We start from the raw sequence: 53,845 nt of genomic DNA on the forward strand, positions 1-53,845 counted from the left end.
TCCGAGTCGGGATCGACGTCGACGACCGCCAGGAAGTCCGGCGCGTCCGCGTCCGTTCCTACGTACAGCCCCATCACGTAGGCGACCTTCTCGGGTTCGGACTCCTCTATCGCCGCCTGCGGCGTCGTGTAGCCTACCCCTTCGTGGCGGTGGTCGTGGCGGCCGTGTCGCGCCTCTTCGTGTTGCTTGCTAGCGTCACTCATTTGCCGGCTAGAACGTCGCCGAAGAGCGTCCACTTCTGCGTGCAGGTAAATATTGCCCGTACGTCGTCCAGGTGCCAGAATTCGCTCGATTGGCCTCGAATGGGGGGAATCGGTGAGATTCGCATCTGAGCTGATTTCTGCCGGATAGGGAATCGACAGATCGACAAGGTGGTCGAGAGACAAGTCGGGTGATCGATAGAATGCCTCGCCGATTCGCCAGTCAGCGAATCCGTTCCGACGGGTAGACCCTCACCCGCGGCTCGTCTGCGACGACGGCGGCTGCGCCTTCCGAGCGTCTGCGAAAGACGGAAAAATCGACCGGCGCGCCGGCCCCGTATTCAGCGGAAGCCCATCGCTTCGATCTGTTCTTGATACCTGTTGCGGATGGTGACTTCGGTGACTTGCGCGACGTCGGCGACCTCTCGCTGGGTCTTTTTCTCGTTGCAGAGGAGCGACGCCGCGTAGATCGCCGCGGCCGCGAACCCCGTCGGCGACTTCCCCGACAGCAGCCCCTGTTCTGCCGACACGTCGATGATCTCCGTCGCCTTCGCCTGGACCTCCTCGCTCAGGTCGAGCGCGGAGGCGAAGCGGGGGACGAACTGCTTGGGGTCGACGGGCTTGAGTTCGAGGCCGAGCTCCTGGGAGATGTACCGGTACGTCCGGCCGATCTCCTTCTGCGGCACCCGCGACACTTCGGCGACCTCGTCGAGGCTGCGCGGGATGCCCTCCTGGCGGCAGGCGGCATAGAGGGCGCTCGTGGCGACGCCCTCGATCGAGCGCCCGCGGATCAGATCCTCGTTGAGCGCGCGGCGGTAGATCACGGACGCGACCTCCCGAACCGACCGCGGCACGCCGAGCGCGGAGGCCATGCGGTCGATCTCCGAGAGCGCGAACTGGAGGTTGCGCTCGCCCGCGTCCTTGGTTCGAATGCGCTCCTGCCACTTGCGGAGGCGGTGCATCTGGCTGCGCTTTTCAGAGGAGAGCGACCGCCCGTAGGCGTCCTTGTCCTTCCAGTCGATCGTCGTCGTCAACCCGCGGTCGTGCATCGTCTCGGTGATGGGCGCGCCGACGCGGGACTTGCTCTGCCGTTCGGAGTGGTTGAACGCGCGCCACTCCGGCCCCCTGTCGATGGACCGCTCGTCGATGACCAACCCGCAGTCATCGCACACGAGTTCGCCCTGATCGGCGTCCGTTACGATCTCCGCCGAGCCGCATTCCGGGCATTTTACTGTCTCGTCCGACTCCTGTTCCGTTTCGTGCGCTCGCTGACGCTGACGGGTTGGACGCTCCATTATAAGGTTTGTGGGCAAGAGCGAATTTAAACCTTTGTACCGGTCTGTTCCCGAACACGTCTTCGAGCCCGTACGACGGGGAATCGCCGCCGGGCGGCGATACGGTTATCACAGTCGGGTCCTCCGCCTTTATGAAGTTCACGGACGTATCTGGGCGCGTGACGTCGGTCGCACCTCCGCCGCGCCCATGCGTACTCGCCGCCGTCGCCGCGCTCCTGCTCGCGACCGCGGGCTGTCTCTCGCCGCTCGGATCGCCCGACGCCGGAGCCTCCCCCGGTAGATCGGTGCCGACGGCGACGCCGCACCCGTCGACGGCGCCGACCGCGACCGCGACGGTCGTCGAGGTGGTCGACGGCGACACCGTGAAGGTCAGGTACCCGAACGGGTCGCGCGACACGGTTCGGCTCGTCGGCGTCGACACGCCGGAGGTGCACGTCAGGGACGACCCGACGGAGTACGAGGGGGTCCCGGACACGGAGCGCGGCAGGCGGTGTCTCCGGGGCCACGGCGACCGGGCCAGCGACTACGCGACGGAGCGGCTCGACGGCGAGACGGTCGAACTCGGCTTCGACGAGAACGAGGGCCGGCGGGGTTACTACGGCCGCCTGCTCGCGTACGTCTACGTCGGCGGCGAGCAGTTCAACTACCGACTGGTCAGAGAGGGGTACGCGCGGGCGTACGACAGCGGCTTCGTCGAGCGCGAGCGCTACGAGGCGGCTGAGGCCGACGCCCGAGCCGACGGTCGCGGGCTCTGGTCGTGCGCGACGGCGGGGGGCGGCTCCGACCAGCGGCCCGCGGGCGAGGGGGGACTCGCCATCGAGACGGTTCACGCCGACGCGGAGGGGAACGACAACGAGAATCTCGGCGACGAGTACGTCGTCCTCGCCAACCGCGGCGACCGGACGCTGTCGCTCGACGGGTGGACCGTCGAGGACGAGGCGGGACACCGGTACGCGTTCCCCGCCGGGACGACGCTTCGGCCGGGCGAGTCGCTGACGCTCCGCACGGGGTCCGGGGAGGACGCGCGCACCGACTACTACTGGGGGCGGGAGCGGGCCGTCTGGAACAACGACGGCGACGCGGTGTCGGTCCGCGACGCGGCCGGTGGGCTCGTCGCCCGCCGGACGTACGGCTCGGCGGCGAGTGTCGGGGGAACGGGGGTGGAGCGTGTGACCCCCGAATCGCTGACACACGCTCAATCAGCAAAATTTTTATGGTCGAAATGAAAAGTACGTAGGATTCTGTCTCAAAATTAGATGGTATCGTCCGGTGAGCGACCCGACTATATTACTCTTGAGCATTCACAAAAGCTTTTGTATAACCGGAGAATATGTGGAAGCGCCATGAGCACGTCTCACTCGCCGAACGTCGAACGGGCGGTCGCCGCGTGTCGGCCGACGGACGTCACGCCGGTCAGCATCGCGGGCGACGCGCTCGATTCGCTCGCCCCGTCGTACCTCCGCGATCTGAAGGCGGAACTCGCCGACGAAGGGTACCAGCCCGCGACGCTCGCGGTTTCGGGTTGCTTCGCCGAGGACTGTTCGCTGGCGACGCAGGAGGAGGCCGACCGCCTCCGGCGGCACGTCCGCGCCGCCGCGTTCCTCGGCGCGAGCCGACTCGAACTCGCCGTCGACGAGGTGAGCGACCCGGAGAAAGTCCGTCCCGCGCTCTCCGCGCTCGAAGAGCGCGCCCGCCGCGAGGGCGTCCGGCTCGCGCTCGTCGGCGACGCCGACGTCTCGCTCCGAACCACGGCCTGATGGCGACGAAGCGCGCCCTCGAAGGGCAGCTCGCCGTCGTCGCCGGGTTCGAGAACCCGCGGGCCGCGCTCGAACAGTACCCGACCCCGCCGGAGCTGGCGGCGCACGTCGTCCACGTCGCCGACCTCCAGGGGGACGTCGAGGGGCGGACGGTTGTCGATCTCGGCGCGGGCACCGGGATGCTCGCGCTCGGCGCGGCGCTCCGCGGGCCCGCCCGCGTCGTCGGCCTCGAACTCGACCCCGCGGCGCTGGCGACGGCCAGGGAGAACCAGCGCCGCGTCGGGACGACGACGCCGATCCACTGGGTCGTCGGCGACGCCGCGCGCGCGCCGCTGTGTCCGACCGAGCCGACCACCGTCGTGATGAACCCCCCGTTCGGCGCGCAGAAGGGGCGGGAGGGCGCCGATCGGGCGTTTCTCGCCGCGGCGGCGTCCCTCGCGGACGTCTCCTACTCCGTCCACAACGCCGGCAGCCGCGACTTCGTCGAGGCGTTCGCGGCCGACAACGGCGGCGAGGTGACCCACGCGTTCCGCGCGGCGTTCGCCCTCGACCGGCAGTTCGACTTCCACGAGGCCGACCGCAAGGAGATCGAGACCGAAGTGTTCCGGATCGAGTGGAACTGAGCGAGGCTCGGGCTACCGTTTCGGATTTTCGTAGCAGTCACGCTACCCCCGGTACCGCTCCGTCACCGCACTACCCCCGGTGCCGCTCCTTCGACGCGATCCGCACCTTCGTGTCGGCGGCCGACGCGAACAGCTTCCGCCCCTCTCTCGTGAACGTGAGCCCGTCGATCGCGACCGTCTCGTCCGGGCCGGGGAGCGGCCCGCGGGTCGTCTCGTTGCCCCGGGTCACGGCGAGCGAAAAGCCGCTCCGCTCGGCGACGACCGAGACGTTCCGGCCCATCACGACCGGCTCGGCGGTCGACCGCGGCGAGGCGTACACCGGCTTCGACGCGCCGTCGACGCCGAGCGACACCCGGTACACCGGTTCGGTCCCGACCGGCTTCCACCCCTCCCTCGTGGCCACGACCGTCTCGCGCCACCCGACCCCGCCGAGGTGGATCCTGGCGGATCCCGCGAACGCGAGCCGCGACTTGGAGACGGCCGTCGTCCAGATCTCCCGCTCTTCGCTCCGCACGATGACGCCCGAGGTGTTCACGGACGTCCGCTCGCCGAACGCCTCGGCGTCGATCACCGCGATCATCCCGTCCGAGACGTTCTCGGCGTACGTCACCTCGTAATCCCGGACGGTCACGGATTCGCCGGGCAGGTCGTCGTCGCCGACGGCGAAGAGGAGGTTCACCCCGACGGCGGGCCCCGCGACGGCGGCCGTACACACCAGGAGCAGCGCGACCGCCAGCTCCCGGCTCGTGAGTCCGGCGACGAACCCGCGGAGCGTCTCCGGGTCGGGCGCCGCACCGCCGACGCGCGCGAGCGGTCGCCGATCGGAGGCGGTCGCCGCCGCCGTCACGATTCCGGCGAGCAGCGTCACGAGCACGAGGCCCCAGGCGCGGTAGAGGACGAACACGCCGTTGCCGCGGAACCAGTACACCGCCCACAGCGACTGCGCGACCGCGAAGAGGAGCACGCCCGTCCACAGCCGCAGCGCGGCGGGCGGTTCGTCGCCGCGGCGTCGGGCGAGCCGGAGCGCGATCGCCGCCCCCAGCAGGAGGCCGAGTAGGTGCCCCTGGATCGCGATGTCGGCGAACCACGGCGTCGAAAAGGTGGGTCGGCTGGCGGCCGTCGAGACGGGGTCGGCGAGCGCCCAGTACGCCAACCGGACCGCCTGACCGGCGACGAGCGCGAGCACGGTCGCGAGCGGGAAGTACACGAGGGCGAAGCCGGCGAACGCGAAGACGACGCCGGAGAAGCCGATAACGGGCCCGAGACCGAGCGCGGCGTTGAGCAGGCCGACCGCGACGACGCCGAGCGGGAACAGGACGAACGCCCGGACGTACGGGTTCGTCCGCCACGAACCGAACGACGACGCGCCCCGCTCCCGCGGGAAGTGGCCCCAGGCGTACTCCGCGAGCGGCGCGAGCGTCAGCGTCCCGACGAGGTTGCCGATCAGGTGACCCGGACCGGCGTGGGAGAACGCCGCGGCGAGCACGCCGAGCGGGTAGAAGTAGGACCACGCGGTGAAGGGAAGCGCGACCGGCGCGTTCCAGCGGCTCCACCCACCCTGGAGGAACAGGTACACGGCGAGGACGAACAGGGCGGAGACGACCGTTCCCCACGGGACGCCGGCGACGAACCGGCCGCGGAGCGCGGCGAGCTTCCGCGACCACCGCCGGTCGAGCAGGCGAACGACCGCCAGCGAGGCGGCGAGCGCGAGGACGACCGCCGCGCGTTCGACGGGCACTCCGCCGGGAACCCAACCCATACGTCACCCGATCCGTCGTTCGGCCTTGAATCCGCTGATCCGCCCGCGGACCGGCGCGGCCGCTCGCCGCCCTTCCCGCGTCGGGTCGGAGTGTTCGAACCGGGTATCCGGAACGCCGGCGAGGCGCGCCGACGGCTTCGAAGCGTCCGGTTCTACAGCTTCCGTTCCGCGTCCTCGGCGAGTTCCTCCATCCGCTTGCCGACGCGGCCGGCGCTGGAGAACTCGTCGTCGCTCATCGCGGACGCGAGCGCGTTCCCGAGCACGAACACCGCGTGTTTGTGCTCGCTCTTGGACTTGTGGACGTGGGACGGGTCGACGCCGAGCTGTTCGTAGGGCTCGAAGAGCGCCGGATCGACGTCCTCCCGCGCCCGGAAGTGCTCCATGATCGTGACCATCTGCTCGTGGAGTTCGAGGAGTTCGTCCTTGTGCATGGTCGTGGGTAAGCGCGTTACTGGTTTAAGAATTGTTTCGTCCGCGCTAGCGCGGCAACCGGTGACACAGACCGAACGGGTCAGAAGACGTACTCGTCCTCGTGACCCATCATTCCGTCGTCTTCGAAGCCCGGTTCGTCGTCCATCGGCCCGCTGGTCTTGTACGCTTTCAGGCCCGTCGCGAGCAGGTCCTCGACCGCTTCCTCGCGGTTTACGAACTCGCCCTGGTCGACGAGCTGGGCGATCTGCATCTCCAGATGTTCGGGGATGTTGATCTCGACTTTCGGCATCTGAACGTGCGAGGCTTTGGAGAGGGTGTATTTAAAGTTGGCGGGGCGACGTCCGGCTTAGCCAACCATACTATCCGGGTGATAAAAGATATTTTTCGTCCGCCGGAAGTACGATTTCGAATCCTGTAACTTATTCCGATCGAACCGGTAGGAATCGGCGCAAGTCGGTAACCATAGGTAAACGGCGACCGATGGACGGATATGGCAAAGAACGTCACCGACGTCTACGAGGAGTTCGGCGGCGAGCGTCTCCCCCCGGGCCAGCGCGAGACGAAGCGCTTTCCCGTGCTCTCGAAGAGCGGAACCCCGTCGTGGGACCGCGAGTCGTGGCGCTTCGACGCGTGGGGCGCGGTCGAGAACGAACTGCGGTTCTCCTGGGAGGAGTTCCGCGAGCTCCCCTCGGAGACGCAGATCCAGGACTTCCACTGCGTGACCGGCTGGAGCAAGTTCGACTGCGAGTTCACGGGCGTCCCCTTCCCGGTCCTCGCGGACCGCGCGGGCGTCGACGCGGACGCCGTCCACGTGATGTTCCACGCGATGGACGACTACACGACGAACCTCCCGCTGGACGAGTGTATGCGCGACGAGGTGCTGTTCGCGTACGAGTACGACGGCGAGCCGCTGCCGCCGGAACACGGCGGCCCGCTCCGCGTCGTCACCCCGCACAAGTACGCCTACAAGGGCGCGAAGTGGGTGAACGGCGTCGAGTTCCTCGCGGAACCCGAGCGCGGGTACTGGGAGCTGCGGGGGTACTCGAACACGGCCAACCCGTGGAACGAAGAGCGGTATAGTTAGGGTAAAGAGTCCGGAGTCCCGAGCCGCTCACAATGGAATCGCCGCGCGCGGACCGGTCGACCGTCGGAGGGGTGCTCGTCAGCCGGTCGACCCGGATCCCGACGCCCCCGTTCCGGGCGGTCGTCCGCGAGGCGTCGGCCCCGCGGACGGTGTGGACCGCGCCGGGCGAGTCGACCGTCGTCGGCGGCGGCGCGGCGGCGACGCTCACCGCCGACGGGCCCGACCGGTTCCGGCACGTCCGGGAGGCCGCCGAGTCGCTGTTCGCCGCGGGGGACGTTCACGCCGGCACCGAGGCGGCCTGCCCCCGCCTGTTCGGCGGCTTCGCGTTCCACGACGGGCCGGCCGCGGCCGGCGAGCTCGACGACCGAGCCGACCGCGACGGCCGGAGCGAACCAGACGACCCCGACGAACACCGCCCCTGGGACGGCTTTCCCGGCGCGCGCTTCGTGCTCCCGCGCGTGCAGGTCACGGACACCGCCGGCGGGACCTGGCTCACCGTCAACGCCGTCGGCCCCGACGCGACGGCGAAGGCGGTCGAACGCCGGCTCGACCGGGAGCGCGAGCGCCTGGCCGGCCTTCGGGACCCCGGTCCGATCGCCGACCCGCCGGGGGTCGCAGCCAGGAGCCGGACGACGGACGTGGACGACTGGCGCGCGGGCGTGACGGCCGCCGTCGAGCGCATCCGCTCGGGCGAGCTTCGGAAGGTCGTCCTCGCGCAGGCGCTCCGGTGCGAGCTGGTGTCGGAGCTGTCCGTCGCCGACGCGCTCGCCCGGCTCGGCGAGACGTACCCGGACTGTCACCGCTTTCTCGCGGAACCCGCGGCGCGCGACCCGCGGCCGAGCTTCTTCGGCGCGACCCCCGAGCGGCTCGTGAGCCTGCGCGGGCGGACGGTCGAGACGGGCGCGCTGGCCGGGACGACCGGCCGCGGCGAGACGCCCGCGGAGGACGAGTGGCTCGCCGAGGAACTCCGGACGAGCGAGAAGGACATCCACGAGCACGAACTCGTCGCCGAGGCGATCAGAGAGCAGCTCGCGCCCGTCGCGTCGTCGGTGTCGACCGGCGAGCGGACCGTCCGCCGGCTGGCGACCGTCCAGCACCTCTGGACGCCGATCACGGCCGAGCTCGCCCGGGACGAACACGTCCTGTCGCTGGTCGAGGCGCTGCACCCGACCCCCGCGGTCGGCGGCCTCCCGCCGGAACTCGCGCTGGAGACGATCCGAGAGACCGAGCCGTTCGACCGCGGGTGGTACGCCGCGCCGGTCGGCTGGTTCGACGCCGCGGGCAACGGCACGTTCGCGGTCGCGCTCCGCTCCGCAGTCGCCGCCGGCCGGACCGCGACGCTCTTCGCCGGCGTCGGCGTCGTCGCCGACAGCGATCCGGACCGGGAGTGGGACGAGGTGCAGCTGAAGTACCGGCCGATCCTGGACGAACTGGAGCGGCCGTGAGCGCCCGGGACCCGATCCCCGCCGGGGAGCGCCCCGACCGCGATGCGTCCCGACGGAGTATTGACCCTCGAACCGGAACTCCGCGCCGATGACCGCGCCGAACCGGAACACCCTCTGGGCGCGGGCCTTCGTCGACGAGCTCGCGAAGGCCGGCGTGTCGGCCGTTTGTATCACCCCCGGCAGCCGCTCGACGCCGCTGACCGCCGCGTTCGCCCGCCGCGAGGACGTGCGGGTCTTCTCGCACCTCGACGAGCGGGCGTCGGCGTTCTTCGCGCTCGGCCGCGCCCGGCGGACGGGCGACGTGACGCCGCTGGTCTGCACCTCCGGCACGGCCGCCGCGAACTACCACCCCGCGGTGATCGAGGCGTCGCGGGCGCGGGTGCCGATGCTCCTTCTCACGGCCGACCGCCCGCCGGAGCTGCGCGACAGCGGGGCGAACCAGACGATCGACCAGGAGAAGCTCTACGGGGACGCGGTCCGGTGGTACAAGGACCTCCCGGAGCCTGAGGCGGAGCCCCGGAAGCTCCGGTCGCTGCGGACGGCGGCGGCCCGCGCGCTCGCCGAGGCGACGGGGACGCCCGCCGGTCCGGTTCACCTCAACTTCCCGTTCCGCAAGCCGCTTGAGCCGACCGAGGTGCCGGGGGACGTTCCGGACGACCTCCCCGAACTCGCCGCCGAGGGGCGCGGGGAGGCGTTCGTCCGGACGACCGCGGGCGCGCCGGAGCTGGACGACCGAGACCTCCGGCGGGTTGCGGACGCCCTGTCGGTCGAACGGGGATTGATCGTCGCCGGCCCGGCCGACCCGCCGGGGTTCGACGTCGAGGCGCTCGCGGCGCTCGGCCACGCGACGGGCTTTCCGATCCTCGCCGACCCCCTCTCAGGCCTCCGGTTCGGCGGCCACACCAGGGTCCTGCCGGTTTTCGGCGGCTACGACGCCTACCTCGACCGGTCCGTCGCCGACGAGTGGCCCGACCCGGAGGTCGTCGTCCGGTTCGGCGCGCCGCCCACCTCGAAGCCGCTCCGCAAGTACCTCGCGGCCACCGGCGCGCGGCAGCTGCTCGTCGACCCCGCGGGCGAGCCGCGCGAGGCGGAGTTCGCGGCCACGGACCTCGTCACGGCCGACCCGTCGCGCCTCGCGGCGCGCCTCTCGCGGCTCGTCTCCGGACCCGACGGCGGCGAGTGGCGCGAGCGGTTCGAGCGGGCCGAGCGCGCGCACTGGGAGGCCCTCGACGAGACGGACGAGTTCTTCGAGGGGCGGATCCTGGCGGACGTGGCGGCCCTCGCGCCCGATCCGTCGACCGTGTTCGTCTCGAACAGCATGCCCGTCCGCGACGCGGACCGGTTCGCGCGCCCCGCCGCGAAGGCGCTGACCGTCCTCGGCAACCGCGGCGCGAGCGGCATCGACGGGATCACGAGCGCGGCGCTCGGCGCGGGCAGCGCGACGACCGACCCGCTGACGCTCGTCACCGGCGACCTCGCGTACTACCACGACCTGACGGGGCTGCTCGCGGTCGGCCGCTGCGGCGTCGACGCGACGATCGTCCTCGTCAACAACGACGGCGGCGGCATCTTCCACGCGCTCCCGATCGAGGCGTTCGACCCGCCGTTCACGTCGCAGTTCAAGACGCCCCACGGGCTCGACTTCGAGCCGACCGGCGACCTCTTCGGGCTCGACTACGTCCGCGCGACCGACCGGGACGCCTTCCGCGACGCCTACCGGGCCGCCGTCGAGGCCGACGGGTCGCACGTGATCGAGGTCGCGACCGACGCCGAGTCGAGCCACCGGACGCGCGAGCGGTTGCGGGAGCGCGTCCGCGAGCGGTTGGGAGCCGACTGACGCGGACGATGCGCGGACGCCCGTCGAACCCCGATTGGCTGGCGCCGGTCGCCTATCACCCGTCGCCTCTCGGTCGTTTCGCGGCGCATCCGAAACCGCAACGGAAGCGCATTCGAAACAGCATCGGATCGGGATCCGACGCTCGCGGAGCGGACGTGACCGAGAAAGGATTTATCGGCTGACACTGTAGCGGGGCGCATGTCCTCCCCAATCTGGCACGCCGTCGTCTGGTCGACGATCGCCCTCGTCTTCGCGTACTCCGTCGTCGCCGGGCACCCGCTCGTCGGAGGGTCCTTGGCCGCGGGGATCTACCTGATCGCGTGGCTCCTCGCGGAGCGTGCGCTCACAGGGCGGATCGCAGCCGCATTTAGCGCCAGACGGGCCGCCGTGACCGGCGGACTCGTCGTCGTCGTGGTCGCGTACTCGGCGGTACTCGCGGGGCAGATCCTGCTCGGAGTGATAACCGCCTGCGCGATCTTCGTCACCGCCGTTCTGACGAGTCCGACGGGACCGCTGGTCGACCGGACGGGCTGATCCTGCCGAGTCTACCGCCGGACGGGAATCTTTTTGCGCGCTCCGTCCGGCGTTCCGAGCATGGTTTCGGAGATCATGGACCCCGACCGCTGGGAGGAGGTCACGGGGGAGTTCGAGGACGTCACCTACCACCGGGCGGTGGACGTGCCGGCCGTCCGGATCGCCTTCAACCGCCCCGAGGTTCGGAACGCCTTCCGCCCCGGCACGGTCGACGAGCTGTACGCGGCGCTCGACCACGCCCGCAAGCGGGCGGACGTGGGGTGCGTGCTGCTCACGGGCAACGGCCCGTCGCCGAAGGACGGCGGCTGGGCGTTCTGCGCCGGCGGCGACCAGTCCGTCCGCGGCGGCTCCGGCTACGAGTACCGCGGCGACGACGAGGCGGCGGCCGACGACGATCCCGCCGTCCGCGAGGCGAGGGCCGGCCGCCTCCACATCCTCGAAGTCCAGCGGCTGATCCGCTTCATGCCGAAGCCGGTCGTCGCGGTCGTTCCGGGGTGGGCCGTCGGCGGCGGCCACTCGCTGCACGTCGTCTGCGACCTCACGCTCGCCTCCGAGGAGCACGCGAAGTTCCTCCAGACGGACCCGGACGTGGCCTCCTTCGACGGCGGCTTCGGCTCGGCGTACCTCGCCCGGCAGGTCGGCCAGAAGAAGGCCCGCGAGGTGTTCTTCCGCGGGAAGACGTACTCCGCCGCCGAGGCGGTGGACATGGGGATGGCGAACGAGGCGATCCCCCACGAGGACTTAGAGCGCGTCGCGCTGGAGTGGGCCGACGAGATCATGGACAAGAGCCCGACCGCGATCCGGATGCTGAAGTTCGCGTTCAACATGGCCGACGACGGGATGGTCGGCCAGCAGGTGTTCGCGGGCGAGGCGACGCGCCTCGCGTACATGACCGAGGAGGCGCAGGAGGGCCGCGACGCCTTCCTGGAGAAGCGCGATCCCGACTTCTCGCGGTTCCCCTGGCACTACTGACGTTTTCCGTCTCTCAGGGGCGCTCACGGGGCCTCGTCGATGCCGAACGTTGCACCCCGATTGGCGTCTGTCGCGCCCGCCTGGACGCGAGGTGAAATTCTTCGCGTCGCAATACCCTCGGACGTCACTCGTCTTCTTCGCCGGGTTCGAGCGGGAATCTCTCTACCTCGAAGTCGTCGTACGCCTTGTCCGAGGCGAGGACGGGAAGCCCCCGCGTCTCGGCGACGGCGGCGTGGAACGCGTCGAACGCGGTCGCGCCGTGTTCGTCCTGGTACTCGATCGCTTTGAGCACCAGTTCCTGATCCGAGTCGGGTCGTATCGGAACCATACTCATGAGGGCGACCGCGACGCGGCCCTGATCGAAGTCGTATCGCTCCCCGAGCATGAGAAATTCCAGGTACGCGTACGCCGACGTTTCGAGTTCGAACTCGTCACCGTCGACGGCACGCTCGGCGCGCTCTTTCAGCCAATCTGTATTTTTCGCCAGCGCGAGCAGAACATCCGTCTCAACGTATGTGTTCTTCGGCATCCTCGATCGCCTGCTGCCGCGCTTCGTCGCGTAGTTCGTCGATCGACTTCCCGTCGAACGCGTCCCCGACTTCGTCCCGGATGACGGCCGCCGGGTCGTCGGGGATCGGTATGAGCCGAACGTGATCTTGATACCTCACGACGTGAAACTCCGTTCCGTAGCGGTCTCGGAGTTCGCGCGGGAGGTAGAGCCTGCCTCGGTCGTCCGTGCGTGCCGTCCCCATGGGCTCGCTACGTGCGGGATGGTTTTGTGTCTTTCCCACGGAGAGTCGAATCGTCACGCACCTCCGACGAGACGACGTTCGCTCAGTCGCCGCCGGTCCCCGCCCCCTTCGCTCCGGTCCCGGCGCCGTCGACGCGGCGGACGATGGTCCCGACGAGCGCCACGGCGAGGAGGGCGACCGTCGCGATGACCGCGAACGCCGGGCGGAGGCCGCTCGACTCGATGAGCGCGCCGAAGACCGGCGGGGCGACGGCGTTGCCGATCATGATGCCGACCGTGATCACGGCGAAGTTCTTCCCGACGTCGTCGCGGGCGGAGAGCGCGTCGGCCAGCTTGTCGCGGGCGGGGAGGCTGAGGCTCCCGACGCTCCCGGCGAACACCGCACAGACGGCGGCGGCGAGCGGCGGGACGGCGAACGACGCGAGCGCGAACACGAACGCCGCGACGAGGAGGTAGCTGCCGACGAGGACGGGTCCGGGGCCCACCCGATCGGCGAGGTCCCCGCCGACCAGGATGAGCCCGGCCCCGACGACGAACGCCGAAGACAGCGCGAGGTTCGCCGTTCCCGAGTCGAGCCCGTAGCCCTCCGTGAGGAGCACGACGACGAACGAGGTGACGCCCCACATCACCGTCGAGGCGACGAGCGCGAACAGCCCCAGCCCGAGGATTCCGGGAGCCGACGCGATCGAGTTGATTCCGGCGCGAATCCGGTCGCCGACCGACCGCGGCCCCTCCTCGGCGGACGCGCTCGCGCTCGCGTCCACGTTCGGCCGCCGGATCGAGGGATCGACGCCGCGCAGGAGGGCCGCGACCGCGACCGCCGCGTAGAGAAGGCCGACGCCGCCGATCAGCCCGAACGCGTGCCGCCACGTCAGCGCCGGGTGGGCGGCGATCGCGGTGATGAGCACGGGCGGCGCCGCGAAGCCGAGGTTGCCGGCGAAGCCGTGGACGCTGAACGCCCGCGCGCGGTTGCGCTCGGCGGTCGCGTCGGCGAGGAGGGGGAAGTGGGCGGGGTGGTGGCCGGCGACGCCGAGCCCGACGACGACCTGTCCGACGAGCAGCCACTCGAACGTCGGAGCGAGCGCCAGGATCAGGGCCCCGATCGATCCCAGCGTCAGACAGAGGCCCAGCGTCAGCGTCCGGTCGCGCTCGTCGGCGAGGTAGCCGTACGGGAGCTGACAGGCCGTGTTGACGAACGCCTGCGCGCCCATGGCGACGCCGAGCGCCGCGAGGCTGACCTCGAACTCGCGGGCGAGCGTCGGCAGCACCGGCGGCAGCAGCACGAGGTACATGTGGTTCACGACGTGCGACCCGCTGACGAGACCGACGACGAGAGCGGTCCCGCGGGGCACGCCGGCCGCGGAGCGTCGAAGAGAGCGCACCGACGAAGCGTGACGCACAGCGGGCGGGAGTAGTTACCGGTCCCGGAGAGCCCCGCCGGACGTCGGCGCACGTCCGGGTCGGGGGGTTCGCCGCGCGGTCCGTCGCGAATCCGAACCTTCACCGTCCCGGCGACCCCACACGCCTGTAATGAGCGCGCAGAACGTCTCGCGGACGAAGGCGTGGCTGATGGCCGCCCGCCCGCAGACGCTCCCGGCGGCCGCCGCGCCGGTCCTCGTGGGCGTCGGCCTCGCCCTCGCCGACGGCGTGTTCGCCCCCCTGCCCGCGCTCGCGGCGTTCGTCGGCGCGGCGCTCATCCAGGTCGGGACGAACTTCGCGAACGACTACTACGACGCGATCCAGGGCGCGGACACGGACGAGCGTGAGGGATTCACCCGCGTCACCCAGTCCGGGCTCATTCCGCCCGATGAGGTGAAGCGGGCCATGTACCTCACCTTCGCCGCGGCGATCCTCGTCGGCACCTACCTCGTCTACGTCGGCGGCGTCCCCATCCTCGTCGTCGGCCTCCTGTCCGTCGCCAGCGGCGTCGCCTACACCGGCGGCCCGTACCCCCTCGGCTACCACGGCCTCGGCGACCTCTTCGTCTTCCTCTTCTTCGGCGTGATCGCCGTCACGGGCACGTACTACGTGCAGGCGGCGTCGGTCCTCGCGTCGCCGTTCCCGGTCGGCGTCCCCCCGGGGACCGTCACGCTCGCCGCCGTGATCGCCAGCCTGCCGGTCGCCGCGATCTCGACGGATATCCTGGTCGTGAACAACGTCCGCGACCGCGAGGAGGACGCGAAGACGGGAAAGCGGACGCTCGCGGTCCGCTTCGGGTACGGGTTCAGCCGCGCGCAGTACGTCGGCCTGCTCGCGCTCGCGTACGCCGTCCCGGTCTGGTTCTGGCTCGCCGCGGACCACTCGCCGGCGGTGCTGCTCCCGTGGCTGACGCTCCCCCTCGCGGTCCGCGTCTCCCGAACCGTCCTCGCCGAGACGGGCGGCGCGGCCCTGAACCCGGCGCTCGAACGGACCGGCAAACTGCTCGCGGCGTTCGCGCTGCTCTTCGCCGTCGGGCTGGCGGTGTGAGATGAGCCCGCGCCTGGAGGAGTTCTCGCTCCCGCTGAAGCGACCGCTGGCGACCGCGCGGGGCGAGATCACGGCGCGGCGTGGGTTCCTCGTCGGCGTCGAGTGGGACGACGGAACGCGCGGCGTCGGCGAGGCGACTCCGCTCCCCGGGTGGACGGAGTCGTTCGAGGAGTGCGCCGCGTTCCTCCGCGGGCTGGACGGAGGTGGTGATCCGGGGGGCCGGGGAGACGGCCTGAGGGATCGAGAGGGCGACCTGTCGGACCGAGGAGACGACCCGAAGAATCGGGAAGACGATCCGGGGGACCGAGGAGGCGACACGCGGGATCGAGGAGACGATCCGATGGGTGGCGGAACCGATCGGAGAGAACGGCCCCGCGCCCGCCCCGCCGCGCGCCACGGGATCGGGCTCGCGGACGCGGATCGACGCGCCCGGCGGGAGGGTCGACCGCTCGCGTCGATCCTCGCCGAGGCCAGCGGCGGCGGACCGGCCGCCTCGTCGGTCCCGGCGAACGCGACCGTCGGCGACGGCCCCGTCGGAGAAACCGTCGCGGCGGCCGAGGAGGCCGTGGGCGAGGGGTTCGACTGCCTGAAGGTCAAGGTGGGCGTCCGCGACCTCGACGCCGACCTCGACCGCCTCCGGGCGGTCCGAGACGCGGTCGGCGACGGCGTGACCCTCCGGGCCGACGCCAACGGCGCGTGGGATCGCGACGCGGCCGAGCGCGCGGTCGACGCGCTCGCCGATCTCGATCTCGACTACGTCGAACAGCCGCTGCCCGCCGCCGACCTCGCGGGCCACGCGGCGCTCCGGGGGCGCGGAATCGACGTCGCGCTCGACGAGTCGCTCGCGCGGCACCGCCTCGCCGACGTGCTGGGGGCGGACGCCGCGGACGTCGTCGTCCTCAAACCCATGGCGATCGGCGGGCCGCTCGAAACCGTCCGGGCCGCCCGCGCCGCCGAGCGGCGCGGCGTCGCCCCCGTCGTCACCACGACGATCGACGCCGCCGTCGCCCGCGCGGCGGCCGTCCACGTCGCCGCCGCGATTCCGGACGCGCCGCCGTGCGGGCTGGCGACCGGAGGGATGCTGGCGGAGGACCTGGGCGCAGATCCCGTCCCCGTCGCGGACGGCGAGGTCGCCGTCCCGGCCGGGCCGGGGACCCTCGGAGACGCCTTCGACGACCTCCTGTGGGACGGGTAACCGCCGGGATCGGGATCCGCGGAGTCGGTCGAATCTGGTCGGACCTACCCGTCCTCGACGACCTCGACGGTCCCGCGCATCCCCTGTTGCTGGTGCGGGACGCAGACGTACTCGTAGGTCCCCGGTTCGTCGAACGCGTGCTCGAACGTGTGGCCCTCCTCCACGGCGAGTTCGCTCTCGAACGTCCCGTCCTCGGCGACGACGTTGTGCTGGCCGCCGCGGCCGGTCCACTCCCAGACGACGGTCGTGCCGGCCGACACGCGGATCGAGGGGGGGTCGAACTGGTACCCGTTGCCCGCGCCGACGGCGACGGTGGCTCCGGACCGTCCCGTCGCGTCGACCGGAGTCTGCTCGCTCGGATCGCCGCCCGATCCGCCCGCACAGCCCGCGAGGGCGGCCAGTGCGCTCGCGCCGGCGAGCCGCACCACCGACCGCCTGGTGAGGTTCGTCATGCGCCGACGCTTGGCGGGGCGTCCACAAAAGCGCCTCCAAACGCCGCCGTCGCCGGGCGCGAGTCGGGGATAATTATTAGACAAAGACTCCCCATGTGTCGATTACGCATGACAAACCTGGTCACGAACGTCGCGGACGCGGCATCGGAGTACCCCGGAGAGACGGCGCTCGGCTTCGAGGGTCGATCGGTCTCCTACGCGGAGCTGTGGGATCGGATCGGCGCGTTCGCCTCGGGGCTCGCAGAGCGCGGCGTCGAACCGGGCGACCGGGTCGCGGTGTACCTCCCGAACCTCCCGCAGTTCGTGATCGCCTTCCACGGAACGCTGCGCGCGGGCGGCGTCGTCGTCCCGATGAACCCGCAGTACAAGGCCCGCGAGATCGGCCACCTCCTGGCGGACAGCGGGGCGAAAGCCGTCGTCGCGCTCTCGGACCTCGTCCCGTTCGTCGAGGAGGTGCGCGACGGGACGGACGTCGAGCACGTCGTCGCGGTGGGGGGCGACGCGGACGGGGGGACGCCGTTCGACGCGTTCCTCGGCGAGCCGGCGTTCGAAACGGTCGACCGGCCGGACGACGAGGTCGCGGTCCAGCCGTACACGTCCGGAACGACGGGGAAACCGAAGGGCGTCCTGCTCACCCACGACAACCTGGCGTCGAACGCGGAGATGGCCGCGGCCATCGTTCCCGACGGCATCAGCGCCAGCGACAAGCAGCTCGGCGTGCTGCCGCTGTTTCACATCTACGGGATGACGGTGACGATGAACGCGACGCTGTTCAGCGGCGGCGCGTACTACCCGCTCCCGTCCTGGGACGCCCAGCAGGCGCTCTCTCTCATCGACGACGAGGAGCTGACGCTGATGCACGGCGTGCCCGCGATGTACAACGACGTCATCAACCAGCCGAACGCCGCCGACTTCGACCTCTCGTCGCTCCGGCTGTGCGGCGTCGGCGGCGCTGGCATCCCGGCGGAGGTGCTCCGCCGCTTCGAGGAGCTGTACCCCGTCAAGATCTACGAGGGCTACGGGCTGACGGAGACGGCCCCGGTCACTCACTTCAACACCCCCCAGGAGGGTCGGCGAGTCGGCAGCATCGGCAGGGTCCTCCCCGGAGTGGAGGCGATGGTCGTCGACGAGTCGTTCGAGTCGGTGCCGCCCGTCGAGCGGGGTCCGGTCGACGAGGGCGAGGTCGACCTCGCCGACGTCACGGGAGAACTCGTGATCCACGGTCCGAACGTGATGAAGGGGTACTACAACCTGCCCGACGCGAACGACGAGGCGTTCACCGAGGAGGGCGGCAAGCGCTGGTTCCACACGGGCGACATCGCCTACCACGACGAGGACGGCTTCTACTACGTCGTCGATCGGGCGAAGCACATGATCGTCACCGGGGGGTACAACGTCTACCCGCGCGAGGTCGAGGAGCTCCTCTTCGAGCACGAGGCGGTGGCGGACGCGGCCGTCGTCGGCATCCCCGACGAGCGGCGCGGCGAGACCGTCAAGGCGTACGTCGTCCCCGCGCCGGACGCCGAGGTGTCGGCCGACGAGATCCGCGAGTACTGCCTCTCGAACCTCGCCGAGTACAAACACCCCCGCGAGATCGAGTTCGTCGACGCGCTCCCGCGGACGACGACGGGGAAGGTCCAGAAGTTCGAACTGCGGGAGCGCGAAGAGACCGCCTGAGCGACGCCGGATCCGGGCGTTCGCTTCCGTCGTCGTCGGCCTCTCCTCGCTTCGAACGTCGAGGGCTCCGCCGGCGGCGTGACGGTGCCTACTTGACCGTCCCCGCCGACCACCGGGTATGACCCGCGTCACGGTCTGGAACGAGTACCGACACGAGAAGGACAGCGAGGCGGTCGCCGAGGTGTACCCCGACGGGATCCACGCCGCGATCGCCGACGGGCTGGCGGAGCGCGGCTTCGAGACGCGGACCGCCACGCTCGACGAGCCGGAGCACGGCCTGACCGAGGAGGTGCTCGACGGGACGGACGTGCTGACGTGGTGGGGCCACCGCGCGCACGCCGAGGTGTCCGACGAGGTCGTCGAGCGGGTTCGCGACCGCGTGCTCGACGGGATGGGCCTCCTCGTCCTCCACTCCGGGCACTACTCGAAGATCTTCAAGCGGCTCATGGGGACGACGTGCGGGCTGAAGTGGCGCGAGGCCGGCGAGCGCGAGCGCGTGTGGGTCGTCGAGCCCGGCCACCCGATCGCCGCGGGACTCGACGAGTACTTCGAGGTGCCCGAGGCGGAGATGTACGGCGAGCGCTTCGACGTGCCCGCGCCGGAGACGCTGGTGTTCGCGAGCTGGTTCGAGGGCGGCGAGCTGTTCCGCTCGGGGTGCTGTTACACCCGCGGAAATGGGCGGATCTTCTACTTCCGCCCGGGCCACGAGACGTATCCGATCTACTACCAGGAGGAGATACTGCGGGTGCTCGCAAACGCCGTCGAGTGGGCCGCGCCGACGGACGGCCCGGAGCCGACGCTGGAGAACGTCGATCCGATCGAGAACCTGGACTGACGATCGACGCTTCGACCGACGACCGCGACAGCCCGAGCTGACGACCGTCCGCCCCCTCGAACGGCGACGCTACAGCGGCCGTTCGGGATCCCCTTCTTCGAGCATGCCGGCGAACAGCTCCTCGAACAGGTCGGCGTCGGCCGACTCGATCACTCGCGTCCTGGCCGGGGCGTCGGCGACGTCCGCCGTGTCGACCACGCTGTGGCCGCGGGTGAGCCCCTCGCGCTCGTCTACGTCGGCGTAGTACGTCCCGGCCGCCCCCCGCAGCTCGGGCGCCATCGCCAGCGCGACGGTCAGCGAGTCGGGCTGGGTCGCGCCGTCGACGCCCTGCTCCTCGCGGGTGAACTCGCGGACGGGTTCGGCGATCGTGCGGAAGAAGTCGGCGTAGGCCGTGTCGAACGCGGCGAAGCGGTCGAACGCCTCGGCGCCGAGCACCGACGCGTCGAGGGTCAGCCCCCAGTCGACGAGCGTCACGTCGAGCTCGCGGAGGACGAGCTTCGCGGCGTCGGGGTCGACCCAGAAGTTGAACTCCGCCGCGGGGGTGACGTTCCCCGGCGCGTTGACCGCCCCGCCCATCACCCACACCTCGTCGACGTAGTCGTCCAGATCCGGCTCGCGCTGGAGCGCCATGGCGACGTTCGTCAGGGGGCCGATGCAGACGAGCGACACCTCGCCGGGGTCCTCCCTGACGGTCCGCAGGACGTAGTCGACGGCGTGCTCGTCCGCGGAGGGGATGCCGGTGTCGGGAAAGAGCTCGCCGCCGAGCCCGCCCTCGCCGTGGACGTAGTCCGCGTGCTCGAAGTCCTTGAGGAGGGGGCGTCGCGCGCCCTCGTGGACGGGCACGTCGTCGGCGCCGGCGAGCCGGAGGGCGTACTTCGCGTTCTCGACCTGGTAGTCGAACTCGACGTTGCCGGCGACGACGGTGACGCCGTCCACGTCGAGCCGATCCGAGAGGACGGCCATCAGGATCGCCAGCGCGTCGTCGCCCGCGGTGTCGGTGTCGATGATGACGCGTCGGGGAGGCATGTCTCCCCCTCTTCGTCCGGCGGCGCAATGGACGTTGTGCCCGAGCGGCCGGTCCCCGGTGGGCTGGCCCGACCGGCGGAATCACGCCCCCGTCTCCGCGACGGTCGGCGGACGCCGAACGCGGTTCACCGGCCGCTCATCACGTTCGTCGATCCGCACTCCGGGCACTGGGTCATCCGCCCGAGCGGCGGCGAGACGACGTGGTCCCACTCGTCGCCGCCGGCCGGGGCCGTGAAGCCGCACTTGAGGCATCGGGAGCGGTTCGTGGTGGTGGCGTTCACTGCCATGTGTACTCAAATGGCATGGTGCGAAATAGCATTTTTGTCGATCGTCGGAACGGTCGGCGGCGCGGGCGGCCCCGCGAACTAAGCCGCTGCCGCCCGTTGGCCCGCCATGGCAAAACCCACCCGCCGACAGCGGCGGCTGCTGTACGGGCTCTTCGCCGTCGCGATTCTCGTGACGATACTCGGTATCGGCGTCGTCTGGGCGCTGACGTACGGACCGTTCGGTTAGTCGCGGTCCCCGCCGTGCGTGACGCCCTCGCGGGCGTCGGCTTTCTTCCGACGGATGGCGGCGGCGGCGTTGCTCGCGTCGTAGCCGAAGAACACGTCCTTCGCGTACGCTTCTGCGACCTCCGTCGCGTGGACCAGGTCGTCGACGTCGACGTTCACGGCGTACAGCTCGATCGAAAACGGCGTCCCTCCCTCGGAGTCTTCGGACCGCCGATCGAGCGCCGAACCGCTCGGTTCGGCCCCGCCGAGCGCGCTCTCGAACCCCTTCGCGATGGTTTCGAGCCAGTAGGTCGTCCCGTAGTGGGTGTCGTACAGCGGGACGACGAACTCGTCGACGTGCTCCGCGAGGGCGTCGAGGTCGAGGCCCGCCCGACGGTAGAGGTGGCCCGGGTACGGGTCGGGGTAGAGCGTCAGGTACGTCCGACCCGGGATCCGCGCCGCGGCCTCGGCGACGAAGTCGGTGATGACCGACGCGCGCCACTCGAACCGGTCGTCGTAGCCGCTCTCCTCGAACAGGCGGGTGCACCTGTCGCAGTGGCAGTACTCCTCGCGCGGGAATCCCACGTCGTCGAGCCGCACGTCCTCGTTCTCGGCGACGCAGTCGTCGACGATTTCGAGCAGTCCCGCGCAGTACTTCTCGTTCGTCGGGCAGATGTACGCCCAGTCGAAGTACGTCCGATCGCGGGTGGCGAGTTCGCCGTCCGGGTTCACGGGGACGAGTTCCGGGTTGCCGTTCGCCGCGGCGTTGTCGCCGAAACAGGAAACCATGTTGACGGCGTCCGAAAGCGGCGCGGCGGCCCGCCCGGTCACGTCCTTGACCTCGTAGAACGCCAGGTCGAACTCGGGCCAGTCGACCTCCTTCGCGTTGCGCGTGACGACCCCGTACATGGCGTCCACTTCGGAAGCCGACGGGGTAAGTCGTTCGCTCCGATCGAGGTCGCCCCGTCCGACTCGTTCGCAGGACGAACCGGCCGCCCGGAGCGTCCCGAAGTGTGCTATCTGTCAACATTGATGCCGGAGTGCGACGTACTATCTACACGAGGTGAAGGGAAGTGGCAACGCTAGAGACGAACGCGGATGTGGTACGCCGTCTGCAGGACGAGTGCTACAACGAGGGTAACCTCGACGTGGCCGACGAACTGGTTTCGCCGGACTACGTCGAACACGGGCCGTCCCTGTCGGGGACGGTCCGCGGGATCGACGGATTCAAACACAACGTCACCACCTACCGGACCGCCTTCCCGGACATGGAGATCCGGTTCGAGGAGGTGCTCCAAGACGGTGACTCGGTCGCCTTCCGGTTCACCGGCCGCGGGACCCACGAGGGCGACCTGCTGGGGATGGCACCGACGGGCCGCGAGGTGACGGTCTCCGGGATCGAGATCGACCGGGTCGCCGACGGGAAGGTGACCGAGGCGTGGCTCACCTACAACACCTACGGCATGCTGGAGCAGCTGGGCGTCGTCGAGCCGATCGAATCCGCCGCCGAGCCGATCGAATCAGCGGGCGAGCGCGCCGCCGATCCGAAGGAGGCGGTCGTCCGCCGGTTCTTCGACGAACTCGTGAACGCGGGGGACTTCTCGGCGGTCGACGAGATCCTCGCCCCCGACTACGTCCGCCGCGACGCGGGCGCGGACGATATCCAGCGCGGTCCCGGCGAGTTCGAGGAGATGCTCTCCGGGTTCAGGGCGGCGTTCCCGGACATGCGGGTCGAGATCGACGACATGTACGTCGCCGACGACGCGGTCGTCGTCAAGGCGACGGAGACGGGGACCCACGAGGGCGACTTCATGGGCGCGGAACCCACCGGAAAGCGCGTCGAGGTCGAGGGGCTCGTCGTCCACCGGATCGCAGACGGCCGGATCGTCGAGACGTTCGCGAGCTGGGACTTCCTCGGGATGATGCGGCGGCTCGGGATCGTTTCGATGCCCGGAGAAACCGCGGCGTGAGCGGCGTGACGGGAGGATCGGTCCGGACGACCGCCGGGACGGTCCGGAACCGTCGGAAGGGCGATCAGCTCGCGTCCAGGTGCTCGGCGATCCGCTTTCTGATGATCGTCCCGCAGTAGGTGCAGCGGACGCCGTCGTCGACGACCTCGAACTTCGATTCGACCGGCTCGTTCGCGTTGGTGATGCAGTTGTGGTTCGGACAGGACAGCACCCCGGTCACGAGGTCGGGGCGCTCGACGCGGAGCTTCTCCGCGACCTCGTACTCGCGGATGATGTTGATGGTCGCCTCGGGGGCGATGAGCGACAGGACGTCGACCTCCGACTGGCTGAGCTCGCGCTCTTCGACCTTGACGATGTCCTTGCGGCCGAGCCTGTCGCTCGGGACGTTCACGCCGACGCTGACGCTCTCGCCCGCGCTGCCGTCGATGCCGAGGATGGCGAGCACGTTGAGCGCCTGCCCGCCCGTGACGTGGTCGATGACGGTACCGTTTCGGATCTTGCTGACGCGGAGTTGGTGGTCGCTCATAGGAGTGTGTCGAGCAGGGCCATTCGCACGGGGATGCCGTTGTGTGCCTGTTCGAAGTACCGCGCGTGCGCCGTCTCGTCCACCTCCGGGGCGATCTCGTCGACGCGCGGCAGCGGGTGCATCACGGTCAGCTCGTCCGACGCCGCTTCGAGCGTCTCGGCGTCGATCCGGTACTGGCCCGCGACGGCGCGGTACTCGTTCTCGTCGGGGAATCGCTCGCGCTGGATGCGCGTCACGTAGAGCACGTCGAGCTCCGGCAGGATCTCCTCGAGATCCGTGTGCTCGCGCACCTGCGCGCCCGCCTCGTGGAGGTCGTAGCGGACGCTCCGGGGGAGGCGGAGGCTCTCGGGGCTGACGAAGTGCTGGCGCGCGTCGAAGTTCGTGAGCGCGTGCGCGAGCGAGTGGACCGTCCGGCCGTACTTCAGATCGCCCATGACGCCGATCGTGATGTCGTCGAGGCCGTGGTTCTCGCGGATGGTGAAGAGGTCGAGGAGCGTCTGGGTCGGGTGCTGGCCCGCCCCGTCGCCGGCGTTGACGAGCGGCACGTCGACGAACTCCGCGGCCATCTTCGCCGCCCCCTCGCTCGGGTGGCGGAGCACGATCGCGTCGGCGTAGCCCTCGATGACCCGGACGGTGTCGGCCAGGGTCTCGCCCTTCGTGATCGAGGAGGACTCGACCGTTCCCATGTCGACCGTGTCGCCGCCGAGGCGCTTCATCGCCGTGTCGAAGCTCATCTTCGTGCGGGTGCTCGGTTCGAAAAAACAGAGCGCGAGCACCTCCCCGGCGCGGCGCGTTCGGAACGCCGCGGGGTCGGCGGCGATCTCGGACGCGCGGTCGAGCACCGCCTCGACGTCCTCCCGCGTGAGCTGGTGTGCGGAGATGAGGTGGTCCTGACGCATCTCAGGTGAGTGGGGTTCGTGCAGGCTCTTGAAACGCTCGGGTTCTCGCTCGCTGGAATTGTACACGCTCGTGCAGAAGAACGTGCCGCCGGAGAACGAAGGAGGGCTGGAGACGTCGGTCCGGTCCGCCCGACTACGGCCAGTTGCCGCCCTGCCGGTAGGCTTTGAGCACCCGCTCGATGGCGACGACGTACGCCGCCGTCCGGAAGTTCGGCACGTCCTTCGTCTCGTACGCGGCGACGAGATCGGCGAACGCGTCGACGATCACGCGCTCCAGTTCGTCGTTGACGCGCTCTTCCGACCAGTAGAAGCGCTGGCGGTTCTGCACCCACTCGAAGTACGAGACGGTCACCCCGCCCGCGTTCGCCAGGATGTCCGGGAAGACGGACACGTCCTTCGCCGTCAGCACGTCGTCGGCGTCCGGGGTGAGGGGGCCGTTCGCGGCCTCGACGATCACGTCGGCCCGCACGTCCTCGGCGAGGTCGCCGTCGATCGCGTTCTCCAGCGCGGCCGGGATGAGCAGTTCCACGTCGAGCGTCAGCAGCTCCTCGTTCGACAGCTCCTCCTCGGCGTTCGGGTAGCCGGTGACGCTCCCCGTCTCGTTCTTGTGCTGCTTCACCGCGCGCGCGTCGATGCCCTCGGAGTTGTACACCGCGCCGCTGGAGTCCGAGACCGCGACGACTTTGGCGCCGAGATCCTCGATCAGGGAGGCCGCGACCGATCCCGCGTTGCCGTACCCCTGGACCGCGACCGTCGCGCCGTCGATCTCCTCGCCGAGGTAGTCGAACGCCTCGCGGGCGGTGAGCATCGTCGAGCGCCCCGTCGCCTCGACGCGCCCCGCGCTCCCGCCGCTGTCGGGCGCCTTCCCGGTGATGACGCCGGGCGCGGTCGTGTTCTCCAGGGTCTCGTAGGTGTCCTTGATCCAGTTCATCTCCTGCTGGCCGGTGTTCACGTCGGGTGCCGGGATGTCCTTGTCCACGCCGATGAAGGGCCGGAGCTCCTTCGCGAACGAGCGCGTGATTCGCTCGAGTTCGGCGTCGCTGTAATCGTCCGGATCGAGGGCGATGCCGCCCTTGCCGCCCCCGAACGGGATGTCGACGATGGCCGTCTTGTACGCCATCCACCCGGAGAGCGCCTTGACCTCGTCGCGCGAGACGTTCGGGTGATAGCGGATGCCGCCCTTGTACGGCCCGCGGTCGCCGTTGAACTGCGATCTGTACGCCCGGAACACCTCGATGCGCCCGTCGTCCATCTCGACCGAGAGGTTCGCCTCGAGCACGCGTTCGGGGTGCTTGAGGCGTGCGAGGACGTCGGGCGTCACGTCGAGGTACGCCGCCGCGTCGTCGATCTGCTCCTGCAGACTTTCGAACGGGTTAGCCTCCTCCGCCATGCATGAGCCACCAACCGGACGACGAATAAGCCTGCCGTATTGATACCATACCTAAAAATACATATTCCTTATATTTCGTCCGCCGCGCGGGCCCGCTCGACGATCCGCTCGGCCTGCGCGATCAAGGGCGCGTCGATCATCTCCCCTTCGACCCTGAAGACGCCGCGACCCTCCGATTCGGCTTCGTCGCGCGCGTCGAGCACCTTCCGCGCCCACTCGACGCGTTCGGGGTCGGGTGTGAACGCGTCGTTGATCACGGGGACCTGGGCGGGGTGGATCGCCATCTTGCCGTCGTACCCGAGCGTGACCGCGAACGCGGTTTCGTCCGCCAGGCCCTCCGCGTCCTCGAAGTCGGTGTAGACCGTGTCGACGGCCTCGACGCCGGCCGCGCTCGCGGCGAGGACGACGTGCTCCCGCGCGTACAGCACCTCGGTCCCCTCGCGCGTGCGCGTCGCGCCGACGTCCGCCGCCAGGTCCTCCGCGCCGAACACGAGCGCGTCCGTCGCCTCCGCGGCGGCGGTCTCGCGTGCCGCGAGCACCCCGGCGGCGCTCTCGATCAGCGCGAGGATCGCCGCCTCTCGCCCGCGCGAGGCGAGCGCGGCGTCCACGTCCTCCACGTCCGCAGGCGAAGCCACCTTCGGCACCATCACCGCGTCGAGGCGCGCGTCCTCCGCGAGCACGGCGTCGAGGTCGTCCGCCGCGGTCTGCCCGGGGTTGACCCGCACGCAGACCTCCGCGTCGGGGTCGAACTCGGGGTCGGCGAGCACGCTCCTGACCGCGTCGCGCGCCTCCGCCTTCCGCGCGGGGGCGACCGCGTCCTCCAGGTCGAACACGACGGTGTCGGCGCCGGTGCCGGGCGCTTTGCGCATCAGTTCCGGGCGGTCGCCCGGCGAGAACAGAACGCTTCTGCGAGCCATGGTGAATACGACGCGGGCGAACGTTCATATATCATGGCGGGACCAGACCCGGCGTGACCTGACGCCCGTCGCGGGGCGAGCCGCGGTCGCGTGGCACGCCGTCCCGCGTTAACGTCGCAAACGCCGCCCCGGCGGCCGCCCGTTCCGAAAAGGGAGTCGTCGGAGAGGCCGGGGTCGGCGGCGCGACGCCGCTCGTGCCACCTGTTCGCCGCGTCGCCCGAGCGGTGCGCGCCGTCTCGGAGTCCGCCAACCGAATCGACGGGATCCCGCCGCGCCTACGGCCAGAGACCGCGCGCTTCGTGCGCCTCGGCGACCCGCGACAGCGCGACGACGTAGGCGGCGTCGCGCCACGTCACGCCCCGCTCTTCGACCACGTCGCGGACCGCGTTCCACGCCTTGAGCATCTCCGTTTCGAGTTCGTCGTTGACGCGTTCGAGCGACCACGCCCGCCGGTTGATGTCCTGGAGCCACTCGAAGTACGAGACGGTGACGCCGCCCGCGTTCGCCAGGATGTCCGGGATGACCCGGATCCCGCGCTCCTCGAAGATCGCGTCGGCGCCCGTCGTCGTCGGACCGTTCGCCCCCTCGACGATCATCCGCGCGCGCACGTCGTTCGCGTTCGCCGCGGTGAGGACGTTGCCGACCGCGGCGGGTACGAGCACGTCCACGTCGAGGAGGAGTAGCTCCTCGTTCGACAGCGTCTCCGGCGCGTCGTAGCCGGAGACCATCCCGGGGCGCTCGTCGTGACCCTCGACGTCGCGGGTGTCGAGGCCGTCGGGATCGTACACCGCGCCGTCGACGTCGCTCACAGCGACGACGGTCGCACCGCGGTCGTCGAGGTAGCGCGCGGCGTTCGCGCCGACGCTGCCGAACCCCTGCACGGCGACCGTCGTCTCTTCGAGTTCCCAGCCGTAGTAGTCGATCGCCTCGCGGGCGACGATCCCGACGCTGCGGCCGGGGGCCTCCTCGCGGCCGCGGCTCCCGCCGATGACGGGCGGTTTGCCGGTCACGACGCCCGGGATCGTCTCGCCCTCCTGCATCGAGTAGGCGTCCATGAACCACGCCATCGTCTGCGGGTCCGTCCCCATGTCCGGCGCAGGGATGTCGCGCATCGGTCCGATCACGTCGCGCAGCTCCTCTGCGAATCGCCGGGTGAGCCGCTCCTTCTCGCCGTCGCTGAGGGTCTTGGGGTCGACCACGACGCCGCCCTTGCCGCCGCCGAAGGGGATGTCCATCACGGCGCACTTCCAGGTCATCCACATCGCCAGCCCGACGCATTCCTCGGCACTCACGTCGGGGTGGTACCGCAGCCCGCCCTTGAACGGGCCCCGGACGCTGTCGTGCTGCGCGCGGAACCCCGTGTAGACCTCCGTCTCGCCCGTGTCGCGCTGAAGCGGGATCGACACCTGGTGGACTTTGTCCGGGTGCTTCAGCCGCTCTATGATCCCGGGGTCGACGTCCAGGTGCGCCGCCGCGCGTTCGAGCTGCCGTCGCGCCGTCTCGACGGCCGTCTCCGACTCCTCCAGTTCCGGTGCCGTAGCTGTTGCGGATGACATGACTGAGTACGTTCGCTCTGTCGGCGAAGGCGCGCGATCGCGTGCGCGTGAGTCGCACGCCGCCCGTCCAGAAACCGCCCGCCGATCGCTCCGTCTCTCTCGCGTCGGGGGCATTCACTCGGTGTCGTCCGCGCCACCATATAATTATTATTGTATTGGGTTCATTTATGACCTAATATGGCACACGTACGGAGTCGACGGACCGTCACCGTTTTCGTCCGCTCGCGCGACTCGCCGCGCATGCCCGGACGCTACTACGAGGAGTTCGAGGTCGGCGAGACGATCGAGCACGGAAAGCGGCGCACGGTGAGCGAGAGCGACAACCAGCGGTTCTGCGACATGACGATGAATCAGCAGCCGCTGCACCTGGACGCCGAGTTCGCCGCCGACACGCAGTTCGGCCGGCGGCTGGTCAACGGCCTCTACACGATGAGCCTCGCGGTCGGACTCACCATTCCGGAGACGACCGACGGAACCATCGTCGCCAACCTCTCGTACGACAACGTCGAACACCCCGCGCCGGTGTTCCACGGCGACACCATCCGCGCGCAGTCGACGGTGACCGAAAAGCGCGAGACCAGCGACGGCGAGCGCGGCGTCGTCACCATGCGCGTCGAGGCGTACAACCAGGACGACACGCTGGTCTGCGAGTTCGACCGGACGGTGCTGTCGCTGAAGCGCCCCGGGTGACGCGGGCGCGCCGGGGTCGAACGGTGCGGGCCCGCCAAGCGTTTTATCCGTCGGCCGCCATCCCGCGTTCATGGACGCGGACACGCCGCTCGACTGGCTGACCCTCGACGACGACGAGGAGGTGCTCTGGGCCAGCACCCCGCACCGCTACAGTCTCGTTCCGGAACTCGCCGTGGGGATCCCCCTGTCGCTCGTGCTGATCGGGATTCCGATCGTCGTCGCCGCCTACCTGCGGTACCGGAACACGAACTACGTCGTCACCACGTCCGGGCTGTACCGAAAGACCGGAATCCTCTCCCGGGACGTCCAGAAAGTCGGCTTCGACAAGGTGCAGAACATCTCGTACACCCAGACCGCGCTCGGCGCGTACCTCGGGTACGGCGACGTCGACGTCAGCACCGCCGGCAGCGCCGGCGTCGAGCTCCGGTTCCGGAGCGTCCCCGATCCGGCAGCCGTACAGGAGCTCATCGGACGGCGGACGGACCGCCGAGACGAACGGGAGACGGCAGACGGGAAGGCCGCGGTTCTCGACGAGATCCTCGACGAACTGCGGGCGATCAGGCGGACGCTGGAGGCCGACGGAGCCGCGACCGTCGAGGACCGGAAGGGCGACCGGAGCGGTGCCGGTACCGCTCCCGCGCCCTCGGAGCTGATACCCGACAGCGACGGCGACCGAGAGCCGTGAGTGCGGACGAATCCTGGCTGTGGCTCCGGGAGGGCGAGGAGGTGCGGTGGCGCGGTCGCCCTCGGCTCGCGCGCGTCCTCCCGGCGGTCGGCGTCGGCCTCGCGGTCGTCGCGGCCGCGGCGGGGCTGGCGGCACTGGTGGATCCGCTCGCTCTCGCCCTCGCCGCGTTCGGACTCCTCCCTCCGCTGGCGGCCGCTCTCCGGGTCACGAACACCGCGTTCGTCCTCACCGGCCGCACGCTGTGGATCAAAACCGGCGTCCTCGGTCGCTCCGTCCGGCGAGTGCCCCTCAGTCTGGTTCAGAACACGGCCTCCCGGCAGTCGGTTCGCGGATCGCTCTTCGGGTACGGCACCGTCGTCGCGGAGGTCGCGGGCGGCCCCGACGCCGTCCTCGTCGACGTCCCCGATCCGCGAGAAGTGCGCGAGTTGATCGACGACGGGGCGGTGAACCGCGGTGAAAAAAAGGAGGTCCCGGGCAGCGTCGACCAGTGGCGGGAAGTCCTGGCGGCCGTCCGGCGGATCCGGATCGCGATCGAGATGCGAAATCGGGCGGGTTTCGACCGCGCGTCAGAGTAGCCCGCCGAGCACCGCGGCGTTGACGCACACGGCGACGATCCAGGGGAGCGACAACAGCGCGGGGATCAATCGCTGGTACCTGACGGGGACGATCAGCCACCCGAGAACGCCGACGGAGAGCGCCGCGCCCTTGAGCCCCGCGAGGCCGACGACGGGACCGAACGCCGAGATGGCCGCGACGGCGACCGGATTCGCCTCGGCGAAGCCCCGCCGGAGCCCGACGACTGTCAGTCCGATGTCGAGCCAGAACAGCGAGAGGACGGCCGCCCACAGGTACGTTTCGACTCGGTCGACCGAGTCGAGCGAGGACGTCGATCGGTTTCGAACGGCGCACGCGACGCCCCGGGCGAGCTCGCGGAGACACGTCGCGGCGGTTCCCTCCGTCGCGGCCATGACCGACCCGACGCGCGTACGGACGAATACTATCCACACCCAAAAATCCGATAATGGGTCCCTAAACCGGCCAGGAACCTCGTTTCCGGGTCGGACACGCCTCGCTCCCGCCGATCAGAGGACGGTGCCGTGCTTTTTGTCCGGCAGCGACTTCTCGACGGTCTCGTAGAAGTCGAACCGCCGCACCAGCTCCTCCCGGAGGTCGCTCGGCGGGACGATCTCGTCGATGACGACTTCGCTCGCCATGCGGTGGGCGTCGATGTCCACCCGGTACTCCTCGCGGAGTTCCCGTTCGCGGGCCGCCCGCTCCTCCGGGTCGTCGATGGCGGCGAGCTTGTTCGCGTACACCGCGTTGATGGCCGCCTCCGGACCCATGATGGCGATCTCCCCGCTCGGCAGGGCGATGACGCTCTCGGGGTCGTAGGCGGGCCCCCCCATCGCGTATATGCCCGCGCCGTAGGCCTTCCTGACGACGACGGTCTGCTTCGGGACCGTCGCCGACGAGGTGGCGTAGATGAACTTCTTGCCCTTCTCCAGGATCGCGTCCTTTTCCACCTGCGAGCCGGCCATGAACCCCGGCGTGTCGCAGAGGTACAGGAGGGGGATCTCGTAGGCGTCGCAGGTCCAGATGAACTCGGCGGCCTTCTCGGCCGCGTCGGGGAAGATGGCCCCCGAGCGCTCGATCGGCTGGTTGGCGACGACGCCGACGGGTCGCCCGCCGATCCGGACGAACGCGGTGACGATCTCCGTTCCGTAGTCGGGCTTGAGTTCGAACGTCGACTCCGCGTCCGCGATCCGATCGATCAGGTCGAACACGTCGTACGGGCGGTTCGGCGACTCGGGGATGAGCTCGTCGATGCCGTCCGGCGAGTACTTCGGGGGCTTCGGCTCGCTCCGCGGCGGCTTCTCGCCCGCCTTGTCCGGCAGGTACGAGAGCAGCCCCGCCACGAGCTCCCGGGCGTGCTCCTCGTCGCGCGCGACGAGGTCGGCGCTGCCGGAGTACTTCGCGTGGATCTCCGGACCGCCGAGGTCCTGCATATCGATGTCCTCGCCGGTCACCATCTTCACCATCCGCGGGCTCGCGATGGCCATGGAGCTCATCCCCTCGACCATGATCGTGAAGTCGGCGAAGACGGGGGTGTACGCCGCCCCGGCGATGCAAGGGCCGTAGAGCACGCAGATCTGGGGGACGCGGCCGGAGAGCATCGAGTGGTTGTAGTAGTACTTTCCGATCCCCTCGCGATTGGCGAAAAAGCCCGTTTGCTGGTCGATGCGGCCGCCGGACGAGTCCATGAGGTACAGCACCGGCTTGCCCGACTTGAGCGCGCGTTGCTGCATCCGGAGGAACTTCTCGACGCCCAGCCGGGCCATGCTGCCGGCTTTGACGGTGAAGTCGTTCGCCATGAAGTGGAGGTCGCGACCCTCGAACTCGGCGGCCCCCGTGATCATCCCGTCCGCCGGGAGGCGGTCGTTCGGATCGTACTCCTCCACCTCGGGGCTGTCGGGGTGCCACGCGTCGAAGTGCGCGAACTTCCCGTCCTCGAATGTGACGCCGTCGGCGCCGAACCAGAGATCGAGCCGGTCTCGGACGAACAGCTTCCCCTGGTCGGAGAGGCGCTCCCGGTACTTCTCGGGGCCTCCCTGCAGGATGTCCTCGATCTCCGCCCGCAGGGCCGCCTCGCGTTCGGTCGGCCCGAGGTCGTCGTCCAGCGGGTACTCGGTTTCGGGCGGTTCGGCCGTCGCCGAGGGCGCGTCGTCGCCCCCGACGTGTACCTCGATGTCGACGCCGAGATGCTTCGCGAGCGCGGTGGCGATGGCGCTCGCCTCGTCTTCGCTCGCGCCCTCGCCGATGCGGACCTTCATGGTGCGACCTCCGTCCGACGGTTGCAAATGGTTTTCCATGTGAATCCGCCCCGACGCGGGCCGTCGCCGCGCCGCTCCGCCGGCGACTCCGCGTTCGAAAACGAGCCTCCCGACAGGAGAGTGCCTTCGGCCGGAAGGGCCGGCGACCGGAGCGAACGCTCAGGCCAGCGCCGATTCGAGTCGCTCCACGAGCGCCGCGTTCCCGACGTACAGCGGCACGCGCTGGTGGAGGGCGTCGGGCTCGACGGCGAGCAGCGAGCGCTCGCCGTCCGACGAGCGGCCCCCGGCCGACTCGATGATGTAGCCGATCGGAATCCCCTCGAACTGGAGGCGGAGTTTGCCCTCGGGGGCCGACCGGAGCGTCGGGTAGGCGAACACCCCGCCGTAGGTGAGCACCTGGTTGATGTCGCCGATCATCGCCCCGCCGTAGCGGAGCTTCATGCTCTCGTCGCTTTCGACCTCGCGGGCGTATTCGGTGAACTCGGGCGTCCAGTCGGGGACGCGCCCGCCGAAGCCGTAGACCAGCGGATCGTCCGGGAGGGCGACGTCCTCGCGGACGGCTTCGAGTTCCCCGTCGTCGACGACGTACTCGGTGACGGACCGGTCGCGGGCGACGGCCATCGTGGTGATCGGCCCGTAGAGGACGTACGCCGCCGCGACGAGATCCCCCCCGGCCGCGGGGAGCGGCTGGTCGTAGACGGCGACGATGGTCCCCATCGTGTTGTTCGGCTTGAGGTTCGACGAGCCGTCGAGGGGGTCGATGCCGACGGAGAGGCCCTCGCCCTCGCCGACGGCGATCACCTCCTCGCGCTCCTCGCTCGCGTACTCGACGACGCCGTCGATCGCGCCCAGCCGCTCCAGGAGGAGTTCGTCGGCGTAGGCGTCCGCCTCCAACTGCTCTTCGCCGCTCGGGTTCGTCTCGTCGCGCTTCACCCGCCGGCCGGGGAGGCAGCTTCGGATCTCGGGCGCGAGCGCCGCGACGGTCGTGATGACCTCGTCTATCGGATCGAACTCCGGCGACCCGGGGGGAGCGACGGTCGTACCCATCGGGTCAGTCGAGCGCCGCGCCCGCGCGTTCTTCGCCGGCGGACGACATCTCGCCCAGCGCGTCGTCGGCCGTCGCGCCCTCGAAGATCACCGCCTCCAGCGCGTCGAGGAGTTCCGTCGCGTTCTCGCGCTGGAAGACGTTCCGCCCGACGGCGAGGCCGGATCCCCCCGCGTTCATCGCCGACTCGACGGTTTCGAGGAACTGCCGGTCGTCCGTCTTCGACCCGCCGCTCATGACCACTTTCGTCCCCGCGGCGGACTGACAGACCCACTCCATCGCCTCGGGCGTGCCGGGGTACTTGACCTTCGTGATGTCCGCGCCGAGTTCGAGCCCCATGCGGGCGGCGTAGGCGATCGTGTCGGGGCTCCGATCGTTCTTCAGCCCCTGCCCGCGCGGGTAGGACCACATGACGACACCCATGTCGTGCTCGCGGGCAGCCTCGTGGGCGTCTCGGAACTCCTCTGTCATCTCCACCTCCTTGTTCGAACCCCCGTACACGGTGAAGCCGATCGCGTCGGCGCCGAGGTCGGCGGCGTAGTCGACCGACCAGTTGACCGAGCTGTCCGGTTCACCCATCCACAGGTTCGACGTCCCGTTGAGCTTCGCCAGGAGCGTCACGTCGTCCTCGTAGGAGGGGTAGTACGCCTCCGCGACGCCCTTCTGCACCGCGAGCGCCGTCACGGCGTCGTGGGTGGCGAGTTCGAACACCGTCTCGGGGTCCGTCGTCTCCGGGACTGGCTCGAAGTCGACCGGCCCGTGCTCCAGCCCGTGGTCGTACGCGAGGATCAGCGCCTTCTCGTCCCGGGTGATCGCTTCGTCGGCGTGTGGAAGCATTCGGTTGCATCTCCGGCAACCAACTATATAAATGGAGGGGCCGCGTGACGAACCGGGAACGTCCGATTTCTGGGAGGTAGAGGCCTCTATCCAGATTTTACACGGGATAGAATAGTGAAGATAATTACTACGGGAGTAGTAAACCCTACTCCCGCCTTCCGCGGTCGCGCGCGGCCTCGTGCCACCTTCGAACCGTCGAGGCGTCGAGGTCGAGCACGTCGGCGACGCGGTCGGGATCGGCCGTCGCCAGCCGCCGGACCGACGCGATGCCGGCCTCCGCGAGCAGCGCCGCGCTCTCCGCGTCGACCGACGGAAGCGCGGTCACGGGCGTCGGTCTGCTGCGGGTTCGCCAGGCCGTCTCGGCGGCCTTCGGATCGCCGCTCCCGTCGGTTTCCGCGGGAGACGAGGGCGACTGGTCGGCGTCCCAGTCGCCCGAACTGGCGGCGACCCAGGCTCTCTCGGCTTCGCCGAGTCCCCGTATCTGCGTCGAGCGGCGTTTCAGATCCGCCCCCGTGGACTCGAACGACCAGGGGAGCGAGTGCTCGCGCCTGATCCGGGCGGCCACGCCCGGATTCACGCCGGCCTCGACGAGCTGCGCGTACGAGACGCGCCGTCCCGCGATGTCCGTCGCGTCGACGTTCCGATCCGCGAGCACCGTCGCCGTCGCCGGTCCGACAAACCGGAGGTCGGTCGGGTCCTCGATCGCCTCCCCCGCGTTCGTATCCTCGCTCATTCCCCTCTCACCGGACGAACGAACATTCTCCCGAAGTGACTTGAAACTTTCTCAACCTGTATTCCAGGTTGAACGTTTCGTCAGACGCGGGACGAATCGGGGCGCTCCGCTATCCTTACGTCGGTGCCGACGCCACTCCCGGGCATGCGTGGCATGGACAGCATCGAGCGGATCGGCGTGATCGGCGCGGGGACGATGGGCAACGGCATCGCGCAGGTCGCCGCGACGGCCGGCTACGACGTGGTGATGCGCGACCTCGAACGGGAGTTCCTGGACCGCGGGTTCGAGAGCATCGACGACAGCCTCTCGCGGCTCGTGAGCAAGGACCGACTGTCCGAGGACGAGGCCGAGGAGATTACGGGCCGCATCACCGGAACGACCGAGTTCGACGACCTGGCGGACTGCGACTTCGTCGTCGAGGCGGCCGTCGAGAACATGGACGTAAAGCGAGACATCTTCGCCGACCTGGACGAGACCGTCGACGAGGACGTGGTTCTCGCCACGAACACGAGCACGCTCTCGATCACGACCATCGCGAGCGCGACCGAGCGTCCGGAACTCGTCGTCGGCCTGCACTTCATGAACCCCGTTCCGATCATGAACGGGGTCGAGGTGGTCGTCGGCGAGAAGACGGACGACGCGGTCGTCGGGCTGGCCCACGACCTCGCGGAGAATCTCGGCAAGGAGACGTGGGAGTCCGACGACAAGCCCGGCTTCGTCACGAACCGGATCCTGATGCCGTGGATCAACGAGGGGATTCGGGCGTTCGACGAGGGCGTCGCCACGAAGGAGGACGTCGACGCGGGAATGAAGCTCGGGACGAACGTCCCGATGGGCCCGCTCGAACTCGCGGACCACATCGGGCTGGACATCTGTCTGGACGCGAGCGAGACGCTGTTCGAGGAACTCGGCGACCGGTACAAACCGGCGTACCTCCTGAAGCGGAAGGTCGACGCGGGCGATCTCGGCAAGAAGACCGGGAGGGGCTTCTACGAGTACTGACGAGCGACGAGCGGCGGTCCGGTCGCATGCCGCCCCCGACGACGCCCCGGTAGGTTCCAGATACGGGCTGTAACGGCCGCATTACTTCCCCGGAGCGGCCGCTCTGTTCTCCCGGATCATGCTCGAAGACAGACGGACGTTCGTGCGACTCGCCGGAGTCGCCCTCGGACTCGCCGGCGCGGGAACCGCCGTCGCGGGCGGGGACGACGGATCCGGCGACGAAAGCGACGGCCACTCCGACGATGGAAGCGACGACCGATCCGGCGACGGAGCATCCGGACTGGGAGGCGAGTGCGCCCTCGAAGGCGTCGGTCTCGAAACCGTGGAGAGCGACGAGTGCTTCGGCGCGACCGTCGATCGGATCACGGGGGCGATCGAGGGCAACGAGAACCTCGCGCTCCTCGCGACGATCGACCACGCGGCGAACGCCGAATCGGTCGGCCAGGACCTGCGACCGACGACGCTGCTGCTGTTCGGCAACCCGGAGGTCGGCACGCCGCTGATGCAGGAGAGCCCGACCGCCGGCATCGATCTCCCGCAGAAACTGCTCGTCTGGGAGGACGACGACGGGTCGGTCAAGGTGACGTACAACGACCCCGAGTTCCTCGCGGAACGGCACGGAATCGACGGACAGGACGAGCGGATCGGAATGGTTTCGAGCGCGCTGAAGGCGCTCGCTTCGGGAGAGGTGGACGAGTAAAGAGAAAAGAGGGGGGAGACGCGGACGCCGCGTCCGGACCACCCGGGTTTCGCGGCAGGACGCCCCGGCGTCCCGTCGGCGGATCGATTTTATCTACGAGAAGGGGACCATCGCCGCTATGCGCTGAAAGACGCCGCGAGGTGGTCGGCGGACGCACGGCACGTCACCTCGCGCTCCCCGCCGTCCGTGCCGTCTGTTTGCCCACCTTACCGGCGCTCCGTCCCTCTCCGGGCCGAGGACATTCAGCACGCTTAACCCGCCCCCGAACGGGCGACAACGTATGAAGGCCACCGCGCGGGCCCACCCCATCCAGGGGCTCGTCAAGTACCACGGGATGCGCGACCCGGAACTCCGCCTCCCGTACCACGACAGCATCAGCGTCTGCACCGCCCCCTCGAACACCACGACGACGGTCGAGTTCCGGCCCGACGCCCCGGAGGACGTCTACGTGATCGGCGGCGAGGAGGTCGAGGGTCGCGGCGCCGAGCGCATCCGGGCGGTCGTCGACCACGTCCGCGACCTCGCCGAGATCGACCACGCGGTCCGCCTCGAAAGCGAGAACTCCTTCCGGTCGAACGTCGGCTTCGGCTCCTCGTCGTCGGGGTTCGCGGCCGCCGCGATGGCGCTCTCGGCGGCCGCCGGCCTCGACCTCTCCCGCCCCGAGATCTCGACGATCGCCCGCCGGGGCTCCTCCTCTGCGGCGCGTGCGGTCACCGGCGCGTATTCGCACCTCTACGCCGGACTGAACGACCACGACTGCCGCTCCGAGCGCATCGAAACGGACCTCGAAGACGACGTGCGGATCGTCGCCGGGCTCGTGCCGGCGTACAAGGAGACGGAGCAGGCGCACGCCGAGGCCGCGGACAGCCACATGTTCCAGGCGCGGATGGCGCACATCCACGGACAGATCGCGGAGATGCGCGACGCGCTCCGGGCCGCCGACTTCGACCGAACGTTCGAACTCGCCGAGCACGACTCGCTGTCGCTCGCGGCGACGACCATGACCGGCCCCGCCGGCTGGGTGTACTGGCAGCCGCGCACGCTCGCCATCTTCGACGCCGTCCGCGAACTCCGTTCCGAGCGGGACGTTCCGGCGTACTTCTCGACGGACACCGGCGCGAGCGTCTACGTCAACACGACGGCGGACTACGTCGACGAGGTCGAGGCGGCCGTCGCCGACTGCGGCGTGGAGACCGAGGTGTGGGGAGTCGGCGGCCCCGCCGAGGTGCTGTCGGCGTCCGAATCGCTGTTCTGAGCTCCCGTCCCGCGTCCGCGACGGGGCCGCGCGAGTCCGTGTCCTCTTGTCCCCTCGGTCCGTAGGGAGCCGCATGCGAGTCGTCGTACTCGGCGCCGGCTACGCCGGTCTCTCCCTCGCCCGTCGCCTCGAAGACCGCCTCCCCGCGGAAGTCGACATCGTCGTCGTCGACGAGTCGGCGGAACACCTCGTCCAGCACGAGGTCCACCGGGTCATCCGCCGCCCCTCCGTCGCCGACGCCATCACCGTTCCGCTCGCCGAGGTACTCGGCCGCGCCGAGGTCGTCACCGCCCGCGTCGAGGCGGTCGACGCCGACGCGCGGGAAGTCGCGCTCGACACCGGCGAGACCCTCGGGTACGACTACGGCGCGGTCTGTCTCGGCGCGGAGACGAACTACTACAACCTTCCCGGCGTTGAGGAGCACGGCGCGCCGCTGAAGCGGCTCGAGCACGCGGAGCGCATCCGCGGGGACTTCCTCGACCTCTGCGCGTCGGGCGGGCGAGCGATCGTCGGCGGGGCGGGCCTCTCCGGCGTGCAGGTGGCGGGCGAACTCGCCGCGCTCGCCCGCGAGGAGGACGCGGAGGCGCGCGTCGAGGTCGTCCTCCTGGAACAACTCGACGAGGTCGCCCCGGGCTTCCCGTCCAACTTCCAGCGCGCCGTCCGGGACGAACTCGAGGCCCGCGGCGTGGTGATACGAACTGGCACGGCCGTCGAGCGGGCGACGGCGGACGAACTCGAACTCGCCTCGGGGGCGCTCGCGTACGACCAGTTCGTCTGGACCGGCGGCATCGCCGGCTCGGCGGCGATGGGCGGCGACCGCCCCGTCGTCCGAAACGACCTCCGGCTGAACCGCTCGACGTTCGTCGTCGGCGACGCCGCCCGGGCCGTCGACGCCGACGGGGAGCCCGTTCCCGCCAGCGCCGCGGCGGCGGTCCGCGAGGCCCGCACCGTCGCCGCGAACCTCGCCCGCCTCGTCGAGCACGACATCTCGGGAGACGGCGGCTTCGAACCGCACCTCGAACCCTACCGCTTCGAGGTGCCCGGCTGGATCGTCTCGGTCGGCGACGGCGCCGTCGCGCAGGTCGGCCCGACGGTGCTCACGGGATCGGCCGCGAAGGCGATGAAGGCGACCGTCGGCGCGGGCCACCTCGGCACGGTCGGTGCGATCAGAAAGGCCGCCGAACTCGTCGAACGGGAGTTCGACGCCTGAGGGGCGTTCGATGTCCGCGCCCGAGGGACGTTCGACGTCCGCGCCCCGGACGAGCTTCCGACCGCTCCGTCCGCGCTCCAGCCCGCCTCACTCGCCCCGCGCGTCGTCCGCCGCCGCGACGAACCGCGCCACCCGGTCGGCGTCGACCGGGTTCGTCGTCTCTCCCCCCTCCTTGAGCGCCGTCCCGACGACGACGCCGTCCGCGACGGCCAGCAGATCTGCGACGGTTTCCGGGGTCGCGCCGCTGCCCACGAAGACGGGCGCCTCCGAGTCGAGTTCGTCCCGACGGGCGGCGATCGCTTCGAGGCGGTCGAGATCGACGGCGCGTCCGGTGCCGGCCCCCGAAGCGATGATCCCGTCAGCCAGGCCCCGGTCGATCGTTTCGGCGACGGTCTCCGCCGCGCCGCGCGGGGCGAGCGGCGCGGAGTGTTTCACGTCCACGTCGGCGAGGACGCGCACGTCGGCCTCCAGGCGTTCGCGGAGGCGCATCGTCTCGTGGGCGCGCCCCTCGACGACGCCCTGATCCGTGACGCGCGCCCCGGTGTGGACGTTCACCCGGACGAAGTCGGCTCCGGTCGCGGCCGCGACGGACAGCGCGGCCTCGGCGTCGTTGCGCAGCACGTTCACCCCGACCGGCAGGTCGGCGGCGTCGGCGACCGCGGCGACGTGGCCCGTCATCGACGCGACGACGTGCTTCGGAACGTCGTCGGGGTAGAACGGCGCGTCGCCGAAGTTCTCCACCGCGACGGCGTCGACGCCGCCCGATTCGAGCGCCTCGGCATCCCGGACCGCGCGCTCGCGGATCCGCTCGCGGTCGCCGTCGAACCGCGGCGATCCGGGGAGCGGCAGGAGGTGGACCATTCCGATCACGGGACGGTGGGTCCCGAAAACGTCGGCGTTCATACCGGCCGGTCGGCGAGCGGGGACAAAGGTCGTGCGGAAGCGTCGCTCCGGGTCCCGGACCGCGTCGCTATCGCGATCGGAGCCGCTTTGCGATCAGAGTCGCTTCGTCATCTTCACGTGCGGGATGTCGGCCTCGCAGAACACGTCGCTCACTGTCTCGTAGCCCAGCCGTCGGTAGAACGCCTCCGCGTGGGTCTGGGAGTTGAGCGTCAGCTCGGCGAACCCGCGATCGGCGGCGGTTTCCTCGACCGCGGCCATCAGCCGCCTCCCCCAACCGTCGCCCCGGGCGTCGGGGAGGACCGCGACGCGCTCGACCTTCCCCGTTCGGCCGCCGGCGGATCTCGAGATCGATCGACCGCCGTTCGATACGCCTCCGACCGCCTCGCCGTCCAGGGGTCGCAACCGCGCGGCTCCGATCGGTCGGTCCCCGTCGTAGGCGACGAAGTGGACCGCGCGCTCGTCGTGCTCGTCCCACTCGATATCCGTCGGAACGCCCTGCTCCTCGACGAACACCCGCCGCCGGACGGCGAAGGCGTCCTCCCGCGTCCGGTCGTCGTCGGCGACGACGACGCAGTCACCCGTCATCGGCGGTCGTTGCCGCCCGACGGGCAGAAGCGTTGCGGGTTCCGGCGACCTGCCCGCGGCGCTCGGGCGCAACGAGTAGCGTTTTGCGCGCCGCCGAGAGAGCGACGGTATGGCAGACCTCGGGAAGATCGACCGCGCGTTCTTCGACGAGCACATCGCGCCGCGGCTCGGCGCCGACCGCGACGACGTGGCCATCGGGCCGAAGCACGGCGTCGACTTCGGAATGATCGAGGTCGGCGGCCGCGCCGTCGTGTTGGCGACCGACCCGCTCTCGGTGCTCCCCGAACTCGGCTTCGACCGCGCCGGGCGGTTCGCGCTGCACGTCGTGCTGTCGGACGTCGCGGTCAGCAGCCTCCTTCCGACGCATCTCGCCGTCTCGTTCGCGCTCCCGCCGGAGATGACCGACGACCAGTTCGCCGAGCTCTGGGGGGCCATCGACGACGAGGCGAGCGCCCTCGGGACGAGCGTCGCGACGGGACACACCGCCAGGTACAGCGGCGTCGAGTACCCGTGGGTCGGCGGCGCGACCGCCCTCGCCGTCGGTGACCCCGCCGACGTCGTCCGCCCGGACGGCGCCCGACCGGGCGATCGGATCCTCGTCACGAAGGGTCCCGCGGTCGAGGCGACGGGCCTCCTGACGACGCTGTTCGGCGACCGGATGGACCTCCCGGCCGAGACGCTCGCGGCCGCGCGGGAGCGGCTCGACGAGACGCGGACCGTCCGGGACGCGGTCGCGGCGGCCGCGGCGGGTCCGGTGACGGCGATGCACGACGCGACCGAGGGCGGCCTCTACGGCGCGTTCGCGGAAGTCGCGGAGAGCGCGGGCGTCCGCATCGAGATCGAGCGCGACGCGGTGCCGATCCGGCCGGGGGTGACGGAGACCTGCGACTACCTCGGCATCGACCCGTGGACAGCGACGAGCTCCGGCACGCTCGTGTTGGCCGTCGCGCCCGGGGGCGTTGGCGCGGTCGTCGACGCGCTCGACGCGCGCGGAACGCCGGTCGGCGTCGCCGGCGCGGTCGCGGAGGGCGAGGGCGTCCTCGTCGACGGCGAGCGCGTCGAACACCCCGAAGTCGATCCCTCGTGGGCGGTTTACGCGGAGTACGCCGGGTCGGAGTGACCGGGCGCTCAGCCGGCGGTGGACGCGGCGATCCGTCCCCGATCGGTCGGATCCTCGAGCTCGCCCATCACCGACTCGAACGCGTCCGTCGCGGTCACGAGCCCCGCGACCTCCCCCTCGTCCCGCACGAGCGCGAGCTCCTGGTTCTCGGCCTGAAACCGGTCTATGACCCCGCTGATCGTCGTTTCGGCGTCGACTGTCAGCGGGTCGGCCGCGAGCGCCTCGAACTCGATCTCCCCGTCGCGGAGCGCGTCGAGCTTCCGGGTGATCGTCGGGACGTAGACGATCCCGCGGAAGTCGTCGAGCGAGTCGCCGACGAGCGGGAACCGGGTGTGGGGGTTCTCCTCGATGACGTCCAGGTTCTCCTCGAACGGCCGCTCGGTCGAGAGCGCGACGACCTCGTCCGGGTCGATGACGATCTCGCGGACGGGCCGCTCGCCGACGCGGAGCGCGTTGAGCACCTCCTCGCGTCGCTCCTCGGACAGATCACCCTGGTCGAGCACCTCGCCGATCCTGTTCCGGAGGTCCGCCCGACTCTCGACCGCGTCCGCTTCGGCCTCGACCCACGAGCGGCTGATCTCGACGCCGAACAGCCGGAGGGTCCACTTTGCGACCTTGTCCCCGACGAAGATGAGGGGGTAGATGACCTTGGTGAACCAGTACAGCGGGCGAGCGCCGTACCGGGCGATGAGCTTCGTCCGCTCGACGCCGAGGTACGTCGGCGTCTGCTCGCCGTGCGTCAGGTGCAGCAAGTTGATGACGAGGAACGACAGCCCCGCGGCGACGATGTGCGTCGATCCGGGCGCGAGCGAGTCGATCCGCGCCGCGCCGAGCAGCGGTTCGAGCACGCCGACGAGCGCCGGCTCCGCGACGATGCCGACCGCGATGCTCGACGCCGTGATGCCGACCTGACAGCTCGTCAGGTAGATTTCGAGCCGTTCAGTCATCTCCCAGGGGAGCCGGAGGCCGGGCGCGTCGAACTCCGACTCCGGGTACTGTCGGACGCGCGTGAGCGCGAACTCCGTCGCGACGAAGAAGGCGTTCGCAAGGATGAGAAGCAGTCCGGCGGCGAGCCGCGCGCCCGTGACCAACGTGTCCATCTTAGTGACCTCCGCGTCCGGCTACACGTCTGACCCGGATAAGCGAGGTGGCCGCGGTTCACCGACCGCGAACGAGGTAGTAGGCGCCGCCGACTGCGACCGAGAGCCCGTAACTGCCGACCAGGAACGGCCCCCAGTAGACCCACAGCGCGTAGTTTGGAAAGAGGACGCTCCCGATCGAACTCCCGACGGTCATGAGGAGGTACCCCGGGTAGGCGAGCGGCGTCATGAGCCGCGCGTCGAGCCGTCCGACGAGGAGGGGAACGACGAGCAGCGCGTAGACGCCGAGGACGACGGGGCCGGCGAGGAGGTCGCGCGCGGAGAGAGTCCGTTTTCGCGCAGGCGAGTGCCCTCGGTCGATCATCGGCGCAGCGACTCCTCCCTCACGCTCACGTCGGGTCGGTGAGAGACCCCGTGCTGGGCGAGGAGCGTCGACGCGAGGAGCTTCGTCCAGCGGACGCGGGTCCGGAGATCGAGCAGGAAGGTCGTCGCCTCGACGATGTAGCCCGGCCGGTCGAGGTCGCCCACGACCTTGTGGACGAGCAGCGGAGCGTCGCCGTCGATGACGTTTCCGCGGCGGAAGCGGTGGAACGGCATGGCCCACGGGACGTGCTCGTCGTTCACGTACTCGATCGCCGCGTCGGCGCGCTCGACGGCGTTTCCGACCGCCGCCGGGAAGACCGCCTGGCCGACCGACCCGCGGTGGACCCCGTAGATGCCCCGCGCCCAGTGGAGGTCGAGCACGACGTCGGGGTCGTGGCGCTCGACGACCTCCCACAGCGCCCGCGCCAGTTCCGTCGTCGGCTCCTCGCCGGGCGGGAACTGGCGGTTCAGATCGCCGCCGATCCCGTGGCGCGTCCCCCGCTCGATCGCCACCCGGTTCGCCCGGGGAACCACGACCGCCGTCCCGGAGCGGAACTCCCACTCCGCGACGTCCTCCGCCGCGAGGTAGCCGCTCCGCTCGCTCCCGTGAACGCCGCCGAAGACCATCGCCGTCGGCCCGGACTCGGGGGCGTCGACAGTCACGACCTCGGTTTCCTGGTTCGTTCCCGTCAGAATCGTCTCCGTCGTTCGCTTCGCCTCGGCCGCCCCGCCCGCCCGCGCGCGGTCCGGGCCGTCGGCGTCGACCGGTCCGGGGTCGGCGAGCGCGGAGCCGACCCGGTACCCGAGGTCGGGGTCGAACCCGAGCGCGGCTCCGAGCCCGAGCCCGGCGACGCCGACCGATCGCGCGAGGAACGTCCGTCGTCTCATCATCGGACACCAGTCGTCGCCCGACCATGATTATGTCCCCGATAAGTCCCCGAGCGGTCGGTTCCGAGACGGAGTCCGCCCGACTTATACGGCTGACAAATGAAAGCACCGTACTTACTCGGCCGGCGGGAGACGACCCAGGTAGGCATGCCCGTCAGAGACCTCGCAAACAGCAACGTCGTGACCGCGAGCAGAGACGCGTCCGTCCCCGACATCGCCGCGAAGCTCGCCGACGAGAACGTCGGCGCCGTCGTGATCACGGAGGACGAAAAGCCGGTCGGCGTGGTGACCGACCGCGACATCGTCCTCAAGATTCCGGAGGGTGACGTCACGTCGATGACGGCCGAGGACTTCATCGACGAGGACGTCGCGACGGTTCGTGCCGACGCCGAGGGGATCGAACTGGCCCGGACGATCGGCGAGCGGAAGGTGCGGCGGATCCCGGTCGTCGACGACGACGGCAAACTCGTCGGCATCGCCACGCTCGACGACATGGTCGCGACCATCGGCGAGGAGCTGGGGGAGGTCGCGGACGTGATCGAAGCGCAGTCGCCGGGCTACTCGCCGTAACGCCGGTCGCTCCTCCGGTCGTCCGCGAACGCGGTTCAGCGCCGTCGCGAGGAGGCGATCACCCGGTCCCCGCGGACTCGGGGTTGTCCGACTCGAACTTCCGCCGCATCTCGTCGAAGTAGTCGTCGCCGGTGATCCGGTGGAGCTGGCGGAGCTGGTGGATGTGGACCGCGTGGTAGAAGTCGTTACCGCGGTAGCCGCGGTTCAGCCCGTACCAGCTCACCTCGCCGGGTACCCTGTACTCCTCCAGGTGGCGCGCAACGGTCGTGATCGCCGCCTGGACCAGCGCCTCGCTGAACGCGGTTTTTCTGAGCAGCCAGTACTCGTACAGTCCCCACAGCCCGACGTTGAACCCGTTGAGCACGTGCGTCGGCGGGTCGTGCGGGTACTCTTCGATCCAGTAGTAGCCGTCGTCGTCGACCATGACGGTCCAGGGTCCCCCGCCGGCCGAACGCTTCAGCCGAACGAAGCTCCGGAACACCGCGTCGGCGATCTCCGCGTACCGTTCTTCGCCCGTCTGCTCGTGCAGTCGGAGGTACGCCGAGAGGGAGGTTCCCTGCGACATCCCCGAGTACCACGGCGGGTCGAGCGTCACGCCGGACCCGCCTTTCGCCATCGTGTACGGGAAATAGAGGCTCCCGTCGTCGGTGCGAGTCGCCGTCTCCAGGAAGGCCGCGCCGATTTCTTTCGCCTTTTCGAGGTACGGATCGCGGCCGATCTCGCGGTGACAGTGCAGGAGGCGCAGCGCGAGCCGCGACGTGCGGAGCGGCATGATTCCACGCTCGCCCCGGATGGTCGATTCGACCACGTTCGGTAGTTCGTGGACTCTCGCGGCGTCGTAGCGACACTCCGGCGGCTCGCGGCGGTCGTGGATGAACTGCGGGCGCTCCTCGTACGGAACCTCCCGCAGGTCGTACGGCTCCCGCTTCGCGGCGACGCCGCCGACGTCGACGGCGCTCGGGGTCGGTCGGGAGGTCGTCGTTTCGGTCGCCGTCGGGGCGTCGGTCTCGGTCGGCGCGGCGGTCGTCGTCGGCCTCTCCGATCCCGCGGTCGCTCCCTCGCCGCGCGGCGCGTCGGTGACGTCGCTACAACCGGCTAATCCAGTCGCCAGCAGGGCAGCGAACGCGCGTCGATCCACCCGGGTCACCTCCCGCGGCGTCGCGAGGGGCAGCCGTCGCTATCCCGGGGGTCCGGCGATTCGCGGAGGGGACGTATCGGGGACATACTCTATTCATGTAATACTAGAATACGATGTATTAAATTTCCGGAATGAGATATCATCCCCCTCGCGGATCGTCTCACCGGCGGGCCGCCGTCGGCTCAGCGAACGGTCCGCGCGACGGCCTTCGCCTCGGCTTTCCGGAGGTGTTCGCCCGCGGTCGCTCGCCCGATCCCGACAGCCGCCGCGATCTCCGCGAGCGTCGTTCGCCGCGGGATCTCGTAGTATCCCATGTCGACCGCGACGGTCAGAAGCTGCCGCTGGCGGTCGGTCAGCGCCGCCTCGGGATTCCGCGCGTTCCGAGCGTAGTCGCCGGTTCGTTCGAGTTCGACGCCGACCGACTTCGCGGCCTCGTCGATCGCGCGGCGGAGCGCCCGGCTCCCGCCGAGGAGCGTGACGCGGAGGTCGCCGGTCGCGGTGTATTCGAGCGGCGCGTCGAGGACGATCTCGTTCCGCCGGAGGATCGAGAGCAGCGACGCGACCGGATCGGTCGGGACGGAGTGGACGTACGCCACCCCGGTCCTCTCGCCGACGACGTCGCACGCCAGGACGCTCGGGCTCGACGCGAGGAGCTCCCTTGCGCGGTCGAGGTCGCCCCGGAGCTCGTACGACGCGGCGATCGTGCCGTCGTCGAGTCGGTTGACGCGGCGGATCCCCTCGCGCGTCACCCCCGGCTCGTCGGCCAGCGCGCACTCCGCCGGGTGAAATCCCCCGGAGCCGGAGTCGATCCGGACCGTCGCGTATCTCGCGCGCACTGCCGGGACGGAGGAGATGGGGGGAGATAAATGTGCCAGCGGCGTCCGGCGCTACCTCCATGACCCGCCGCCGCGAACGGACGGACGTGAGACGACCGTTCGATCCGTCCGCGGGGAACCGACGAACGAGGGCTCGACGGCCGCGCCCGACCGAAGCGGGCGGGCTGGTGATCGGGAGGTGTCCCCCGTGAAGTGGCTTTTGCGCCGGGCGTTCGCGGAACCCCGAGGGGTGCTCGGACGGATCGGCGGCCGAGTGATGGCCCGGACGAACGACGACGCCGTCCGGCGGACGCTCTCGCTGCTCGACGTGCGTCCGACGGACCGCGTCCTCGAAGTGGGGTTCGGGCCCGGCGTCGGGATCGAACGAGCGAGCGCGGCGGCGTCCGAGGGGTTCGTCGCGGGGGTCGACGCGTCGGAGGCGATGGTCGACCAGGCCCGCCGTCGAAACGCGGCGGCGATCGCCTCGGGTCGGGTCGACCTGCGGCTCGGGTCGGCCCTCGACCTCCCGTTCGACGACGAGTCGTTCGACGCCGCGTTCAGCGTCAACTCGATGCAGGTGTGGCCCGACGCGGCCGCGGGGCTCCGGGAGATCCGACGCGTCCTGAAACCCGGCGGTCGCGTCGCCGTCGCGTTCACGCCGCGCGCCGGACAGCCGACGGACGAGCTGGTCGGGCTGCTCTCCCGCGCCGGGTTCGAGTCCGTCCAACTCGAAGAAGGAACGGCGGCGACGTGCGCGCTGGCGCGGAAGTGAGCCGGATCGTTCATCGGCTCTCAGATCGGCTGCGCCGCCGAGCGCCTTCAGCGCGCGGTGTCGTCGCCACCGTCGCCGTCGCTCCCCCCTTCTGCCTCCAGCGCGTCGACCAGCAGGCGGATCCGCTCGACGGCGGCGTCTACGAGCGCGGAGCCCTTCTCGCGGGTGGCGGCCGTCGGGTCGCCGACGTTCCCGGCGGCCGTCAGTTCGGCCATGTCCTCGGCGGTGAGCGCCCAGCCGACCCTGTTGTCGCCGAGCGCATCGTAGTCAGTGAGCGGCAGCGACTCCTCCGGCGGATCGACCGCCTCCGCGCGGTCCGCGTGGACAAGTTCCGGCAGCAGTTCGAGCATGATGCTCGTCTCGAACTCCGAGGCGTGAAAGGAGACCTCGCCGGTCCTGATCTCGGCGGCGACGTCCGCGAAGAGCTCCACGAGCGGAACGTGGAACGCCTCGACGCCGTATTCGGTCCGGAGCCGACGGACGACGATCTCGAGTTCGGGGTCCTGCGCGAGGTAGTGACCGTTGAGCAGGAGGACGCGCTCGACGCCCCACTCGGCGGCCGACGCGCAGACGTCCGTCACGTAGCGCTGGAACGTCTCCGTGCCGACCGTGAACGTGCCCGGCTTGAACGCGTGGTGGGGGCTGACGCCGTACCAGACGGGGGGCGCAAGGAGCGCGGGACTGCGCTCGGCGACGCGCTCTGCGATCGCTTCGGGCATGAAGACGTCCACTCCGAGCGGGAGGTGGCGGCCGTGTTGTTCCGTGCTGCCGACGGGAAGGAGCATCGTGCGGCGGTCCCCGACCGCGGCTTCGACCTCCTCCCACGTCATTTCGGCGAGTCGGTACGGTCGGGCGTTCGTCTCCGAATCGGCGTCCGGGTTCGCGTCGGCGTTCATGCGTCGCGTCACGTTTCGCCGGCGGCGGCGTAAGTCGACCGAGAGCGGTAGTCCGTGCCGGGGAACGGGACGCGAGGAGCGCCGGCGAACCGCCGTTCAGCGCTCGGCGGCCGCGACGTTCCTGTTCGCGCCCGCGTCGGCGTCGACGGTGGCGAGGCTCACCCCGACGATCGCGGCCAGCGTCACCGGCCAGACGAGGATCGGGAAGTAGTCGGGCAGGAGGTAGAGGTTGCCGATCGAACTCGCCAGCCCGACCGCCGCGCCGGCGAACACGCCCGCGCCGGTCGTCCGGTCCCAGAACAGGACGAAGAGCAGCGGCAATCCGAGCGAGACGCCGAGCCCGACGTAGGCGAACTCGATGATCTCGAAGATCGTCCCGGGGCGGATCCACGCCAGCAAAATGCCGAACCCGGCGGCGATCACGACGACGGCCCGTCCGACGAGGATCAGCGTCCGCTCGTCGGCGTCCGGGTTCACGTGCGCCTCGTAAAAGCGCGTGACGTCCGAGGAGGTGACGAGCAGCATCGAGTCCGAGGTCGAGAGGACGGCGCTGACGATCGCCGCGAGCAGCACGCCGGCGACGACGGGCGGGAACAGGTCGACGATGGCCACCATCGCGACGTTCTCCGGGTTGCCCACGGTGCCGTAGAGGACGCGACCCGAGATGCCGATGAAGAGCGGCACGGTCAGCCGGAGCGCCTGGAAGGACACCGCGATCACCGACGCCCGGCTGACGAGCCGCTCCGAGCGGATCGCCTGAAACCGCATCAGCGAGTGCGGTTGGCCGATCGTCCCCATCGCGAAGGTGATCCACACGAGCGCGAAAACGCCCAGCTCCGTCCCGCCGAGGCCGGCGTCCATCCGCAGCAGCGTCGGCTCGATGGCGTTCGCCTGCGCGACGAATGCCGCCCACCCGCCGACCTCCGCGATCGCGAGAATCGGCAGCGCGACCACCCCGACGAAGATGAGGATGCCCTGGAAGAAGTCGGTCCACACCGACGCGTTGAAACCGCCGAGGACGGTGTACAGCGCGACCGCGGCCCCGCCGGCGACGATCGCGAGCGAGTAGTCGATCCCGAACCCGGTGTCTATCGCCTCGCCGACCGCGATGACCTGCGCGCCCACGTAGGAGACCATGAACACGACGACCGCGAGCGTCGCGACGATCCGAATGGCGGGTCCGAGCGGTTCGTCCTCGAACACCCGCGAAACGTGGTCCGTGACCGTGACGCTGTCGACGGCCTCGGACTCGCGGCGCAGCGGCGAGGCGACGTACCGGTACATCAGGAGCACGACCACGACCATCGTCAGCGAGAACCACAGCCCGCTCAGCCCGAGGGTGAACCCGACGCCGACCCACGCGAAGAACGTCCACCCGCTGGCGACCGACGACACGTCCGACACCGCGATCGGCCACGTTCCCACGTCCCGCCCCGCCAGCAGGTAGTCCGACAGCCGCTTCGTCTCCGTCGTGAAAAAGAAGTACGCGCCGATCGCGATCAGGACGAGCAGATACAGTCCGAAGGTGAGCTGCAAGCCGAGGGACATCTATCGCCGCCCCCACAGCGAGACGTATCCGCCGGCCCGCTTTTCGTCGATGCGGTAGAGGAGGTACGCCAGGATCGGCGTCGAGACGATCAGCGCGAGGGCGACGAACGTCCCGAACGGTAAGCCTGTTCCGAGTGTCATACCGGAAAGAACGTTCGGAACGCGGCATAAATCCTGCTCGTCACTTCGTCGATCTTTCAGGGGAGCCTACACCACCCGAATGATTTACGGCGGTGATCGGCGATGCTACGGTAGGGCCGAGACAGTCGGCGACGCGCGGTCCCCCCGATTGAACGGCCGGAAACAGCACCGTTTCCGTGACAGGGCCATGAAACGGAGTACGCAAAACACAGAGACGAACCGCGGAGGAACGGAACCGGAAGGCGATCTCCCCTCCGAATCAGCCGTCCCGGGCTACGGTGACGAGGACGTCCTGGCCGATCTGGAAGAGCGCGTCACCGACGTTCTGGCTCGGGAATTTCGTCCGCCGGCCCGTCGAGCGCTGAACCGCTGGACCGTCCTGAGCGTGAGCGGGCTGGTGAGCGTGCTCGGCTCGTACTACCATCTCGCGGTTTTTTCGATGCTCTCGACGAGCGGCTGGGCGAGTTTGGCGTTCGGACTGCTCACGTTCTGCGGCCTGTCCTCGCTCCGGCCGGCCATCTTCGATCGCTGAAAGGCGATTCGGGCTGGCTCTCAGTCGGACCGGGATCGTCCAGGCGTCACGGCGCAAGAAGACGGCCAGCACGGGTATATGACGACGTTCGCCGATCCGAGACGACATCCTTCACCAGGCACGCCGCTGTCGATTACACCTGATCCGCAGCTCGAAACAGTCCTGCCGAACCTCGGCTGCGAGACGGACGGTACTGACGTCGCGGAGCAAGACGGTACCGCGAACATCGGGCGGCCGGTTTAACGGCCGCCAGAGGCGACGAACTCCCTCATTCCAATCGAGGGGTTCGCGTCGATCCCATCTCGTTCGCTTCGTGGTTGGGCGGCCAGTGATGCAGAAATGTGAACCCCCGAGAGACGGTCGCCTCGCTTCGCTCGGCGCTGCGACTCTCGTGGTTCAAATCCTTTGCGAGTACATCTCCCGCTCCTCACTTCGTTCGTCGCAGGAAGATGGGCGCTACAGGATTTGAACCCGTGACAACTTGGTCCGAAGCCAAGCACTCTGTCCAGACTGAGCTAAGCGCCCGTACTCTACCCTTGCGCGGCACTCGGTTTTAAATCACGTGGTTTCGATCGCGGGCGCTCGCTTCGCGTCATTTATACCGGCCCGCCGGGCAGGAATCCGTATGTCCCTCACCGACCGCGCCCGCGGGCTGCTCGAACTCACCCGCCCGGGGAACGCCGTCGCGGCCGGCGTGCTCACGTTCACGGGCGCGTACGTCGGTGACGACATCTTCGGCGCGCTCTGGCCGGTCGCGCTGGCGGTCGCCGCGACCGCGTTCGCCACCGGCGCCGGGAACGCCGTCAACGACTACTTCGACCGCGAGATCGACCGCATCAACCGGCCGGATCGCCCGATCCCCCGCGGCGCGGTGTCCCCCCGCGGGGCGCTCCTGTTCAGCGCGGCGCTCTTTCTCGCCGCGACCGCCTGCGCGGTCCAGCTCCCGGCGGCGGCCATCGCCATCGCGGTCGTGAACCTCGCGGCGCTCGTCGCCTACACGAAGCTGTTCAAGGGGCTCCCCGGGATCGGGAACGCCGTCGTGGCGTACCTCACCGGCTCCGCGTTCCTCTTCGGCGACGCCGCGGTCCCGACGAACGACGGGGGCGGGCCGTTCTCGTCCGCCACGCTCGTGCTGTTCGCCCTCGCGGCGGTCGCGACGCTCACCCGCGAGATCGTAAAGGACGTGGAGGACGTGGCGGGCGACCGCGAGGAGGGGCTCAGGACCCTCCCCATCGCCATCGGCGAGCGCCCGGCGCTCTGGCTCGGCGTGGTCGCGATGGTCCTCGCCGCGGCGGCGAGCGTCCTCCCGTACCTCCGCGGGACGTTCGGCCCCGTCTACCTGGCGCTCGTCGTGCCCGCGGACGCCGTCATGGTCGGCGCGGCGCTGCGGTCCTTCCGCGACCCGACCGGGAGCCAGCGGCGGCTGAAGCACGGCATGTTTCTCGCGGCGGGCGCTTTCATCGCGGGGCGAACCGCCGCCATCCTGGGATTCGGCGCGTGAGCGGTTGCACCGGGTGAGATAATCAAAAAGAATATTACCGGTTCAGCGTATCTTCCCACCAGTTGATGACTTCCGGTGAGACGGAGCGTCACACGGACGGACGCGCAGAGCCTTTCGCTCCGGTGACGAGGCGCCCGTATGTATGATCTCGGCCCACCCTTCGACGCTTCGGTCGAACCGGGAACGAACGTTCTGGTGTCCGGACCGCCGCTGACCGGAAAGCGGGCGCTGGCGCTCGACATCCTCGCCGAGGGAACCAGGCGAAACGAGGGTGCGATCGTCGTGACGACGAAGGACAACGCGAGCAGGGTGCTCGACGACTACGCCGAGCGGATCGCGTACGCCGGCAAGCCCGTCGCGGTGGTGGACTGCGTCACGCGCCAGCAGGGGATCGGCGACGTCCGCGACGAAGAGCGCGTCAAGTACACGTCGTCCCCCGTCGACATGACGGGAATCGGAATCAAGCTCTCGGAGTTCCTCCAGACGTTCTACCGCGAGCGACGCGTCGAGCGGAACCGGATCATGGTCCACTCGCTCTCGACGCTTCTCATGTACTCGAACGTCCAGACCGTGTTCCGGTTCCTCCACGTGTTCACCGGCCGCGTCCAGAGCGTCGACGGCCTGGGGCTGTTCTGCATCGACTCGACGGCCCACGACGACCGGACGATGAACACGCTCAAGCAGCTGTTCGACGGGATCGTCGAAACGGAGGAGGGCTCGCGCCCGGCGCTTCGGCTCGCGCGCGACTGAACCGCCGAACGCTTTTAGCCGACGGCGACCTCCGGTAGAACATGCCAGTCACCACCGACGACGGGCTGCGGGAGCTGCTGGAACTCGATACCGTCGCGGTCGTCGGCTGCTCGTCGACGCCCGGGAAGGCCGCCCACGAGATACCCGCGTACCTCCAGCGACACGGGTACGACGTCATCCCCGTCAACCCGTACGCCGACGAGATCCTGGGTCGGGAGGCCTACGACTCGCTCGCCGACGTCGAAGAGGAGATCGACCTCGTGGACGTGTTCCGGCCGAGCGAGGAGGTCCCCGGCGTCGTCGATCAGGTCATCGAGCGCAAGGAGGAACGAGGTGACGTGCGGGCGATCTGGCTGCAGCTCGGCATCGAACACGACGGGGCCGCCGCCCGCGCCGAGGAGGCCGGCCTCCGGATCGTGCAGGACCGCTGCATGAAGGTCGAACACGGCCGCCTCGTCCGCTGACGGGACCCGGCGCAGACCGGAACCGGCACGACCCCGCGGCCGAACCGCCACGCTCCGCTACCCCTCCCACTCGTCGAACGACCCGTAGATCCCCTTCGAGAGGTAGCGCTCGCTGGAATCGGGGAAGACCGTCACGACGGTGTCGTGGGGGGCGTCGATCGCCCCGTCGCGGATCCGCCGGGCGACCTCGCGCGCGGCGACGCTGTTCGCCGCGGCGCTGGAGGCGACGAGCTGTCCCTCCTCGCGGGCGAGCCGCTGGACTTCGGCGTGCGTCCGCCGGTCCGACACCTGGACGACTTCGTCCACGAGGTCGGGCTCGAACAGCTCGTTCGTCGCCGGGTCGTGGGTGCCGATCCCCTCCGTCTTGTACTCCTCCTCCTCGACGTCGCGACCGAGGACCGTGGCGTACAGGGACCCCTCCGGCTCGACGGCGACGACGTGCGTGTCGGGGTGCCGCTCGCGCCCGTAGCGCGCCACGCCCATGAGCGTCCCCGCCGTGCCGCAGCCGGCGACGACGGCGCCGACCTCGCCGTCGAGGGCCTCGTACACCTCGGGACCCGTCGTCGCGTAGTGCGCCTCGGTGTTCAGGGGGTTGGAGAACTGCTGCGGGACGACGGCGTCGTCGAGCTCCTCGGCGAGTTCGTGCGCGCGGTCTATCGCCCCGCCCATCCCGTCTTCGGTC

The 53,845-nt window shown here is 69.9% G+C and carries 60 protein-coding genes and 1 tRNA gene (1 of these 61 cut by a window edge); 27 read left to right on the top strand and 34 right to left on the bottom strand.

All coding sequences use genetic code 11. The features are described from left to right. The coding region (locus tag CNO20_RS17905) for a selenium-binding protein SBP56-related protein (protein WP_233204244.1) at nt 1-203 on the bottom strand (203 nt) is incomplete at its 3' end. Between the two features lie 338 nt (nt 204-541). Beyond that, nucleotides 542-1,495 carry a transcription initiation factor IIB gene (locus tag CNO20_RS17910; RefSeq protein WP_101297568.1) on the bottom strand — a complete coding sequence of 318 codons (954 nt, stop codon included), beginning with the start codon at nt 1,493-1,495 and terminating at the stop codon, nt 542-544. A gap of 158 nt (nt 1,496-1,653) precedes the next feature. Between CNO20_RS17910 and CNO20_RS17915 the strand changes: the two genes are divergently transcribed. The 3 genes from CNO20_RS17915 to CNO20_RS17925 all read left to right on the top strand — a co-directional run bounded on the left by CNO20_RS17915 (nt 1,654) and on the right by CNO20_RS17925 (nt 3,875). Beyond that, nucleotides 1,654-2,721, top strand: coding sequence for a lamin tail domain-containing protein (locus CNO20_RS17915; RefSeq protein ID WP_233204245.1), 1,068 nt, complete (start codon nt 1,654-1,656; stop codon nt 2,719-2,721). Nucleotides 2,722-2,838: 117 nt separating this feature from the next. After that, nucleotides 2,839-3,252, top strand: coding sequence for a DUF7961 family protein (locus CNO20_RS17920; RefSeq protein ID WP_101297571.1), 414 nt, complete (start codon nt 2,839-2,841; stop codon nt 3,250-3,252). Next, complete coding sequence (locus CNO20_RS17925; protein ID WP_101297573.1) at nt 3,252-3,875, top strand: METTL5 family protein; 624 nt, start codon at nt 3,252-3,254, stop codon at nt 3,873-3,875. The genes CNO20_RS17920 and CNO20_RS17925 overlap by 1 nt, the downstream gene beginning before the upstream one ends. Nucleotides 3,876-3,945: 70 nt before the next feature. Here the strand turns inward: CNO20_RS17925 and CNO20_RS17930 are convergent, their stop codons facing one another. The 3 genes from CNO20_RS17930 to CNO20_RS17940 all read right to left on the bottom strand — a co-directional run bounded on the left by CNO20_RS17930 (nt 3,946) and on the right by CNO20_RS17940 (nt 6,355). Next, nucleotides 3,946-5,634 (bottom strand): rhomboid family intramembrane serine protease, encoded by a 1,689-nt coding sequence (locus CNO20_RS17930; RefSeq protein WP_101297575.1) that lies wholly within the window; start codon nt 5,632-5,634, stop codon nt 3,946-3,948. 152 nt (nt 5,635-5,786) lie between these two features. Then, nucleotides 5,787-6,065 (bottom strand): UPF0058 family protein, encoded by a 279-nt coding sequence (locus CNO20_RS17935; protein ID WP_101297577.1) that lies wholly within the window; start codon nt 6,063-6,065, stop codon nt 5,787-5,789. A gap of 80 nt (nt 6,066-6,145) precedes the next feature. After that, entirely contained in the window at nt 6,146-6,355 is a 210-nt protein-coding gene (locus tag CNO20_RS17940) for a ribbon-helix-helix domain-containing protein (protein ID WP_101297579.1), read from the bottom strand. Between the two features lie 201 nt (nt 6,356-6,556). On the opposite strand from CNO20_RS17940, the gene CNO20_RS17945 reads away from it, so the two are divergent. The 5 genes from CNO20_RS17945 to CNO20_RS17965 all read left to right on the top strand — a co-directional run bounded on the left by CNO20_RS17945 (nt 6,557) and on the right by CNO20_RS17965 (nt 11,938). Beyond that, on the top strand, nt 6,557-7,150 hold the full coding sequence (locus CNO20_RS17945; RefSeq protein ID WP_101297581.1) for a sulfite oxidase-like oxidoreductase: 594 nt from the start codon (nt 6,557-6,559) through the stop codon (nt 7,148-7,150). Between the two features lie 32 nt (nt 7,151-7,182). Then, nucleotides 7,183-8,595: an isochorismate synthase gene (locus CNO20_RS17950; RefSeq protein ID WP_101297583.1), complete on the top strand. Its 1,413-nt coding sequence runs from the start codon at nt 7,183-7,185 to the stop codon at nt 8,593-8,595. Nucleotides 8,596-8,683: 88 nt separating this feature from the next. Further along, nucleotides 8,684-10,432: a 2-succinyl-5-enolpyruvyl-6-hydroxy-3-cyclohexene-1-carboxylic-acid synthase gene (gene menD / locus CNO20_RS17955; protein WP_101297584.1), complete on the top strand. Its 1,749-nt coding sequence runs from the start codon at nt 8,684-8,686 to the stop codon at nt 10,430-10,432. 198 nt (nt 10,433-10,630) lie between these two features. Next, nucleotides 10,631-10,966 (top strand): hypothetical protein, encoded by a 336-nt coding sequence (locus CNO20_RS17960; protein WP_101297586.1) that lies wholly within the window; start codon nt 10,631-10,633, stop codon nt 10,964-10,966. 60 nt (nt 10,967-11,026) lie between these two features. Continuing rightward, nucleotides 11,027-11,938 (top strand): 1,4-dihydroxy-2-naphthoyl-CoA synthase, encoded by a 912-nt coding sequence (locus tag CNO20_RS17965; RefSeq protein WP_101297588.1) that lies wholly within the window; start codon nt 11,027-11,029, stop codon nt 11,936-11,938. A gap of 124 nt (nt 11,939-12,062) precedes the next feature. Here CNO20_RS17965 and CNO20_RS17970 read toward each other — a convergent pair whose 3' ends face one another. From CNO20_RS17970 to CNO20_RS17980, 3 genes are read right to left on the bottom strand one after another with little or no spacing between them, the layout of a single operon-like run. Further along, the gene (locus CNO20_RS17970; protein ID WP_101297589.1) at nt 12,063-12,467 is read right to left on the bottom strand and encodes a PIN domain-containing protein; all 405 of its coding nucleotides are present in this window, start codon (nt 12,465-12,467) and stop codon (nt 12,063-12,065) included. Next, nucleotides 12,445-12,747, bottom strand: coding sequence for an AbrB/MazE/SpoVT family DNA-binding domain-containing protein (locus CNO20_RS17975; protein ID WP_233204246.1), 303 nt, complete (start codon nt 12,745-12,747; stop codon nt 12,445-12,447). Before CNO20_RS17975 ends, CNO20_RS17970 begins: the two co-directional genes overlap by 23 nt. 25 nt (nt 12,748-12,772) lie before the next feature. Continuing rightward, nucleotides 12,773-14,041 carry an MFS transporter gene (locus tag CNO20_RS17980; RefSeq protein WP_101297592.1) on the bottom strand — a complete coding sequence of 423 codons (1,269 nt, stop codon included), beginning with the start codon at nt 14,039-14,041 and terminating at the stop codon, nt 12,773-12,775. Between the two features lie 178 nt (nt 14,042-14,219). Between CNO20_RS17980 and CNO20_RS17985 the strand changes: the two genes are divergently transcribed. Both CNO20_RS17985 and CNO20_RS17990 read left to right on the top strand, forming a co-directional pair. Further along, nucleotides 14,220-15,155, top strand: coding sequence for a 1,4-dihydroxy-2-naphthoate polyprenyltransferase (locus tag CNO20_RS17985; RefSeq protein ID WP_101297594.1), 936 nt, complete (start codon nt 14,220-14,222; stop codon nt 15,153-15,155). Between the two features lies 1 nt (nt 15,156). After that, nucleotides 15,157-16,350 carry a mandelate racemase/muconate lactonizing enzyme family protein gene (locus CNO20_RS17990; RefSeq protein WP_101297595.1) on the top strand — a complete coding sequence of 398 codons (1,194 nt, stop codon included), beginning with the start codon at nt 15,157-15,159 and terminating at the stop codon, nt 16,348-16,350. A gap of 44 nt (nt 16,351-16,394) precedes the next feature. Here the strand turns inward: CNO20_RS17990 and CNO20_RS17995 are convergent, their stop codons facing one another. Further along, complete coding sequence (locus CNO20_RS17995; protein ID WP_101297597.1) at nt 16,395-16,802, bottom strand: halocyanin domain-containing protein; 408 nt, start codon at nt 16,800-16,802, stop codon at nt 16,395-16,397. A gap of 108 nt (nt 16,803-16,910) precedes the next feature. Here CNO20_RS17995 and CNO20_RS18000 point away from each other — a divergent pair, with 108 nt between their 5' ends. Beyond that, nucleotides 16,911-18,479, top strand: coding sequence for a long-chain-fatty-acid--CoA ligase (locus tag CNO20_RS18000; protein WP_101297598.1), 1,569 nt, complete (start codon nt 16,911-16,913; stop codon nt 18,477-18,479). Between the two features lie 118 nt (nt 18,480-18,597). Next, on the top strand, nt 18,598-19,314 hold the full coding sequence (locus CNO20_RS18005) for a ThuA domain-containing protein (protein ID WP_101297599.1): 717 nt from the start codon (nt 18,598-18,600) through the stop codon (nt 19,312-19,314). Nucleotides 19,315-19,383: 69 nt separating this feature from the next. On the opposite strand, the gene CNO20_RS18010 is transcribed toward CNO20_RS18005, so the two are convergent. The 3 genes from CNO20_RS18010 to CNO20_RS18015 all read right to left on the bottom strand — a co-directional run bounded on the left by CNO20_RS18010 (nt 19,384) and on the right by CNO20_RS18015 (nt 21,740). Next, a complete protein-coding gene (locus CNO20_RS18010) occupies nt 19,384-20,340 on the bottom strand; it encodes a nucleoside hydrolase (RefSeq protein WP_101297600.1) in 957 nt (318 codons plus the stop codon). A gap of 125 nt (nt 20,341-20,465) precedes the next feature. After that, the gene (locus tag CNO20_RS23490) at nt 20,466-20,627 is read right to left on the bottom strand and encodes a hypothetical protein (RefSeq protein ID WP_199174916.1); all 162 of its coding nucleotides are present in this window, start codon (nt 20,625-20,627) and stop codon (nt 20,466-20,468) included. A gap of 222 nt (nt 20,628-20,849) precedes the next feature. Then, nucleotides 20,850-21,740 (bottom strand): glycoside hydrolase family 18 protein, encoded by an 891-nt coding sequence (locus tag CNO20_RS18015; RefSeq protein WP_101297601.1) that lies wholly within the window; start codon nt 21,738-21,740, stop codon nt 20,850-20,852. 164 nt (nt 21,741-21,904) lie between these two features. Here CNO20_RS18015 and CNO20_RS18020 point away from each other — a divergent pair, with 164 nt between their 5' ends. Beyond that, nucleotides 21,905-22,801: an ester cyclase gene (locus CNO20_RS18020; protein WP_101297602.1), complete on the top strand. Its 897-nt coding sequence runs from the start codon at nt 21,905-21,907 to the stop codon at nt 22,799-22,801. 64 nt (nt 22,802-22,865) lie between these two features. Here CNO20_RS18020 and pyrI read toward each other — a convergent pair whose 3' ends face one another. The 5 genes from pyrI to gdhB all read right to left on the bottom strand — a co-directional run bounded on the left by pyrI (nt 22,866) and on the right by gdhB (nt 28,089). After that, nucleotides 22,866-23,327 carry an aspartate carbamoyltransferase regulatory subunit gene (gene pyrI / locus CNO20_RS18025; protein ID WP_101297603.1) on the bottom strand — a complete coding sequence of 154 codons (462 nt, stop codon included), beginning with the start codon at nt 23,325-23,327 and terminating at the stop codon, nt 22,866-22,868. Then, complete coding sequence (pyrB, locus tag CNO20_RS18030) at nt 23,324-24,226, bottom strand: aspartate carbamoyltransferase (RefSeq protein ID WP_101297604.1); 903 nt, start codon at nt 24,224-24,226, stop codon at nt 23,324-23,326. The genes pyrI and pyrB overlap by 4 nt, the downstream gene beginning before the upstream one ends. A 133-nt stretch (nt 24,227-24,359) precedes the next feature. After that, a complete protein-coding gene (locus CNO20_RS18035; RefSeq protein WP_101297605.1) occupies nt 24,360-25,616 on the bottom strand; it encodes a Glu/Leu/Phe/Val family dehydrogenase in 1,257 nt (418 codons plus the stop codon). A gap of 68 nt (nt 25,617-25,684) precedes the next feature. Continuing rightward, complete coding sequence (locus tag CNO20_RS18040; protein ID WP_101297606.1) at nt 25,685-26,533, bottom strand: HpcH/HpaI aldolase/citrate lyase family protein; 849 nt, start codon at nt 26,531-26,533, stop codon at nt 25,685-25,687. Nucleotides 26,534-26,808: 275 nt separating this feature from the next. Further along, nucleotides 26,809-28,089 (bottom strand): glutamate dehydrogenase GdhB, encoded by a 1,281-nt coding sequence (gene gdhB / locus CNO20_RS18045; RefSeq protein ID WP_101297607.1) that lies wholly within the window; start codon nt 28,087-28,089, stop codon nt 26,809-26,811. Between the two features lie 177 nt (nt 28,090-28,266). Between gdhB and CNO20_RS18050 the strand changes: the two genes are divergently transcribed. From CNO20_RS18050 to CNO20_RS18060, 3 genes are all read left to right on the top strand, one after another. Continuing rightward, nucleotides 28,267-28,779 carry a MaoC family dehydratase gene (locus CNO20_RS18050; protein ID WP_394337274.1) on the top strand — a complete coding sequence of 171 codons (513 nt, stop codon included), beginning with the start codon at nt 28,267-28,269 and terminating at the stop codon, nt 28,777-28,779. 70 nt (nt 28,780-28,849) lie between these two features. Further along, the gene (locus tag CNO20_RS18055; protein ID WP_101297608.1) at nt 28,850-29,464 is read left to right on the top strand and encodes a PH domain-containing protein; all 615 of its coding nucleotides are present in this window, start codon (nt 28,850-28,852) and stop codon (nt 29,462-29,464) included. After that, the gene (locus CNO20_RS18060) at nt 29,461-30,039 is read left to right on the top strand and encodes a PH domain-containing protein (protein WP_101297609.1); all 579 of its coding nucleotides are present in this window, start codon (nt 29,461-29,463) and stop codon (nt 30,037-30,039) included. Before CNO20_RS18055 ends, CNO20_RS18060 begins: the two co-directional genes overlap by 4 nt. Here the strand turns inward: CNO20_RS18060 and CNO20_RS18065 are convergent. The 5 genes from CNO20_RS18065 to CNO20_RS18085 all read right to left on the bottom strand — a co-directional run bounded on the left by CNO20_RS18065 (nt 30,031) and on the right by CNO20_RS18085 (nt 34,910). Beyond that, nucleotides 30,031-30,432, bottom strand: coding sequence for a DUF5658 family protein (locus CNO20_RS18065; RefSeq protein WP_101297610.1), 402 nt, complete (start codon nt 30,430-30,432; stop codon nt 30,031-30,033). The genes CNO20_RS18060 and CNO20_RS18065 overlap by 9 nt on opposite strands. Nucleotides 30,433-30,546: 114 nt before the next feature. Further along, nucleotides 30,547-32,295, bottom strand: coding sequence for an acyl-CoA carboxylase subunit beta (locus CNO20_RS18070; RefSeq protein WP_101297611.1), 1,749 nt, complete (start codon nt 32,293-32,295; stop codon nt 30,547-30,549). A gap of 159 nt (nt 32,296-32,454) precedes the next feature. After that, nucleotides 32,455-33,342 (bottom strand): class 1 fructose-bisphosphatase, encoded by an 888-nt coding sequence (locus tag CNO20_RS18075; RefSeq protein ID WP_101297612.1) that lies wholly within the window; start codon nt 33,340-33,342, stop codon nt 32,455-32,457. Between the two features lie 4 nt (nt 33,343-33,346). Next, entirely contained in the window at nt 33,347-34,177 is an 831-nt protein-coding gene (locus CNO20_RS18080; protein WP_101297613.1) for a class I fructose-bisphosphate aldolase, read from the bottom strand. 145 nt (nt 34,178-34,322) lie between these two features. Then, entirely contained in the window at nt 34,323-34,910 is a 588-nt protein-coding gene (locus tag CNO20_RS18085) for a helix-hairpin-helix domain-containing protein (protein WP_101297614.1), read from the bottom strand. Nucleotides 34,911-35,054: 144 nt separating this feature from the next. Here CNO20_RS18085 and CNO20_RS18090 point away from each other — a divergent pair, with 144 nt between their 5' ends. From CNO20_RS18090 to CNO20_RS18105, 4 genes are all read left to right on the top strand, one after another. Beyond that, the gene (locus CNO20_RS18090; RefSeq protein WP_101297615.1) at nt 35,055-35,912 is read left to right on the top strand and encodes a 3-hydroxyacyl-CoA dehydrogenase family protein; all 858 of its coding nucleotides are present in this window, start codon (nt 35,055-35,057) and stop codon (nt 35,910-35,912) included. A gap of 118 nt (nt 35,913-36,030) precedes the next feature. Beyond that, complete coding sequence (locus CNO20_RS18095) at nt 36,031-36,612, top strand: DUF302 domain-containing protein (protein ID WP_101297616.1); 582 nt, start codon at nt 36,031-36,033, stop codon at nt 36,610-36,612. A gap of 280 nt (nt 36,613-36,892) precedes the next feature. Next, complete coding sequence (gene mvaD / locus CNO20_RS18100) at nt 36,893-37,867, top strand: phosphomevalonate decarboxylase MvaD (RefSeq protein WP_101297617.1); 975 nt, start codon at nt 36,893-36,895, stop codon at nt 37,865-37,867. Between the two features lie 73 nt (nt 37,868-37,940). Further along, entirely contained in the window at nt 37,941-39,077 is a 1,137-nt protein-coding gene (locus CNO20_RS18105; protein ID WP_101297618.1) for an NAD(P)/FAD-dependent oxidoreductase, read from the top strand. 87 nt (nt 39,078-39,164) lie between these two features. Here CNO20_RS18105 and CNO20_RS18110 read toward each other — a convergent pair whose 3' ends face one another. Together CNO20_RS18110 and CNO20_RS18115 are read right to left on the bottom strand one after the other, a co-directional pair. Further along, nucleotides 39,165-39,980, bottom strand: a complete 816-nt coding sequence (locus CNO20_RS18110) for a BtpA family protein (protein ID WP_101297619.1) — start codon at nt 39,978-39,980, stop codon at nt 39,165-39,167. 93 nt (nt 39,981-40,073) lie between these two features. Continuing rightward, a complete protein-coding gene (locus tag CNO20_RS18115) occupies nt 40,074-40,565 on the bottom strand; it encodes a GNAT family N-acetyltransferase (RefSeq protein ID WP_101297620.1) in 492 nt (163 codons plus the stop codon). 109 nt (nt 40,566-40,674) lie between these two features. Here CNO20_RS18115 and CNO20_RS18120 point away from each other — a divergent pair, with 109 nt between their 5' ends. After that, complete coding sequence (locus CNO20_RS18120; RefSeq protein WP_101297621.1) at nt 40,675-41,685, top strand: AIR synthase family protein; 1,011 nt, start codon at nt 40,675-40,677, stop codon at nt 41,683-41,685. Nucleotides 41,686-41,693: 8 nt separating this feature from the next. Here the strand turns inward: CNO20_RS18120 and CNO20_RS18125 are convergent, their stop codons facing one another. Genes CNO20_RS18125 through CNO20_RS18135 form a run of 3 tightly spaced genes read right to left on the bottom strand, consistent with a single transcriptional unit; the run spans nt 41,694 to nt 44,036 of the window. Further along, nucleotides 41,694-42,785: a CNNM domain-containing protein gene (locus tag CNO20_RS18125; RefSeq protein WP_101297622.1), complete on the bottom strand. Its 1,092-nt coding sequence runs from the start codon at nt 42,783-42,785 to the stop codon at nt 41,694-41,696. Between the two features lie 58 nt (nt 42,786-42,843). Beyond that, nucleotides 42,844-43,149: a hypothetical protein gene (locus CNO20_RS18130; RefSeq protein ID WP_101297623.1), complete on the bottom strand. Its 306-nt coding sequence runs from the start codon at nt 43,147-43,149 to the stop codon at nt 42,844-42,846. Next, nucleotides 43,146-44,036 (bottom strand): M14 family metallopeptidase, encoded by an 891-nt coding sequence (locus CNO20_RS18135; RefSeq protein WP_199174917.1) that lies wholly within the window; start codon nt 44,034-44,036, stop codon nt 43,146-43,148. The genes CNO20_RS18130 and CNO20_RS18135 overlap by 4 nt, the downstream gene beginning before the upstream one ends. A 147-nt stretch (nt 44,037-44,183) precedes the next feature. Here CNO20_RS18135 and CNO20_RS18140 point away from each other — a divergent pair, with 147 nt between their 5' ends. After that, nucleotides 44,184-44,606 (top strand): CBS domain-containing protein, encoded by a 423-nt coding sequence (locus CNO20_RS18140; RefSeq protein WP_101297624.1) that lies wholly within the window; start codon nt 44,184-44,186, stop codon nt 44,604-44,606. Nucleotides 44,607-44,664: 58 nt separating this feature from the next. Here the strand turns inward: CNO20_RS18140 and CNO20_RS18145 are convergent, their stop codons facing one another. Then, the gene (locus tag CNO20_RS18145; RefSeq protein ID WP_143423287.1) at nt 44,665-45,744 is read right to left on the bottom strand and encodes a D-glucuronyl C5-epimerase family protein; all 1,080 of its coding nucleotides are present in this window, start codon (nt 45,742-45,744) and stop codon (nt 44,665-44,667) included. Nucleotides 45,745-45,926: 182 nt separating this feature from the next. Then, entirely contained in the window at nt 45,927-46,580 is a 654-nt protein-coding gene (locus CNO20_RS18150; RefSeq protein ID WP_101297626.1) for a helix-turn-helix domain-containing protein, read from the bottom strand. Nucleotides 46,581-46,596: 16 nt separating this feature from the next. Here CNO20_RS18150 and CNO20_RS18155 point away from each other — a divergent pair, with 16 nt between their 5' ends. Next, on the top strand, nt 46,597-47,331 hold the full coding sequence (locus CNO20_RS18155; protein ID WP_199174918.1) for a class I SAM-dependent methyltransferase: 735 nt from the start codon (nt 46,597-46,599) through the stop codon (nt 47,329-47,331). Between the two features lie 47 nt (nt 47,332-47,378). Here the strand turns inward: CNO20_RS18155 and CNO20_RS18160 are convergent, their stop codons facing one another. From CNO20_RS18160 to CNO20_RS23495, 3 genes are all read right to left on the bottom strand, one after another. Beyond that, entirely contained in the window at nt 47,379-48,227 is an 849-nt protein-coding gene (locus CNO20_RS18160) for a creatininase family protein (RefSeq protein WP_199174919.1), read from the bottom strand. 96 nt (nt 48,228-48,323) lie between these two features. Beyond that, entirely contained in the window at nt 48,324-49,775 is a 1,452-nt protein-coding gene (locus CNO20_RS18165; protein WP_199174920.1) for a sodium/proline symporter, read from the bottom strand. Then, nucleotides 49,776-49,916 carry a hypothetical protein gene (locus CNO20_RS23495; RefSeq protein WP_199174921.1) on the bottom strand — a complete coding sequence of 47 codons (141 nt, stop codon included), beginning with the start codon at nt 49,914-49,916 and terminating at the stop codon, nt 49,776-49,778. It abuts the gene before it with no gap. Between the two features lie 187 nt (nt 49,917-50,103). On the opposite strand from CNO20_RS23495, the gene CNO20_RS18170 reads away from it, so the two are divergent. Further along, nucleotides 50,104-50,448 carry a hypothetical protein gene (locus CNO20_RS18170; RefSeq protein ID WP_101297627.1) on the top strand — a complete coding sequence of 115 codons (345 nt, stop codon included), beginning with the start codon at nt 50,104-50,106 and terminating at the stop codon, nt 50,446-50,448. A gap of 450 nt (nt 50,449-50,898) precedes the next feature. Here CNO20_RS18170 and CNO20_RS18175 read toward each other — a convergent pair. Then, nucleotides 50,899-50,973: transfer RNA gene (locus tag CNO20_RS18175), tRNA-Arg, on the bottom strand. Nucleotides 50,974-51,073: 100 nt separating this feature from the next. Here CNO20_RS18175 and CNO20_RS18180 point away from each other — a divergent pair. From CNO20_RS18180 to CNO20_RS18190, 3 genes are all read left to right on the top strand, one after another. After that, on the top strand, nt 51,074-51,949 hold the full coding sequence (locus CNO20_RS18180; protein ID WP_101297628.1) for a geranylgeranylglycerol-phosphate geranylgeranyltransferase: 876 nt from the start codon (nt 51,074-51,076) through the stop codon (nt 51,947-51,949). Between the two features lie 138 nt (nt 51,950-52,087). Continuing rightward, entirely contained in the window at nt 52,088-52,699 is a 612-nt protein-coding gene (locus tag CNO20_RS18185) for an RAD55 family ATPase (protein ID WP_101297629.1), read from the top strand. A gap of 41 nt (nt 52,700-52,740) precedes the next feature. Then, nucleotides 52,741-53,163: a CoA-binding protein gene (locus tag CNO20_RS18190; protein WP_101297630.1), complete on the top strand. Its 423-nt coding sequence runs from the start codon at nt 52,741-52,743 to the stop codon at nt 53,161-53,163. 57 nt (nt 53,164-53,220) lie between these two features. On the opposite strand, the gene CNO20_RS18195 is transcribed toward CNO20_RS18190, so the two are convergent. Then, nucleotides 53,221-53,845: the 3' portion of a PLP-dependent cysteine synthase family protein gene (locus CNO20_RS18195; RefSeq protein ID WP_101297631.1), read on the bottom strand. It continues 356 nt past the right edge of the window; the window shows 625 of its 981 coding nt (coding positions 357-981); the start codon falls outside the window, past its right edge; it ends in the stop codon at nt 53,221-53,223.

Source organism: Halegenticoccus soli, assembly GCF_002844195.1.
Taxonomy (GTDB): Archaea; Halobacteriota; Halobacteria; order Halobacteriales; family Haloferacaceae; genus Halegenticoccus; species Halegenticoccus soli.

Coding starts and splice junctions, on each gene's coding strand:
- CNO20_RS17910 (WP_101297568.1), bottom strand. CDS start 1,495: ATGGAGCGTCCAACCCGTCAGCGTCAGCGAGCGCACGAAACGGAACAG.
- CNO20_RS17920 (WP_101297571.1), top strand. CDS start 2,839: ATGAGCACGTCTCACTCGCCGAACGTCGAACGGGCGGTCGCCGCGTGT.
- CNO20_RS17925 (WP_101297573.1), top strand. CDS start 3,252: ATGGCGACGAAGCGCGCCCTCGAAGGGCAGCTCGCCGTCGTCGCCGGG.
- CNO20_RS17930 (WP_101297575.1), bottom strand. CDS start 5,634: ATGGGTTGGGTTCCCGGCGGAGTGCCCGTCGAACGCGCGGCGGTCGTC.
- CNO20_RS17935 (WP_101297577.1), bottom strand. CDS start 6,065: ATGCACAAGGACGAACTCCTCGAACTCCACGAGCAGATGGTCACGATC.
- CNO20_RS17940 (WP_101297579.1), bottom strand. CDS start 6,355: ATGCCGAAAGTCGAGATCAACATCCCCGAACATCTGGAGATGCAGATC.
- CNO20_RS17945 (WP_101297581.1), top strand. CDS start 6,557: ATGGCAAAGAACGTCACCGACGTCTACGAGGAGTTCGGCGGCGAGCGT.
- CNO20_RS17950 (WP_101297583.1), top strand. CDS start 7,183: ATGGAATCGCCGCGCGCGGACCGGTCGACCGTCGGAGGGGTGCTCGTC.
- menD (WP_101297584.1), top strand. CDS start 8,684: ATGACCGCGCCGAACCGGAACACCCTCTGGGCGCGGGCCTTCGTCGAC.
- CNO20_RS17960 (WP_101297586.1), top strand. CDS start 10,631: ATGTCCTCCCCAATCTGGCACGCCGTCGTCTGGTCGACGATCGCCCTC.
- CNO20_RS17965 (WP_101297588.1), top strand. CDS start 11,027: ATGGTTTCGGAGATCATGGACCCCGACCGCTGGGAGGAGGTCACGGGG.
- CNO20_RS17970 (WP_101297589.1), bottom strand. CDS start 12,467: ATGCCGAAGAACACATACGTTGAGACGGATGTTCTGCTCGCGCTGGCG.
- CNO20_RS17985 (WP_101297594.1), top strand. CDS start 14,220: ATGAGCGCGCAGAACGTCTCGCGGACGAAGGCGTGGCTGATGGCCGCC.
- CNO20_RS17990 (WP_101297595.1), top strand. CDS start 15,157: ATGAGCCCGCGCCTGGAGGAGTTCTCGCTCCCGCTGAAGCGACCGCTG.
- CNO20_RS17995 (WP_101297597.1), bottom strand. CDS start 16,802: ATGACGAACCTCACCAGGCGGTCGGTGGTGCGGCTCGCCGGCGCGAGC.
- CNO20_RS18000 (WP_101297598.1), top strand. CDS start 16,911: ATGACAAACCTGGTCACGAACGTCGCGGACGCGGCATCGGAGTACCCC.
- CNO20_RS18005 (WP_101297599.1), top strand. CDS start 18,598: ATGACCCGCGTCACGGTCTGGAACGAGTACCGACACGAGAAGGACAGC.
- CNO20_RS18010 (WP_101297600.1), bottom strand. CDS start 20,340: ATGCCTCCCCGACGCGTCATCATCGACACCGACACCGCGGGCGACGAC.
- CNO20_RS23490 (WP_199174916.1), bottom strand. CDS start 20,627: ATGGCAGTGAACGCCACCACCACGAACCGCTCCCGATGCCTCAAGTGC.
- CNO20_RS18015 (WP_101297601.1), bottom strand. CDS start 21,740: ATGTACGGGGTCGTCACGCGCAACGCGAAGGAGGTCGACTGGCCCGAG.
- pyrI (WP_101297603.1), bottom strand. CDS start 23,327: ATGAGCGACCACCAACTCCGCGTCAGCAAGATCCGAAACGGTACCGTC.
- pyrB (WP_101297604.1), bottom strand. CDS start 24,226: ATGCGTCAGGACCACCTCATCTCCGCACACCAGCTCACGCGGGAGGAC.
- CNO20_RS18035 (WP_101297605.1), bottom strand. CDS start 25,616: ATGGCGGAGGAGGCTAACCCGTTCGAAAGTCTGCAGGAGCAGATCGAC.
- CNO20_RS18040 (WP_101297606.1), bottom strand. CDS start 26,533: ATGGCTCGCAGAAGCGTTCTGTTCTCGCCGGGCGACCGCCCGGAACTG.
- gdhB (WP_101297607.1), bottom strand. CDS start 28,089: ATGTCATCCGCAACAGCTACGGCACCGGAACTGGAGGAGTCGGAGACG.
- CNO20_RS18050 (WP_394337274.1), top strand. CDS start 28,267: ATGGCACACGTACGGAGTCGACGGACCGTCACCGTTTTCGTCCGCTCG.
- CNO20_RS18055 (WP_101297608.1), top strand. CDS start 28,850: ATGGACGCGGACACGCCGCTCGACTGGCTGACCCTCGACGACGACGAG.
- CNO20_RS18065 (WP_101297610.1), bottom strand. CDS start 30,432: ATGGCCGCGACGGAGGGAACCGCCGCGACGTGTCTCCGCGAGCTCGCC.
- CNO20_RS18070 (WP_101297611.1), bottom strand. CDS start 32,295: ATGAAGGTCCGCATCGGCGAGGGCGCGAGCGAAGACGAGGCGAGCGCC.
- CNO20_RS18075 (WP_101297612.1), bottom strand. CDS start 33,342: ATGGGTACGACCGTCGCTCCCCCCGGGTCGCCGGAGTTCGATCCGATA.
- CNO20_RS18080 (WP_101297613.1), bottom strand. CDS start 34,177: ATGCTTCCACACGCCGACGAAGCGATCACCCGGGACGAGAAGGCGCTG.
- CNO20_RS18085 (WP_101297614.1), bottom strand. CDS start 34,910: ATGAGCGAGGATACGAACGCGGGGGAGGCGATCGAGGACCCGACCGAC.
- CNO20_RS18090 (WP_101297615.1), top strand. CDS start 35,055: ATGCGTGGCATGGACAGCATCGAGCGGATCGGCGTGATCGGCGCGGGG.
- CNO20_RS18095 (WP_101297616.1), top strand. CDS start 36,031: ATGCTCGAAGACAGACGGACGTTCGTGCGACTCGCCGGAGTCGCCCTC.
- mvaD (WP_101297617.1), top strand. CDS start 36,893: ATGAAGGCCACCGCGCGGGCCCACCCCATCCAGGGGCTCGTCAAGTAC.
- CNO20_RS18105 (WP_101297618.1), top strand. CDS start 37,941: ATGCGAGTCGTCGTACTCGGCGCCGGCTACGCCGGTCTCTCCCTCGCC.
- CNO20_RS18110 (WP_101297619.1), bottom strand. CDS start 39,980: ATGAACGCCGACGTTTTCGGGACCCACCGTCCCGTGATCGGAATGGTC.
- CNO20_RS18115 (WP_101297620.1), bottom strand. CDS start 40,565: ATGACGGGTGACTGCGTCGTCGTCGCCGACGACGACCGGACGCGGGAG.
- CNO20_RS18120 (WP_101297621.1), top strand. CDS start 40,675: ATGGCAGACCTCGGGAAGATCGACCGCGCGTTCTTCGACGAGCACATC.
- CNO20_RS18125 (WP_101297622.1), bottom strand. CDS start 42,785: ATGGACACGTTGGTCACGGGCGCGCGGCTCGCCGCCGGACTGCTTCTC.
- CNO20_RS18130 (WP_101297623.1), bottom strand. CDS start 43,149: ATGATCGACCGAGGGCACTCGCCTGCGCGAAAACGGACTCTCTCCGCG.
- CNO20_RS18135 (WP_199174917.1), bottom strand. CDS start 44,036: ATGAGACGACGGACGTTCCTCGCGCGATCGGTCGGCGTCGCCGGGCTC.
- CNO20_RS18140 (WP_101297624.1), top strand. CDS start 44,184: ATGCCCGTCAGAGACCTCGCAAACAGCAACGTCGTGACCGCGAGCAGA.
- CNO20_RS18155 (WP_199174918.1), top strand. CDS start 46,597: ATGGGGGGAGATAAATGTGCCAGCGGCGTCCGGCGCTACCTCCATGAC.
- CNO20_RS18160 (WP_199174919.1), bottom strand. CDS start 48,227: ATGAACGCCGACGCGAACCCGGACGCCGATTCGGAGACGAACGCCCGA.
- CNO20_RS18165 (WP_199174920.1), bottom strand. CDS start 49,775: ATGTCCCTCGGCTTGCAGCTCACCTTCGGACTGTATCTGCTCGTCCTG.
- CNO20_RS23495 (WP_199174921.1), bottom strand. CDS start 49,916: ATGACACTCGGAACAGGCTTACCGTTCGGGACGTTCGTCGCCCTCGCG.
- CNO20_RS18170 (WP_101297627.1), top strand. CDS start 50,104: ATGAAACGGAGTACGCAAAACACAGAGACGAACCGCGGAGGAACGGAA.
- CNO20_RS18180 (WP_101297628.1), top strand. CDS start 51,074: ATGTCCCTCACCGACCGCGCCCGCGGGCTGCTCGAACTCACCCGCCCG.
- CNO20_RS18185 (WP_101297629.1), top strand. CDS start 52,088: ATGTATGATCTCGGCCCACCCTTCGACGCTTCGGTCGAACCGGGAACG.
- CNO20_RS18190 (WP_101297630.1), top strand. CDS start 52,741: ATGCCAGTCACCACCGACGACGGGCTGCGGGAGCTGCTGGAACTCGAT.